At 54.2% G+C, this 57,671-nt stretch carries 49 protein-coding genes (2 of these 49 only partly in view); 11 read left to right on the top strand and 38 right to left on the bottom strand.

Annotated features, from left to right (window positions below; all coding sequences use genetic code 11):
- Positions 1 to 61, top strand: the end of a protein-coding gene (gene moaA / locus NSU18_RS22000; RefSeq protein WP_341150055.1) for a GTP 3',8-cyclase MoaA. It extends 941 nt beyond the left edge of the window; 61 of the gene's 1,002 nt are visible here — the last part of the coding sequence; its start codon lies off the left edge, out of view; the stop codon is at positions 59 to 61.
- A gap of 80 nt (positions 62 to 141) precedes the next feature.
- Here the strand turns inward: moaA and NSU18_RS21995 are convergent, their stop codons facing one another.
- From NSU18_RS21995 to NSU18_RS21980, 4 genes are all read right to left on the bottom strand, one after another.
- A complete protein-coding gene (locus NSU18_RS21995; RefSeq protein ID WP_341150054.1) occupies positions 142 to 723 on the bottom strand; it encodes a hypothetical protein in 582 nt (193 codons plus the stop codon).
- Between the two features lie 208 nt (positions 724 to 931).
- The gene (locus NSU18_RS21990) at positions 932 to 2,254 is read right to left on the bottom strand and encodes a helix-turn-helix transcriptional regulator (RefSeq protein WP_341016101.1); all 1,323 of its coding nucleotides are present in this window, start codon (positions 2,252 to 2,254) and stop codon (positions 932 to 934) included.
- A 75-nt stretch (positions 2,255 to 2,329) separates the two neighbouring features.
- Complete coding sequence (locus NSU18_RS21985) at positions 2,330 to 2,509, bottom strand: aspartyl-phosphate phosphatase Spo0E family protein (protein WP_341016100.1); 180 nt, start codon at positions 2,507 to 2,509, stop codon at positions 2,330 to 2,332.
- 318 nt (positions 2,510 to 2,827) lie between these two features.
- The gene (locus NSU18_RS21980) at positions 2,828 to 4,222 is read right to left on the bottom strand and encodes a helix-turn-helix domain-containing protein (protein WP_341016099.1); all 1,395 of its coding nucleotides are present in this window, start codon (positions 4,220 to 4,222) and stop codon (positions 2,828 to 2,830) included.
- A 250-nt stretch (positions 4,223 to 4,472) separates the two neighbouring features.
- Between NSU18_RS21980 and NSU18_RS21975 the strand changes: the two genes are divergently transcribed.
- Positions 4,473 to 4,850, top strand: coding sequence for a hypothetical protein (locus tag NSU18_RS21975; protein WP_341150053.1), 378 nt, complete (start codon positions 4,473 to 4,475; stop codon positions 4,848 to 4,850).
- Between the two features lie 14 nt (positions 4,851 to 4,864).
- On the opposite strand, the gene NSU18_RS21970 is transcribed toward NSU18_RS21975, so the two are convergent.
- Positions 4,865 to 5,482 (bottom strand): LysE/ArgO family amino acid transporter, encoded by a 618-nt coding sequence (locus NSU18_RS21970; RefSeq protein ID WP_341150052.1) that lies wholly within the window; start codon positions 5,480 to 5,482, stop codon positions 4,865 to 4,867.
- Between the two features lie 570 nt (positions 5,483 to 6,052).
- Here NSU18_RS21970 and NSU18_RS21965 point away from each other — a divergent pair.
- Entirely contained in the window at positions 6,053 to 7,555 is a 1,503-nt protein-coding gene (locus tag NSU18_RS21965; protein ID WP_341151081.1) for an aminotransferase-like domain-containing protein, read from the top strand.
- Positions 7,556 to 7,728: 173 nt separating this feature from the next.
- On the opposite strand, the gene NSU18_RS21960 is transcribed toward NSU18_RS21965, so the two are convergent.
- Genes NSU18_RS21960 through NSU18_RS21950 form a run of 3 tightly spaced genes read right to left on the bottom strand, consistent with a single transcriptional unit; the run spans position 7,729 to position 11,265 of the window.
- Positions 7,729 to 8,796, bottom strand: a complete 1,068-nt coding sequence (locus tag NSU18_RS21960; RefSeq protein WP_341150051.1) for a sensor histidine kinase — start codon at positions 8,794 to 8,796, stop codon at positions 7,729 to 7,731.
- Between the two features lie 2 nt (positions 8,797 to 8,798).
- A complete protein-coding gene (locus NSU18_RS21955) occupies positions 8,799 to 9,470 on the bottom strand; it encodes a response regulator transcription factor (RefSeq protein ID WP_341150050.1) in 672 nt (223 codons plus the stop codon).
- Positions 9,400 to 11,265, bottom strand: a complete 1,866-nt coding sequence (locus tag NSU18_RS21950; protein ID WP_341150049.1) for an ABC transporter ATP-binding protein — start codon at positions 11,263 to 11,265, stop codon at positions 9,400 to 9,402. Before NSU18_RS21950 ends, NSU18_RS21955 begins: the two co-directional genes overlap by 71 nt.
- Before the next feature lie 231 nt (positions 11,266 to 11,496).
- Between NSU18_RS21950 and NSU18_RS21945 the strand changes: the two genes are divergently transcribed.
- The gene (locus tag NSU18_RS21945) at positions 11,497 to 12,723 is read left to right on the top strand and encodes an MFS transporter (RefSeq protein ID WP_341150048.1); all 1,227 of its coding nucleotides are present in this window, start codon (positions 11,497 to 11,499) and stop codon (positions 12,721 to 12,723) included.
- A 62-nt stretch (positions 12,724 to 12,785) separates the two neighbouring features.
- Here NSU18_RS21945 and NSU18_RS21940 read toward each other — a convergent pair whose 3' ends face one another.
- Positions 12,786 to 14,489: a glutamine--tRNA ligase/YqeY domain fusion protein gene (locus NSU18_RS21940; protein ID WP_341018544.1), complete on the bottom strand. Its 1,704-nt coding sequence runs from the start codon at positions 14,487 to 14,489 to the stop codon at positions 12,786 to 12,788.
- A gap of 284 nt (positions 14,490 to 14,773) precedes the next feature.
- Here NSU18_RS21940 and NSU18_RS21935 point away from each other — a divergent pair, with 284 nt between their 5' ends.
- Both NSU18_RS21935 and NSU18_RS21930 read left to right on the top strand, forming a co-directional pair.
- On the top strand, positions 14,774 to 15,019 hold the full coding sequence (locus NSU18_RS21935) for a DUF2164 domain-containing protein (protein ID WP_036690395.1): 246 nt from the start codon (positions 14,774 to 14,776) through the stop codon (positions 15,017 to 15,019).
- Between the two features lie 42 nt (positions 15,020 to 15,061).
- A complete protein-coding gene (locus tag NSU18_RS21930; protein ID WP_341150047.1) occupies positions 15,062 to 15,610 on the top strand; it encodes a GNAT family N-acetyltransferase in 549 nt (182 codons plus the stop codon).
- A 443-nt stretch (positions 15,611 to 16,053) separates the two neighbouring features.
- On the opposite strand, the gene NSU18_RS21925 is transcribed toward NSU18_RS21930, so the two are convergent.
- The 20 genes from NSU18_RS21925 to NSU18_RS21830 all read right to left on the bottom strand — a co-directional run bounded on the left by NSU18_RS21925 (position 16,054) and on the right by NSU18_RS21830 (position 40,231).
- Positions 16,054 to 16,716 (bottom strand): MOSC domain-containing protein, encoded by a 663-nt coding sequence (locus NSU18_RS21925; protein ID WP_341016089.1) that lies wholly within the window; start codon positions 16,714 to 16,716, stop codon positions 16,054 to 16,056.
- Positions 16,706 to 17,230 (bottom strand): GNAT family N-acetyltransferase, encoded by a 525-nt coding sequence (locus NSU18_RS21920; protein ID WP_340751227.1) that lies wholly within the window; start codon positions 17,228 to 17,230, stop codon positions 16,706 to 16,708. The genes NSU18_RS21925 and NSU18_RS21920 overlap by 11 nt, the downstream gene beginning before the upstream one ends.
- A gap of 61 nt (positions 17,231 to 17,291) precedes the next feature.
- On the bottom strand, positions 17,292 to 18,503 hold the full coding sequence (locus NSU18_RS21915) for an MFS transporter (protein WP_341150046.1): 1,212 nt from the start codon (positions 18,501 to 18,503) through the stop codon (positions 17,292 to 17,294).
- Between the two features lie 541 nt (positions 18,504 to 19,044).
- Positions 19,045 to 19,872: a formate/nitrite transporter family protein gene (locus tag NSU18_RS21910; RefSeq protein WP_341016084.1), complete on the bottom strand. Its 828-nt coding sequence runs from the start codon at positions 19,870 to 19,872 to the stop codon at positions 19,045 to 19,047.
- A gap of 300 nt (positions 19,873 to 20,172) precedes the next feature.
- Positions 20,173 to 21,537: an FAD-dependent oxidoreductase gene (locus tag NSU18_RS21905; protein WP_341150045.1), complete on the bottom strand. Its 1,365-nt coding sequence runs from the start codon at positions 21,535 to 21,537 to the stop codon at positions 20,173 to 20,175.
- Between the two features lie 559 nt (positions 21,538 to 22,096).
- The gene (locus NSU18_RS21900) at positions 22,097 to 23,731 is read right to left on the bottom strand and encodes a formate--tetrahydrofolate ligase (protein ID WP_341150044.1); all 1,635 of its coding nucleotides are present in this window, start codon (positions 23,729 to 23,731) and stop codon (positions 22,097 to 22,099) included.
- Between the two features lie 164 nt (positions 23,732 to 23,895).
- Entirely contained in the window at positions 23,896 to 24,372 is a 477-nt protein-coding gene (locus NSU18_RS21895; RefSeq protein ID WP_341150043.1) for a glutathione peroxidase, read from the bottom strand.
- 84 nt (positions 24,373 to 24,456) lie between these two features.
- Positions 24,457 to 25,479, bottom strand: coding sequence for an LLM class flavin-dependent oxidoreductase (locus NSU18_RS21890; protein WP_341150042.1), 1,023 nt, complete (start codon positions 25,477 to 25,479; stop codon positions 24,457 to 24,459).
- A 334-nt stretch (positions 25,480 to 25,813) separates the two neighbouring features.
- Positions 25,814 to 26,152 (bottom strand): DUF3243 domain-containing protein, encoded by a 339-nt coding sequence (locus NSU18_RS21885; protein WP_340751213.1) that lies wholly within the window; start codon positions 26,150 to 26,152, stop codon positions 25,814 to 25,816.
- 403 nt (positions 26,153 to 26,555) lie between these two features.
- Positions 26,556 to 27,389: a M15 family metallopeptidase gene (locus NSU18_RS21880; RefSeq protein WP_341016078.1), complete on the bottom strand. Its 834-nt coding sequence runs from the start codon at positions 27,387 to 27,389 to the stop codon at positions 26,556 to 26,558.
- A 244-nt stretch (positions 27,390 to 27,633) separates the two neighbouring features.
- Positions 27,634 to 29,520 (bottom strand): DEAD/DEAH box helicase, encoded by a 1,887-nt coding sequence (locus tag NSU18_RS21875; protein ID WP_445321817.1) that lies wholly within the window; start codon positions 29,518 to 29,520, stop codon positions 27,634 to 27,636.
- A 342-nt stretch (positions 29,521 to 29,862) separates the two neighbouring features.
- Positions 29,863 to 31,533, bottom strand: a complete 1,671-nt coding sequence (locus tag NSU18_RS21870) for an ABC1 kinase family protein (protein WP_341016076.1) — start codon at positions 31,531 to 31,533, stop codon at positions 29,863 to 29,865.
- A complete protein-coding gene (locus tag NSU18_RS21865) occupies positions 31,534 to 31,881 on the bottom strand; it encodes a phasin family protein (RefSeq protein WP_341016074.1) in 348 nt (115 codons plus the stop codon).
- Between the two features lie 117 nt (positions 31,882 to 31,998).
- Complete coding sequence (locus NSU18_RS21860; protein WP_340751203.1) at positions 31,999 to 32,631, bottom strand: ThuA domain-containing protein; 633 nt, start codon at positions 32,629 to 32,631, stop codon at positions 31,999 to 32,001.
- A 60-nt stretch (positions 32,632 to 32,691) separates the two neighbouring features.
- Complete coding sequence (locus tag NSU18_RS21855; protein ID WP_341016072.1) at positions 32,692 to 33,504, bottom strand: uroporphyrinogen-III synthase; 813 nt, start codon at positions 33,502 to 33,504, stop codon at positions 32,692 to 32,694.
- 128 nt (positions 33,505 to 33,632) lie between these two features.
- Positions 33,633 to 35,624, bottom strand: coding sequence for a methyl-accepting chemotaxis protein (locus NSU18_RS21850; RefSeq protein ID WP_341150040.1), 1,992 nt, complete (start codon positions 35,622 to 35,624; stop codon positions 33,633 to 33,635).
- 240 nt (positions 35,625 to 35,864) lie between these two features.
- On the bottom strand, positions 35,865 to 36,266 hold the full coding sequence (locus NSU18_RS21845) for a Fur family transcriptional regulator (RefSeq protein WP_036692190.1): 402 nt from the start codon (positions 36,264 to 36,266) through the stop codon (positions 35,865 to 35,867).
- A 137-nt stretch (positions 36,267 to 36,403) separates the two neighbouring features.
- The gene (locus tag NSU18_RS21840) at positions 36,404 to 37,525 is read right to left on the bottom strand and encodes a GerAB/ArcD/ProY family transporter (RefSeq protein WP_341150039.1); all 1,122 of its coding nucleotides are present in this window, start codon (positions 37,523 to 37,525) and stop codon (positions 36,404 to 36,406) included.
- 13 nt (positions 37,526 to 37,538) lie between these two features.
- A complete protein-coding gene (locus NSU18_RS21835) occupies positions 37,539 to 38,717 on the bottom strand; it encodes a Ger(x)C family spore germination protein (RefSeq protein ID WP_341150038.1) in 1,179 nt (392 codons plus the stop codon).
- Positions 38,714 to 40,231 carry a spore germination protein gene (locus NSU18_RS21830; protein ID WP_341016067.1) on the bottom strand — a complete coding sequence of 506 codons (1,518 nt, stop codon included), beginning with the start codon at positions 40,229 to 40,231 and terminating at the stop codon, positions 38,714 to 38,716. Before NSU18_RS21830 ends, NSU18_RS21835 begins: the two co-directional genes overlap by 4 nt.
- A 152-nt stretch (positions 40,232 to 40,383) precedes the next feature.
- Here NSU18_RS21830 and NSU18_RS21825 point away from each other — a divergent pair, with 152 nt between their 5' ends.
- The 3 genes from NSU18_RS21825 (at position 40,384) to NSU18_RS21815 (ending at position 43,194) form a co-directional block, all read left to right on the top strand.
- Positions 40,384 to 41,937, top strand: a complete 1,554-nt coding sequence (locus tag NSU18_RS21825) for an FAD-dependent oxidoreductase (RefSeq protein WP_341150037.1) — start codon at positions 40,384 to 40,386, stop codon at positions 41,935 to 41,937.
- 172 nt (positions 41,938 to 42,109) lie between these two features.
- Positions 42,110 to 42,829 (top strand): 3-ketoacyl-ACP reductase, encoded by a 720-nt coding sequence (locus tag NSU18_RS21820; protein ID WP_341016064.1) that lies wholly within the window; start codon positions 42,110 to 42,112, stop codon positions 42,827 to 42,829.
- A 44-nt stretch (positions 42,830 to 42,873) separates the two neighbouring features.
- Positions 42,874 to 43,194, top strand: a complete 321-nt coding sequence (locus NSU18_RS21815; protein WP_341016063.1) for an antibiotic biosynthesis monooxygenase — start codon at positions 42,874 to 42,876, stop codon at positions 43,192 to 43,194.
- Positions 43,195 to 43,987: 793 nt separating this feature from the next.
- Here the strand turns inward: NSU18_RS21815 and NSU18_RS21810 are convergent.
- From NSU18_RS21810 to cidR, 7 genes are all read right to left on the bottom strand, one after another.
- Positions 43,988 to 46,216, bottom strand: coding sequence for an MMPL family transporter (locus NSU18_RS21810; RefSeq protein WP_341150036.1), 2,229 nt, complete (start codon positions 46,214 to 46,216; stop codon positions 43,988 to 43,990).
- A 639-nt stretch (positions 46,217 to 46,855) separates the two neighbouring features.
- Entirely contained in the window at positions 46,856 to 48,760 is a 1,905-nt protein-coding gene (locus tag NSU18_RS21805) for an ABC transporter ATP-binding protein (RefSeq protein WP_341016059.1), read from the bottom strand.
- Entirely contained in the window at positions 48,757 to 50,517 is a 1,761-nt protein-coding gene (locus NSU18_RS21800) for an ABC transporter ATP-binding protein (protein ID WP_341016058.1), read from the bottom strand. Before NSU18_RS21800 ends, NSU18_RS21805 begins: the two co-directional genes overlap by 4 nt.
- On the bottom strand, positions 50,510 to 50,896 hold the full coding sequence (locus tag NSU18_RS21795) for a MarR family winged helix-turn-helix transcriptional regulator (protein WP_339251986.1): 387 nt from the start codon (positions 50,894 to 50,896) through the stop codon (positions 50,510 to 50,512). Before NSU18_RS21795 ends, NSU18_RS21800 begins: the two co-directional genes overlap by 8 nt.
- A 404-nt stretch (positions 50,897 to 51,300) precedes the next feature.
- Positions 51,301 to 52,707, bottom strand: a complete 1,407-nt coding sequence (locus NSU18_RS21790) for a DNA-binding protein (RefSeq protein ID WP_341016057.1) — start codon at positions 52,705 to 52,707, stop codon at positions 51,301 to 51,303.
- A 123-nt stretch (positions 52,708 to 52,830) separates the two neighbouring features.
- On the bottom strand, positions 52,831 to 53,115 hold the full coding sequence (locus NSU18_RS21785) for an aspartyl-phosphate phosphatase Spo0E family protein (protein ID WP_341016056.1): 285 nt from the start codon (positions 53,113 to 53,115) through the stop codon (positions 52,831 to 52,833).
- A 114-nt stretch (positions 53,116 to 53,229) separates the two neighbouring features.
- Positions 53,230 to 54,147 carry a cidABC operon transcriptional activator CidR gene (gene cidR / locus NSU18_RS21780; RefSeq protein WP_341016055.1) on the bottom strand — a complete coding sequence of 306 codons (918 nt, stop codon included), beginning with the start codon at positions 54,145 to 54,147 and terminating at the stop codon, positions 53,230 to 53,232.
- A 112-nt stretch (positions 54,148 to 54,259) separates the two neighbouring features.
- On the opposite strand from cidR, the gene NSU18_RS21775 reads away from it, so the two are divergent.
- Both NSU18_RS21775 and NSU18_RS21770 read left to right on the top strand, forming a co-directional pair.
- On the top strand, positions 54,260 to 54,631 hold the full coding sequence (locus NSU18_RS21775; RefSeq protein ID WP_036728241.1) for a CidA/LrgA family protein: 372 nt from the start codon (positions 54,260 to 54,262) through the stop codon (positions 54,629 to 54,631).
- A complete protein-coding gene (locus NSU18_RS21770; protein WP_341018542.1) occupies positions 54,631 to 55,311 on the top strand; it encodes a CidB/LrgB family autolysis modulator in 681 nt (226 codons plus the stop codon). Before NSU18_RS21775 ends, NSU18_RS21770 begins: the two co-directional genes overlap by 1 nt.
- Before the next feature lie 27 nt (positions 55,312 to 55,338).
- On the opposite strand, the gene NSU18_RS21765 is transcribed toward NSU18_RS21770, so the two are convergent.
- The gene (locus NSU18_RS21765; protein ID WP_076159248.1) at positions 55,339 to 56,307 is read right to left on the bottom strand and encodes a Gfo/Idh/MocA family protein; all 969 of its coding nucleotides are present in this window, start codon (positions 56,305 to 56,307) and stop codon (positions 55,339 to 55,341) included.
- 53 nt (positions 56,308 to 56,360) lie between these two features.
- Positions 56,361 to 57,671 carry the 3' portion of an ATP-dependent DNA helicase gene (locus NSU18_RS21760; protein WP_341016053.1) on the bottom strand. It continues 1,005 nt past the right edge of the window, so only the last 1,311 of its 2,316 coding nucleotides appear in the window; the start codon falls outside the window, past its right edge — the gene reads right to left on this strand; its stop codon occupies positions 56,361 to 56,363.

Genomic DNA, 57,671 nt, shown 5'->3' with positions numbered 1-57,671 from the left:
GGAGCACAAAGCCCAGAGCCATACGCCCACCGCCCGCCGCATGTCGCAGATTGGCGGTTAGGACGCAGACAAATGTAACAGGCCCATGAACAAGGTCATGGGCCTGTTTAAGTAGAGCAGATTCATAGTTCAAATGTTAAGCTACTCCAACACAGTCATTGAAGCAACCGCCTTTTCATAAGCCTCTGGATCAATATCCTTGGCAGATTTCATGCTAAAGTAAATTCCATCAACCTCAAAATATAAAAACTCCTGGTCCCCTTTTTCCTTAATCCAATTTCCCGTTATGGTTTGAGTAAGCTGAACTTTTCTTGTTGTTTCAATTTCATGTAACGGTTCAAGCTCTCTGGAGGACTCCGTAATTAAACCACGAATGAACGAGAGATTAACTTCATTTTCTTCGGCCTTAATGCTATGCAGGTAGTCATCAACACCCAAGCCAATTGTGGGTATGTACACTTTACTAAGTCCAGCTTTCTTCGCAGCAGTAAGGATTTCGTTTTTTTGCTCATCGGTGTAACTTAACAGTTCACCTTGTTGCTCCTCTGGATTGTCCTTCTCTCCTGGATCGTTACCTGCATTTTCGGTTTGGACCAGCTCAGTCACAGGCGGCCTGGCGGTCTGGGCTGGATCAGAAGAAGATATGTTACTAACCCGACTACAACCAACTAACAATATTTCTATTAATACGACACTTGCTAATAATCTTCTTTTATAGTTCATTCTTAATTCCTCCCCACACATCAGAACCTATTTATCCATCATAGTCTAAACGAATTGGGGAAAGTTCTCATTAAGATCTCAATAATATCTCATTTTTGGAAATCTATAATAATTCTATGCTGTCCAACGCATAAAGCCTGAGATTCCTTGAAGGATCTCAGACTTTATATAAGGAAAATCTATAGTTAAAACCAATCCTGAATACACATCAGCCCGACTTCGGAACATCCGATATCGCAATCTCGAAATCGACGGATATGGTCCCCCGGATCACTTGCTGCTCGCTGTCTAATTTGGCGGATAAGTCTACGCTTTGCATAATCACATCATCGCCTTTGTACCGCCTGCGGGATAAATAGTAGGTTGCCAGTTCGCTGCAGAATTGGGTGTAGTTTTTTTCATGGAGGAATTTGTTATGTTCACCAAAGATACTGTAAATCTTCCGATAAGGAATGTAATCCGCAAATCTCTGTAAAACATGATCCACGTCCCACTTATACTGATTAGCCATTTGAACGATCTTGAACAGCGCCATGAATATTTCATTTTCGTGATTTGCGATGTATTCGACATATGCATCAAGAACCTCAATCTGCCCATCCATTAAGCGGTAAAGATACGTATTAGCCGTTCCCCACTCTATATATTGAGCCTTAATACGCCATGCTTCTTCGTCATCTTCCCGTATCCAGCTATGATCCATATATATAGGTATCATGTCGAGTGCAGTTTTGTAATCTCCAATCTCTTCATAAATACAGGATCTCATAAGCTGAGCATATAATATATATGTGTACAGAGGCCTTTTATATAACTTATGATCTCTATGCCTACGGCCTGATTCACCATGAAGGTCATAATGGACGGAAGCCACTCGGAGCATTTCTTCTACAACCTCAGATACCTTGTCCCATTTCTGAAGCGCAAGATAGATATCCGCCAATTGCTTCAACGCATCCAACTGATTGACTTCGTCCAGCTTATCGACATAATTCTCTAATAAAGTAGCAGCGATTAGATTTTTCTGCGGATCATCGCCCAGATTAATCAGGAAGAGCCGATACTGGCAGAGCGCCAGCCGTTCGGAATGCTGGTATTTCTCGCTGGCTCCCACATTTTCGTAGATTAATGCTGCGGCCTGCCAGTTTTTCTGCTCAAATAACTCCTCCGCAACCTCGAAGAGCAGCGGTGCATACAGCAGGTTATCCAGTAAATTCTGCGCCACCCGCTCAATACAATCCAGACGCGATAACGCCGCACATTGCAGCAGGAACGGCCGTAAACGCCGCCAGGTCGGTGTCGAATCGTATAAACATTCATCCACATACTGACTGTAAAAGTAATCCTCCGGCAGCCCCATCCCGCTGGTCACGCGGGTCAGGTGATTCATCGCCAAGGACTGCTGGCCTTTCATGACCCGGCTGAGTGTGCCGGAATGAATTCCGCTGGCAATCGCAAACTGATTAATAGACAATTTATGTTTTGTGAGATACGCCGCTATCTCGTCCCGGATTTTGACTGTATGCTCCACTTCAGTTACCACCTTTTTTATACACGTATCCGTTGGATTTTATATTTGAATTTTAGTTATTTTCCAGATCAATGCTTAAGCAGGCGGCCGCTTGTTCATCCGATAGGCATTATCGTAGGCATTGAGCAACTCATCCAGCACTACGGATTGCCGCAAGACCTCCGGATGATTGAAACCGCCATATTGAATATGTAATTTATGAAGCATACTTCTAGCTTGCTCTATACGAATTCTAACGATTGCTGGACTATGCATGGGAATCCCGCCTCCTTATGCAACATTATAGATTTTTATGTAAAACTACAAAATATTGGACTGATTGCATTATCTGTTAAAGTGAATATATTGGCAAAGCTCTGAGGCGATAAGAGTTGTCCATAAAAAAGACGCCCCACCGACTCTGGAGCGTCCATTCTAATCTTATTTTATTTTAAATAAACGCTGATATGAGACTTCTCTCAATATCCACCATGTCCATGTCCCGTTGGTTCAACCAGCACTGAAAGTTTACCTGTATTATTGGTATTGACTGGTTCACCATATGCCACTGGAGCAACGAGCATTAATACTGTACTACACAAGACTAGGAGTAGTGTTCCTTTTCTTCTCATAATGGTTTCGCACCTCACTAATGTAATTTTTGTACTGGTTCTTTTGTTCGTGATTAGCTCTATCACGGTGCTGTTCAAATAAATCTATACATTTAATGATCTTGAATTCACTGTTAATTTGGATAGAGAACAGAAGACTCTGTAGTACAGTCTGGACCCCTTCAGTTCGATTGTGCTGTAAGTAGTAAGTTGCTAATTCAATTAGAAACTGTGCGTAGTGGTCTAACGTTACTTGTTTATGATAGTCACCAAACAGGTTGGAATAATCTCGTAATGGCAGATGTTCATCGAACCTTAATAAAATATGGTCAACATTCCATTCATAACGATTTGCAGCCTGAATAATCCTGAATAATCCTGTGAAAATTTCACTCTCTCTTGTTGAAATATATTCAACATATTCTGCTATTATTTCTTGCTCACCATCCATGATACGGTACAAATAGTTGTTTGCCGTAGCCCACTCTTGAAATTGAGCAATGGTCTGCTCGGCTTCCTCAGTTTGCTCTTTTATCCAACTACCGTCCGCATACAAGGATACAAGCTTTAAGGCCTCTGCATAATTCCCTTCTTCTTCACAAACCAAAGACTTTAGCAAATGAGAATATAATATGTAACCATATATTGGCCTTTTTGGATGCCTGAGCGTGTTCCGATTCCAGTTCGAAGAAAATTGTAAGTTATATTGAATTGAAGCAATTCGGTATAATTCATTGGCAAAATGTTCGACTTTGTTCCATTTATGAAGCGAGCTATATACATTGGCTAGATCCTTCAGCCCATCCAGCTGATCCGCCTCATTCAACCGCGGGATGTAGCTCTCGAACAGCGTGGCCGCGCGCAGGTTCGTGCTCTGATCATCACCCAGGGCAATCTGGAACAGGCGGTATTGGCAGGTAGCCAAGCGTTCGGAATACTGGTATTTCTCGCTGGCGCTGACATTCTCATAGAGTAGTGCCGCCGCCGCCAAGTGGCCCTGCTGGAACAAGCCTTCCGCAACCTCGTATAGCATGGGGACATACGTCAGATTATCCAGCAAGTTCTGCACCAGCAGCTCGATACAATCTGTACGCCCGAGTTCCGCACATTTCACAATGAACGGACGAAGCCGCCGCCAGGTCGGTGACGAATAATAGAAGCATTCCTCTACATACAAGCTGTAAAAAAAATCCTCGCCAAGCCCCATTCCTGCAGTGATTAACTCCAGATGGCTCATGGCAATGGGCTGATGGCCATTAATGATCCGGCTCAGTGTTCCGGAATTAATACCGGATCTAATGGCGAACTGATTAATGGACATGTCATGCTGGGTTAAATAATCTGCAAGCTGGTCTCGAATCATGACTGCAGGCTTCAAAGGAACATCACCTCCTACATCCCAGAATTTAGAACATTATGTTTATATCTGTAATAGTAGGGGATCAGATTTGAAAATTCAATAGAATAGAGTCAAATAAAACAACAATATCGCGAAAGTGTGAAGAAATCGAAACAGTTTGGCAAGCGGCTTGCCGGGCTTTACGGATAAGGGCTGAAAATATTGTTTATTATGGGAGAACTGATTAATCAGTCTCCATCTTTTTTCAGTAAGGGGGAAGTTGAAGTTTATGAGAAAAATCAGCATCATTTCAATTTCATTATTATTACTTGTTTTAACATATATTTTAGTCAGACCACAGCCTGAGATTATTAGCGTCAGTCTTATTTCCGAAACAGCTGAAACTACTTACATTGATAACGATAGCATTCGAATATTCAGCGATGCTATAAGAACTGTGAAAAAAGTACGCGGGGCTGTTGATGTGGGTCCACCAACATATCGAATGAATGTTACTTACGCGGATAGCGAAGTTGTGAAATTCAGCCTTTATTTAGATTTTAAATCCAAAAGTGGATTTTTGATTAAAGATAGTAATAGCGAAAAAATGTTGAAATTAAAAGAAAGCAGTTCTAAAGAATTAACAGATCTATTGAGTAAAGACTAATTTGAGGGAAATCTCTAGCCATACAACAGCCCCCACAACTGAACTCCCATGTAGACGGCGATTGCCCAGATCAGCAATGCTGAAACGGTATTCAGCCCCTTCATGACCTTGCCGGAAGCATCCAGCCTGCCGAGCTGGCGGCCCGCGGCGGCAAGACCCAGGAACCAGAGCCATGAGACAGCTACTGTTGCCGCCGCGAACGCCCAGCGCATTGTTCCGTCATATTGCAGCGAACTTGTGCCGATCACACCCACCGTATCCAGCAATGCATGCGGATTCAGGAGGGATACGGACAGCGCATAAAGGATCTGTCCCTTCGCCGAGAGTCGGCCCGACTCATCCTTCGCTGGAGTAGCGCGCCAGATTCTCCAGCCCATGAAGGCGAGAAACAGAATGCCCGCACCATATATAACAGGTGTGACCCAGCGCAGCGATAAAATGACCAAGGAGACTCCACCGACTGCGGCAGCGATAAGCAGTGTGTCGCATACCGCTGCCGTCAGTACGACAGGCATTACACTGCGGAATCTAGGATGCTGTGCCCCTTGGTTGAAGACGAATATATTCTGCACGCCCAGCGGCAGAATCAGCCCGAAGGCCAGGATCATTCCATGTAGAATGGCCTGCACCATTTCTTTTCCCCCTTATATCTTCCTAGTGGTGCTTCCAGATAAACAAGCCTCTCAGACTTCCTCCGGTTATAGCCTAATGATCGTACCCTGCCATAGTAGCTGCCGTAACCATCCAAATTCTGCGACACATACCAACCAAGACGAATGAAAGAGGAGGAATCATGGTAGACTGGAAGAAAGAAGGAACGAGAAAGAGAGAACGAAATGAGAGATAATGTTAGTCAGTAGCGGCTGTGAGGGGGCAATGTGTTCGGTTTTTCGCATACATTGAGCCCGATTAGCTTCCCAGAGCGTAATGTGTTTGGTTTTTCGCATACATTGAGCCCGAATACCTTAGCAGAGCGTAATGTGTTCGGTTTTTCGCATACATTCAGGCCGCTTGCCTGCGCTGAAGCACAATGTGTTCGCTTGTTCGCTTTTGTACATCATTCGCCCGGAAGGAGCCCACTCTTGACCCAACCTCAACGGCCCCACCCTACAACAGACTTAAGCACGCCCGGCCCATCCGTACATACGGAAGCTTCCCGGAACGCAGCTCCTGGAACGCAGCAAGCTGGTACCCTCTCCTTCCTGACGGACACCTGGAAGCCGGACCTGGCTTCTCCGCTGCCGCTTCACGGCCAGATCTCAGCCCACTTCCTCGCTAAGATCAGCACCGGGGCCTGGCCTCCCGGTATGCGTCTGCCCCCGCAGCGGGTACTGTGCCGTCAGCTCGGAGTGAACCGCAGTACGGTGGTTACCGCACTGGGCCAGCTGACCGCGCTGGGCCTGATCGAAGGCAGACGCGGCGGCGGAACGATAGTTACAGGCGTGCGTTCAACGCCCCCGGCTTCCGGTGGTTCCGCCGGACAGTCCGGAGAAGCCGGGGAAGCGGAGCCCTGTGAGCGGCAATACTCAGGCAACTGGAACGATTATGTGGAGGAGGGAATTCATTATCCCAACCTGCCTACCGTGCAGGACATTAACCGGCTCGAATATGTGCCCGGTCTGATTCGGCTCGGGACCGGTGAGCCTGCACCTGAGCTGCTGCCTGGAGCAGCGATGAATGAGGTGCTGGCTGGACTCGCGCAGCGTATTCTTCCTCCGCTCTCCTATGAAGAGCCGCTCGGTAATCCGGTGCTGCGGGCGGCGGTCAGCCGGTTACTGGCCCGGAGCGGCATTACCGCCGGACCGGACTCCATTCTGATTACCTCCGGCGCCCTTCAGGGGCTTCAGCTCATTGCCCTCGGGCTGCTGCCGCGCGGCTCATCTATTCTGCTGGAGAAGCCGTCTTATCTGTATTCGATTCATGCCTTTCAGTCTGCGGGGGTGAAGTTCAGCGGACTGCCTATGGATGAGCGTGGTCTGATCCCGGAGCAGCTTGCCGCCGAAGCGGTCCGCAGTAAGGCCGCGATGCTGTACAGCATCCCTTCTTTTCATAACCCTACAGGGATCTTGATGGATGCCGGACGCCGCCGGGAGCTGATGGAGGTCACAGGCCGACTCGGGCTGCCCATTCTGGAGGATGGGGCCTACCAGGAATTATGGCTGGACGTTCCGCCTCCGCCGCCGCTGAAGGCGCTGGATCAGGAGGGGCGGGTTCTGCATCTCGGCACCCTGTCCAAGGCCGTCAGTCCCGGGCTGCGCATCGGCTGGATTGTAGGCCCTGAGCCGGTCGTCCGGCGGCTGGCCGACATCAAGATGCAGAGTGATTACGGTGCAAGCTCCCTGTCTCAGCTTGCGGCCGCCAGTTGGCTTACGGGGGGCTATCACGAGGAGCACCTGCAGGTGCTGCGCAGCAGACTGCGCGCGCGCCGCAGCCACATGCTTGAGCTGCTGCAGCTCCATTGGACCGGACTGGCAACCTGGAATGTGCCGGCAGGGGGCTTCTATATCTGGCTGTCTCTCCACCAGGCTGTCCCTCCGCGCAAGCTGTTCAGCGCAGCGCTAAGTGCCGGACTGCTGCTGAATACAGGCGATTTGTATGACCGCAGCGACGTCAGGCATCTCAGGCTGTCCTATGCTTATGCCTCAGCGGCTGAACTGGAGCAGGGTCTCCCCCTGCTGGCAGAGCTGATCCGGCGGGGACTGTGACTGGAGGCAACGCAGCCGTCTATCGTCTCTCAAGCGGATATGGATGCGCAAATAACCCCTAACCCTGACAACATCATCTGTGTGTCATGGTTAGGGGCTGCACTGTTCAGACGCCTGGCCGTTGAAAGCCCGGACTGGGTTGCCGGGGCGGACCCTCCGCATCAACGGCAGGTTCATCTGCTCTGCTGCGGCAGACGCACGATGAAGGCCGTCCCCTCTCCGGGACGGCTCGTTACGTGTACGCTGCCTTCGTGGAGCTCCACGATCTTCTTCACGAGCGGGAGGCCCAGACCGCTTCCGCTTCCGCTGCTGACGCTTCTGGACTTGTCCGCCTTGTAGAACCGTTCGAAGATCCGCTCCAGCTCCTCTTCGGTCATGCCGATCCCGCTGTCCCTGACCTCCACCTCCACCCATTCCTCCTTGCTGCTCACAAAGACGGTGATCCGTCCGCCCTGCGGGGTGAACTTGATGCTGTTATGCAGCAGGTTAGTCCATACCTGGCTCAGCAGATCCTGTACCGCGCTCACGGTGGTCTCCTGAAGCTCTGCCTCTACCTCAATCTCCTTGCCAAGCCACTGCGGCTCTGCGGCCAGGATCATCGCCTGCACCTGCTTATCCAGCCTATATGGCTTCTGCTCGAACGGGAAGCTCTCCGCGTCCAGCACGGACAGCTTCAACAGATTGTCGCTCAGGCCGGACAGACGGCGGCTCTCCGCTTCAATGATATCCAGGTAATGCTTGCGGATATCCGGACTGAGGTTCTCCTCTTGCAGCGCAGCAGCGAACCCGCGGATCGAGGTCAGCGGGGACTGGATCTCATGGGATACGCTTGCGATGAAGTCCTGCCGCATCAGCTCCATCCGGCTTAGCTCACTCGCCATTTCGTTGATTCCTTCCACAATCCCGCCGAACTGGCGGTACTGGCCGCTGTTCTCCAGTTCAATCTTGAAATCGCCCTGCGAAATCTGCCGCATAGCCGTAAGGATCGGCCTATAGAAGTTCTGATCCTTGCCGCGTGTAGCGAAGGCAATAATCGCCCCGCTGACGAAAAAGATGATAATCTGCATCGCCATCACAAACAGGTGATACCCGTATTCAGAGAAGGACCAGCCGAAATGACGGACCAGCAGTCTAGATCCGAAATAGCTCCCGTTCCAGGAGATATAGAGCATAATCAACATTCCGGCTATAGGTCCAACTATACCGATTTTCTCCCATATCTTCATGATTCTGCGCTTCATGCCTATCCCTCCAGCCGGTAGCCAAGCCCCCGGATCGTGCGAATGGAGAATCCGAACCGCTCCTGCGGAAACCGCTCACGCAGACGGCCCACATGTACATCCAGCGTCCGCTCATTGCCTTCATAATCATAGCCCCAGATCTCTTCAATGAGCCGGTCGCGGGTCAGCGTCTGCCCCCGGTAACTGGCCAGCTTAAAGAGCAGCTCGAATTCCTTCAGCGGCAGCGTGAAACTGCCATGCTCAGAAAGCACTTCATAGGTTGTACGGTTCATCCGCAGACTGCCAACGGTAACACTCTGGGCGGCCGAAATCTGGTAACGCTTCAGCAGCGCCTTGACCCTGGCGATCAGTACCGGCGGTTCGAACGGTTTGACCAGATAATCGTCTGTGCCGAGCTCGAAGCCTTTGACAATCTGCGAGGTCTCCCCTTTGGCCGTCAACATTAGTATCGGAAAATCATATTGCTTGCGCAGCTCCCGGCACAGCTCCCAGCCGTCCATATTCGGCATCATAATATCAATGATTGCCATATCCGCCGCGCTCTCTTCGAGCAGCCGCAGCGCCTCCAGTCCGTCAGAAGCGCTCAGCACCTCGGCCATCCCTTCAGCTCTCAGGAACACTCCCACCAATTCGCGGATATGCGGATCGTCGTCCACTACCAATATTTTGACCATAGTCTGTAGAACCCTCCTCTATCTCTTGGCTCAGAAGCTCAGGTGTGTTCAGCTGCAGCTGCTGCTCGGCGAACTCACGGTACAGCTCATGATCCCTCAGCAGCTCCTCATGCGTGCCCTTGCCGGTAATCCGGCCCTTCTCCATGAAAATAATCTGGTCCGCGTTCACCACCGTAGCTAATCTGTGGGCGATCACAATCGTGGTCCGGCCCTGCATCAGATTGCCCAGTGCCTTCTGCACCACAGCCTCCGACTGGCTGTCCAGGCTTGAGGTAGCCTCATCCAGCATGAGAATCTTTGGATCGCGCAGCAGCGCTCTGGCGATGGCAATCCGCTGCCGCTGTCCGCCGGACAGCTTCACCCCGCGCTCCCCGACATCCGTGTTGTACCCGTCCGGCAGCTCTTCAATGAAGCCGTCAGCGTAGGCCATGGCCGCAGCCCGCTTCAGCTCCTCCTGGCTGATCTCGCGGTCCAGCCCATATCCTAGATTCTCGGCAATGGTACCGGCTAGCAGCGGACTTTCCTGTGAGACATAACCGATTCTCTTCCGCCAGGATTTCAGGGAGAACACGGGTGCCGGTTTGCCGTCCAGCCGGATGACTCCGCTCTGCGGCTCATAGAACCGTTCCAGCAGCGAGAACAGAGTTGTTTTACCGCCGCCGCTCGGCCCGACAATGGCTGTCACCTGCCCCGGCTGCATAGTGAAGCTTACCTTGCTCAGGACCTTCTCCCCCGCCTTGTATCCGAAGCTGAGATCTTCCACAGCAATTGGCCCCTCTGTGCCCTCAGCCTCTTCCACACCTTCATATACCTCTTCCTCTGCTTCAAGGGTCTCAATGATCCGCTCGGAGGCACCCTTGGCCTTCTGGAGCTGGGTGAAGAATTGCGTCAGCTGTGTCAGCGGCATAATAATCTGAATCAGATACAGAATAAAGGCGACCAGTTCACCGGCAGTGAGCGCCCCGGAGGATACCAGCATCCCGCCATAGCCGATAATAACCACCAGCAGCATCATGAAGACGAAAGAGATCAGCGGGCTGATCAGGGCGCTGATTTTGCCCTCACGAATTCCGAAGCCCAGCAGGTTCATAATTCCTTGCCGTCCGGCTTCATACTCCTTCTGCTCCGCTCCCGAGGATTTCACCAGCCGGATCTCGGACAACACGCCGCTGAGCACAGCGGTGAAGGAGGCTGTCTCGTCCTGCGTGCCCTTGGAGATCTTGTACATCTGCCGTCCCAGCGGCACCAGAATCAGTGCCGACAACGGAAGGACTGTGAACAGCACCAGCGTCATTTTCCAGTTCAGATAGAACAGCACAAGGACAGAGCCGACAATAGAGATGAGACCGGTGAACAGACTGGCCAGATGCTCCGAGATCAGTGTCTTGAGAATTCCTGTATCATTAGTCATCCGGCTGACGCTCTCGCCTGTCCGGTTCTCATTATAGTAGGATACGGGCAGTACCAGAAATTTGCGCCACAGCCTGTCACGCAGTCCGGCCACGACTTTTTGCCCGACAGCATTCAAAAGGTAAATCGAGACTCCGCCGGCCACGGTCTGCGCAATGAACGCTCCGGCAATGCCGGCAATCTGCAGCTTGCTGACAGAAGCCAGCGAGAAGCCGTCCACCAGATTCTTCGTGAACATGGGAATCACCAGACCGACGAGGGTCGAAATGATGCTGAGGCCAAGGGCCAGCGCCAGCAGCAGGTAAGATGGCTTGGTTTCATGCAGCAGCTTCAGGAACGGCTTCATGGCCGCCCCCTGTTTCTGCGGTGCTTGCTTGTTTTTCATAAGAAATCCCCTTTTCCGGCAGATAGATGGTTGGAGCAGTGGGGCCCCGCCTCCGCCTTAGAACCCAGAATAACTGGCCTATGTAAACTGAAGTTAAACAGATATTTTGCCATTGATTTGTAATTCCCTATAAAAGTTGGTTTGTATCCCTTTTCAACAAATGTTACAGTGATATCAGCGGCAACCTAAGGCGGCCACAGCAAGAATACAGGGCATCCTAACGGGAAAGGAGTGCAAAGTTTGCGGGATCATCTCGATAAGCAGCTGTCTTTCACCTCTCTGAAATGGTTCAACTTCTTCGTATATGGAACGGTTGTCCTCTTCACCAGCTTCTTTCCCTTATATCTTCAGGATGTAGGAATGAATAAGCTGGAGATCGGGAGCCTGATGTCTGTAGGCGCACTGGTCTCCATTGTTGCCAATCCCTTCTGGGGCATCTGGAGTGACCGGTATCAGAATATCCGGAGGATTGTCCTCGTCATGCTGACAGGAACGCTGGTCTTGTCCCAGCTTGTCTTTCAGGCCAATACATATGAAATGATCTACATATCCATTCTGTTCTTCTACTTCTTCCAAGGGCCACTGTTCGCCCAGAGCAACACGATGATTCTCAGCTATATTGACGGAACCCGCCGCAAATTCAGCTCTTTCCGGCTATGGGGGTCGCTTGGCTGGGCGTTCACTGCCATCCTTGCCGGTCCCGTGATTGAATGGGCCGGCATCTCTGTGCTGTCCTATCTGTTCGCCTCCTTGCTCTGTGCGGCGATGATTGCACTGATTATGCTGCCGAAGCTGGACCATTCGATCGGAATCGCCCCCTTGCCCTTCAAGGGAATGAGCCAAATCTTCCATAATCCGTTCTTCCTGTGCTTCATCCTCTTCGGCATTCTGGTCTCGATTCCGAATACGATGAATAACACCTTTGTGTCACTGTACATCACGGAGCTGGGCGGAAGCAAGACCATGATCGGTCTCGCAGTGTTCCTGTCCTCCATCCTGGAGATGGGGGTGCTGCTCCTGTGCAATTACATTCTACGGCGCAAAATCTCTGTCCTGTTAGCCTCGCTCACGCTGGTCAGCGCGCTGTTCTTCCTGCGGTGGTGGCTGATGGCCGATGCAACGACTCCGCTGCAGGTCGCACTTATTCAGGTGCTGCACTCCATCACCTTCGGCGGCTTCTTCTATGTCGGAACCCAGTTGACCATGCTGCTGGTACCACGGCCTTACCGTTCCTCGGGACAGGCTCTCTACACGCTCACCTGGAGCGGGATCTCCGGCATTCTCGGCGGCGTTCTCGGCGGCTGGATGTATCAGACTCTCGGCGCGCAGACGATGTATCAATCCGGTGCGCTCCTTGCCCTGTTCGGGGCGATCGGCTTCGGAATGATGTGGTTCACTGTCATTCGCGGCAGCTACCGTCCTCCGGCTGATCCCGAGGATGAGCTGGCAGAAGACTAGCATAGCAAACAGGCTTGGCCTCCCGGCGGGAGACCAAGCCTGTTTGCTTATATGCAGCTCTTCTAGCCTTTCTTGGGCTGGAAGGAGCTTTTGAGGGATACAATCAGATTGAACACCAGGTGCTCCGGCGACGAATACTTGCTGTCTACGTTGAAGTACCCGTGACGGAAGAACTGGAACTTGTCCTGTGCCACACTGTCCTTCAGCCCAGGCTCCACGAAGCCCTGCAGGATCTCGATGGACTTCGGATTCAGCTGATCCAGGAAGGTTGGCTCCGGCTTGTCAGCAGAAGGTTCCAGACCTTCTACTTCGGCATCCGTCTCCGCCTCTTCAGCAGAGATCAGCGGCTCATAGAGGCGGAATTCTGCCGGTACAGCCTGTCCTGCATCTACCCAGTGCAGCGTTCCCTTAACCTTGCGGCCGGTGAACCCGCTGCCGCTCTTCGTCTCAGGATCATAGGTACAATGCAGCTCCACCACTTCGCCGTTCTCATCCTTGATGAAGTCGTTGCACTTGATGAAATAAGCATTCTTAAGACGCACTTCATTGCCGGGGAACAAGCGGAAATACTTATTCGGCGGAACCTCCATGAAGTCATCGCGTTCAATATAGATCTCACGGGAGAACGGAATCTGGCGGTTGCCCATCTCCGGGTTCTCCACATTGTTCTCAATTTCGAAGTATTCGGTCTCGCCTTCGGGATAATTCGTAATAACCACCTTAAGCGGCCGCAGCACAGACATCGTCCGGGGAACCGTCAGCTTGAGATCTTCACGGATGAAGTGCTCCAGCATCTGCAGGTCCACGAGCCCCTGGCTCTTCGAGATGCCGGTCTCATGCACGAAGCTGCGAATGGCCTCCGGCGTATAGCCGCGTCGGCGCAGCCCGGAGATCGTCGGCATGCGGGGATCATCCCAGCCGTCCACATGGCCTTCATCGACCAGCAGCTTCAGCTTGCGCTTGCTCGTAACCGTCTGTGCCAGATTAAGGCGTCCGAATTCATATTGATGCGGTGCAGCCTCCATCTCACATTCCGCCACAACCCAGTCATAGAAGGGGCGCTGATCCTCGAACTCCAGGGAACAGAGGGAATGGGTGACATGCTCTATGGCATCCTCCAGCGGATGTGCGAAGGTATACATCGGATAAATGCACCATGCGTCACCCGTATTATGGTGATGGGAGTGGGAGATCCGGTAGATGACCGGGTCACGCAGATTGATGTTAGGAGAGGACATGTCAATTTTGGCGCGCAGAACCTTCTCGCCGTCCTTGAATTCTCCCGCCTTCATGCGGTGGAACAGATCAAGGTTCTCTTCTATCCCGCGTTCGCGGTAAGGGCTGTTCTGCCCCGGCTCCGTCAGCGTGCCCCGGAATTCACGGATCTGCTCGGCGCTGAGATCATCGACATAGGCCTTGCCCTTCTTGATTAGCAGTTCAGCCCGCGCATACATCTCTCCGAAATAATCCGAGGCGAACCGCAGCTCCTCCCATTCATACCCGAGCCATTTCACATCCTCCTGGATGGAGTTGACGTATTCGGTATCTTCCTTGAGCGGATTCGTGTCATCGAATCTCAGATGGGTCTTGCCGCCGAACTCATCCGCCAGCGTGAAGTTAATCCAGATCGCCTTGGCATGTCCGATATGTAAATAACCGTTCGGCTCCGGCGGAAAGCGGGTGACGACTTCCTTTACCTTACCCGAGCGGAGATCTTCGGTAATGACGTTCTTAATGAAATTGGAGGGTGTACCCTGGTTCTCCACATTGATCAACCTTTCATTCTGTAATATAACTACTTCCTTGTATGAACATGTTTCCTACTAATATACCCGTTAAGCAGGGAATGTTCAACAAGTGGAAGCGGCAGGTGCCGTCCTTTTAAAGGACGGTACCGCTTCAGCGAGAAATAGAAGGATAATTTATCGTGTGAAACATATAAATTCTTATATTTTAAAAGTTAAGAAGCAGCCCCCGCATCCTTTGACTTCTCTCCCGGCGATGGAGTAGCATGATAAATATAGGAATATTACGCTAAAGGGGGATGCTTATGCAGCCGGTAAAACTGCCTAAAGAGCAGCGGGAGATGATTACGGAGAATATCCGTGCCTACTTCGAGGCGGAGCGCGGGGAAACGATCGGCCACCTGGCCGCAGACAATCTGTTGGAGTTCTTCCTGAAGGAGCTGGGGCCGGCGATCTATAACGGGGCGCTTAGTGACTGCCGCACGCTTGCCCTCCAGCGCATGCAGGCCCTCGAGGAAGACATCTACGCCTTGGAGTGGCAGAAGCGTTAGTTCAGCGAAGCTTATATCTCACAACGCATAGGGGGCAGCCGCATGTTTAATTATGTCATAGATGAAGAGCTGAAGCTGAAGCTGCTCATGCCGGAGCATGCCCGTCAGATGTTCGCCCTGGTGGAACGCTCCCGCCACCGGCTCAGGCAGTGGCTGCCTTGGGTGGATGGCGTGACCGAGCAGGCTCATCTTACCACGTTCATCAAGAACTCTGTGAAGCAGGGCATTGATAACGGCGGCTTCACCGCCGGACTATGGGTCCGGGAGGAACTCGCCGGAATTATCGGCTATCACGAGATTGACTGGCATAACCGCTCGGTCGGCATCGGCTACTGGCTGGGCGAAGGCTATGAGGGACAAGGCTATATGACCAGCGCCTGCCGGGTCTTTGTTGATTACGCCCTGCTGGAGCTTGAGCTGAACCGCATCGAGATCCGTTGCGCTACAGGTAACCTGGCCAGCCGAGCGATCCCGCAGCGGCTGGGTTTCATCTTCGAAGGGGTTATCCGCCATGCCGAGAAGCTGCCTGCCGGTTATGTGAACCACGCAGTGTACGGCCTGCTGCGCAGCGAATGGAAGCTGTTGGGCTGAACGGAGATTCCGGTCCATGCCCTGCGGGGCAGCGAAGCCGTCCTGTCAAGGGACGGCTTCGTTTCAGCTATCACGGACATGTATAAGGCAGAGCAACAAGAACAGCTATAGAGCATAAATGGCAAGCTGTGCGCTAACCGGAAGTAGTTGGATTTTGTGCACTTGCTGAAGAACGATTTGCCTGGGTGCGAACAATAGTTGGATAATCAACACTTAAGTGAACACATTTCGTCTAACAGAGCTCAAACTAACTATTTTAGTTGCTCTTTTTCCACTTGTTTTCGGTTATTTGCCAGAAGTAGGCGAGTTAAGATACGTTTTTCCACTTATTTACTTGAAAGGCGGGTTGAGGGCGGCGGAGCGGCAGAGTGGCATGTGCAGGTGTGGAGTGGAGAGGGACGAATGCCCCAGTTCCCACCCCGTACCGCTTCCCCTTCACCACCCTAGCTCTCCGCCGCATCCAGCCAGCCCCGGAACCGCTCCCGGAGGCCAGCTGCAAGGCTCTCCAGTCCGGCGAGCTCCGCGAGTCCGGTGTGATCCTTGCGCCCGTGCTCCATCGAGTACAGGACCTGTCTCACCGGGATACGGCCTGCTCCGCTCGCAAGCTTCACAATCCGGTCCCCGGCTGCCAGGCTGCCTTCACGCAGCACGCGGAGGTAGAAGCCGCTGTAGCCGGTAGACAGCACCTGGGCCGGCATATCTGCCGGTCCATGCTTTTGCGTAAGCTTGAAGCACGGGAAGCGCGGCTGGCTCACCTCCAGCAGGGCTGTACCGATCTCGAAGATATCCCCGATACATACCTCGGTCTCCAGCAATCCGCGCGCCGTGATATTCTCGCCGAAGGCGGAAGACTCCAGCTTCCGGCCAAGCCGCTCCTCCCAATGGGCATAATGCTCCACCGGATAGACGCAGACTGCCTTGTCAGGGCCTCCATGGTTGACCAGATCCGCTTGCCCGTCCCCGGTGAACCCATTCGCCCGAAGTGCAAGCGGCCCGGCAACCGGCAGCTTGTAGATTCCGGTGTCCAGCGGCTTGCCGCGGTAGTCCACCGTCTTCGGCTTGCCTACATTCAGCGAGACAACTTGCATCTTCAGTTCAGTCTCCATCCCCTTCTCCTCCCGTCAGCCAGCAGCTCATGAATACTTCATCTACATAACGTCCGCTTAAGTAGAATTCCTCCCGCAGCCGTCCCTCTTCCTCGAACCCGCATTTGCGGTAGAACTGCAGCGCCGGTGTATTGCAGGACAGCACACGCAGCCGCAGCTTGCGGATGCCGTGCTTCGCGGCATGGCGCTTGATCTCTGCGATCAGCCGCGTGCCTACACCCAGCCGCTGAAAGCGCGGGTGCACCGCGATATTCACCTCGCATACATGTCGGTTGCTCTCCATCCCGCTGGGACAGCCGAAGCCGACATAACCGCATAGCTCCCCGTCCTGTAAGGCCACCAGCTGGGAGCCGGGCGGCGCATGCAGCAGATAGTCCTCCCGCGAGCGCCACATCAGCGGACCCGGGGTTGTATTCTCTGTCCAGATCATATTATCCAGCACGATCAGCTCACGGGCATCCCTGATTTCGGAGGGCCGGATCAGCAGCGCAGCATCTCTGTTAATTGGTTGCATTGTTTATACACCCCTTGCCTTACTAAGCATATAGTAAAAGGTTTAGTTCCAGCGTGAACGATTATGCAGTCCTGCGCTCAGGCAGAACGGCTGCACGGTTCATATAGGCGTGCAACGCGAAGAACCCAACGGACAGCACAGCCATGCCGCAAGCGAGCCAGCCGGTTGGCGCAAGACCGCCCCTGTCGAACTGAACGCCCATCAGATATGGCCCGATGACACGGCCGATTGCGCCGATTCCGCCGCTAAGTCCGAGATAGAACGGTGCGCTGCGCTGGGCAAGCTCCGAGATGAAGGAAGGCATCGCCGGAGAGATCAGCATCTCCCCGAGGGTAGCCAGCACCATGCCCAGCAGCATCCCCGGATAGCTTGGCATCATTAGAATTACAGCATACCCGCTCAGGTAAAAGACGGCGCTTGCTGTCATCTGCGCGGTTGACGTCTGCGCGAACCCGCGCTTGATCAGGCTGACCAGCGGCTGCGCCGCGAAGATCAGTACGCCGTTCAGCGTCCAGAGGAAGCCGTATAGCTGCTTCGACCAGCCTTCCGAGATAATGAACGGCGAGACTCCGCTGTTCCAGATCGAATTGCCGATCAGCAGGAACATTGAACCCAGCGCCATGAACAGATAGATGCGTATATGGCCGAGAAGTCTCCAGCCGGACACTTCATTCTGCGGCTGTTTTTTAACGGCTTGGCCCTGAGCCGGTGCCGCTCCTACCTTGCGCAGATAGACGAAGAAGAATCCGGCAAATACGGCCGAGGTGACCCCGTTGAGCACAAAGCTCAGCATATAATTGCCCAGGAAGCCGCTCAGCGAAGTTCCCAGGGCTACCCCTATATTATTGGCAACATAGATGATATTGAACAGCTCTGCGCGCTGCTCTGCGAACCGGAAGCCGATAAAGGCCTGAATGGCCGGGAGGGAGAGGGAGTTGAACAATCCCATCAGCCCCATCACGATAATGAATACGCTCCAGCTTCCGCTCGCCCACGGAAGGGCAAACAGCGTCAGAGCATTCATGGCCAGAGCGCCGACAATCAGGCGGTTGACCCCTACCTTATGGTAGAGCGAACCGCCCAGCAGCTGACCGGCAATCCCGCCAAGCGACTGCACCAGCAGAACGATTCCCGCGTCCTTCATACTGCGTCCCAGTTCATCGAATACATACATTGTAACCAGCGGCCACATCAGCGCACTGCCGGTAGCATTAATAAGACTGGCAATCAAGAATACTTTAATTTCCTTCGGATAGGCCTGCATAAATCTCATATCTTGTCTGTCATCCCCTGTAACATAGCTGTCATTAATCCATCCAGTATCATCCCAACACAGGGGGCAGGGCAAGTATTCGCGTTAATGCTGTATCGCGGCAAACCAGGGAATTATTCTATTGAAAATCAATTCCGTCTTCACCGCCGCCAGCGATATTAATATTCTATAACCCGCTCTTTCTCACGTAAACAAAAATACCTTGCCGGCACTGATTCGTTCCCCGGAACCCGGGGTAATGATCCATATGAAACACTCCCTATTTTATTCACCGTGAGATCCGATTTCGTTCCCCCGAATCGGATTGCACGGTGAATTTTGTTTAAATATAAGAATTTATAAGTCTTACTCTATAAATTATCCTTTTAAAAGGACGGCAAAGCCGTTTCCACTTGTGTCGGGAGAATGATTCTGTTATATTCACGCAAAAACACTCCCTGTCTCTGCGAATCCCTTGAAGCAGGGTACCGAGAAGCAGGAAGTGCTTAGGCCAAGCTATGTTACAATCCGGCGATATACACCGGGTCAGGTCCGATAATGATTAAGCGTGTTTCTTCAAGCCAGCAGCAGGGACGCCTGCAGCCGAGTTCACTGCTCCCGGCTCCTTGCGCAGATAGGCCATCCAGTACGCAGCAGCCACGAAGATCGCGCCGCCCGTCAGATTGCCCAGCCAGACCGGAACGAAGTTGGCCGCATACTGGCCCCAGGTGAAATGTCCTTCGAAGATTGCAGCAGGGATAAGGAACATGTTAGCTACAACGTGCTGGAAGCCGATGGCCACAAACGCCATGGTCGGGAACCAGATACCAAGGATTTTGCCGCTGAAATTGTCAGCCCCGTACGACAGCCATACCGCCAGCGCGACGAGCCAGTTACAGCCGATCCCGGAGATAAAAGCCTGCAGGAACGTAGCATCGATCTTATGCTCCGCCATGCTTACCAGCTTCTCCAGATACACACCATCTGATGTAAGGCCAACGATGTGACCGAAGAAGTACGCGACGAACAAGGCACCGGCCAGGTTGCTGAGCGTGATCAGCACCAGATTCTTCATCACTTCCCAGAACGAGATCTTCTTCGCAATGAATGCCAGCGGCACCGCCATCATATTGCCTGTCAGCAGTTCCCCTCCGGCAAGCAGCACCAGAATGAGTCCAACCGGGAACACCGCAGCCCCGATGAAGTTAGCAATGGACCCCCACTCGGCAGGTGCACCGGCAATGACACGAATATCCAGCAAAAATCCGAGCGCGATAAACGCTCCTCCCAGAAAACCGAGAATGAGTACAGTGCTAAGCGGATTGTGTGCCTTCTTGACTCCGTTCTCTACCGTAACTTCAGCGATTCCCTGCGGTTTGTTATAAGCCATGATTCCTATCCCCTTCTAATTACTTAAAATTTGTTCCTTTATGCCATTGTAACGTGATCCTAATCACATTTACGTGATAAAAATCACTATCCGAAAAACCAAGTGAAAGTTTTCACTGACATGTCAAATTTACCATAAAAGCTGGCGGCATGGTATATTTTTTCATCCCCGAGCTACTATTGCAGAACAAAATGCCTGCAGCCTCCCCTTCGTGATCGGTTTTTCGACCACATCCGGCCCACACGCCTCTGCCGTACCCAAAAAAAGAGCCCTAAGCGGGCTCCGGCAAAATGTTAGCTTTTATACATGTACAGGTTCTTTGACTGGAGCCGGTTTCGGCAGAGCCTGAAGGCCTGCGGTGTTCAGGAAGTTCCAAGGCTTGTTGTAATGCGGCTGGAAGAAGAAGTCGATGAAGGCCAGCTGGTCAACGGTCATCTTATTCTGGATGCAGACCGATACGGTATTGATCGACTGCGTCAGATCCATCTTGGACATAATCTGCGCGCCCAGTATGCGGCGGGTGGCACGGTCAAAGACCACTTTTACCTGAACCTGCTCGAAGGTCGGCATGAACTCCGGACGGTAGTTGTCGATCAGCATCACACTCTCCGTATCCATTCCCTCGGCTGCAGCCGCCTCTTCCGTCAGTCCGGTTCCGGCAATATTGTCCTCATAGATCTTGATGCCCGATGTTCCTTGCGTACCCATGTAAGGGATCGTATTCGAGACCAGATTGCGGGCGACCAGCGTTCCCATGCGCACTGCGTTGGTGGCCAGCGGGATATACGCGTGTTTACCAGTAGGATTGTAATGAATCGCGCAGCTGTCACCGGCAGCATAGACATCCGGCAGGCTGGTCTGCATATAATCGTTCACCATAATCGCGCCGTTCGGCAGCATATCCACTTGACCCTTCAGCAGGTCAGTATTCGGACGGAAGCCAATGCAGAGAATCACCAGATCCGTCTCATGCTCACCCTTGCTCGTAATCACCTTGGTCACTCTGCCGTTCTCCCCTGCGAAGGAGGCGACCTTCTCGCCCAGCGCCAGCTTAATGCCGTGATCCTCAAGCGACTGCTGGATCGGTGCGGTGAACTCTTCATCGAGATATTTGCTCAGGATGCGGTCTTCCCCATCAATCAGCGTAACTTCCTTGCCGTTCATCTGAAAAGCTTCCACCAGCTCGACCCCGATATATCCGGCACCGACCACAGTAATTCTATTCACCTTCTGCGCTTCTTCGATAATGGTGTTGGAGTGATTGTAGTTTTTCGAGAGCAGGATGCCCTCCATCTCTATTCCTTCGAGCTTAGGCACGATCGGCCATGAGCCGGTTGTCATAATTAGTTTGTCATAAGTATCTTCCATTTCCTCGCCGGTCACGAGGTTGCGGGCTTTCAGCGTCCGGCGGGCGGTGTCAATGTTGATTACCTCATGGCGCATCTTCGTCTGCACACCCAGCGCAGCCAGCTGTTCCGGGGAGGAATAGAATAGTCCCTGCGGGTCCTTGACCACACCGCCAACGTATAAGGCAATGCCGCAAGACAGGAATGAGATATTATCGTTTCGCTCGTACACCGTTATTTGTGCATCCGGGTATAACTGTGCGGTATTTACTATGGCGGCCGTTCCGGCGTGGGTACATCCAATGACTGCTACTTTCATGATTTCTTCCTCCTCCAAGTTGAAAAGCTTATTTAGTAGGGCTTGTGTTTACATTTGTGATTGTTTTCACTTTATACATTGATTATATTGTGATATTTATCACATTACAAGTAGTTTTGTGATTTTTCTCACAATGTTCACAATTTTAAATTTTAATAACTTTGGAGTTTCACCCCGTTATCCACTCCACTAGTACCGCCGATGCGCTCTTCAACCTTGGCTTAGTTTCCCCCGGAGGAGGGGCATTATGTCTGCCAGGAGCAGGAAACCGCAGGAGAGAGCTTGACTGAGGTGGCGAATCCCGGTCCCATTGTGATCGGTTTTTCGATTACATTCGGCTTACGCGACGCTCCCCGTCCATTTGTGATCGGTTTTTCGATTACATTTGGCCTATGCGGCGCTCCCGGTCCAATTGTGATCGTTTTTTCGCATACATTTGGTCCATGTGCCTGCGACATCTCCCATTGTGATTGGTTTTCCGCATACAAAATAGCCTCACCCTCCGCAGCATACCTGCGGTAAAGTGAGGCCACACTAGAACTATTAGCTCAGGGATGCCTTATTCCAGACCGGAAATTACGCCATCCTCATCCACCAGTATTCCTTCTGCCGCCGGCTTGGCGGGGAGGCCCGGCATCGTGACCATGTTGCCGGTGATCACTACAGCGAATCCCGCCCCGAGGGACAGGGTGATGTCCCGGACGCCCATGGTGAAGCCTTCCGGGGCTCCGAGCAGCCGGGGCTGATCCGAGAAGGAATACGGGGTTTTGGCCATGCAGACTTGAAGATGGTGCAGGCCCAGCCGGTCAATAATAGCTAGACTGCGCTTAGCGGCCGGAGAGAAGGCTACTCCAGCTCCACGGTAGATCTCCGTGACAATGCGGTTAATTTTGGACGGAATATCCAGATGGTCGTCATATAGCGGTGCGTACTGCACAGGCTCCTCCTGGTCCAGCAGCTTCAGCAGCTCCTTCGCCAGCTCCTGTCCGCCCGCGCTTCCCTCCGCCCATACCTTGGATACCGCAGCAGGTACACCCAGCCGCCCGCAAGCCTCCAGCACCTCATTCACTTCAGCAGGGGCATCCCCTTCAAAATAATTCAGCGCCACCAGCACAGGCACGCCGAACTTGCGCAGATTCTCAATATGCCGCTCTATATTGGACAAGCCGGAGAGCAGCGCCGGCCGGTTGCCCTCATACAGCTCTTCCTTGCGGACACCGCCGTTGTATTTGAGCGACTTCACCGTAACCACCAGGACAGCCGCAGCAGGAGCAAGCCCCGCCTGGCGGCATTTGATGTCCATGAATTTCTCCGCGCCCAGGTCCGCGCCGAAGCCTGCCTCGGTCACCACCACATCGCCCAGCTTCAGCGCGTAGCGGGTTCCGATCACACTGCTGCAGCCGTGGGCAATATTGGCGAACGGGCCGCCATGCACAATGACCGGGGTTCCTTCCAGCGTCTGCACCAGATTCGGCTTCACCGCCTCCTTCAACAGCGCAGTCATCGCCTCCACAGCTCCAATTGCCTGGGCGGTTACCGGTTGTCCTGCATGGTCATACCCGACCAGAATACGGCTAAGCCGCTGCTTCAGATCCGCAAGGTCGCTGCACAGGCAGAGCACGGCCATAATCTCCGAGGCTGTTGTAATCTGAAAACCGCTCTCCCGCACAGTTCCGTTGCCGTCACCAATGCCGGTCACAATATTCCGCAGGCTGCGGTCATTCATATCCATAACACGTTTCCAGACGATCCGCTGCGGATCAAGCCCCAGGCTGTTGCCCTGGAACATATGATTGTCGATCATCGCCGAGAGCAGGTTATGCGCCGCTGTTACAGCATGGATATCCCCGGTGAAATGCAGGTTGATCTCATCTGCCGGAACGATCTGCGCCTTGCCGCCCCCGGTCGCTCCGCCCTTCATCCCAAGACACGGACCAAGCGAAGGCTCACGCAGCGCTGCTACCGTGCGTACACCCGCTGCATTCATCGCCTGGGCGAGCCCGATCGTCGTCAGCGTCTTGCCTTCACCTGCCGGTGTAGGATTCATTGCGGTAACCAGAACCAGCTTGCCGTCCGGTTTGTGCTTCAGCTCTGCCCAGAGCGAGGGCGCCAGCTTGCTTTTATATTTGCCGTACAGTTCCAGATGCTCTTCCTTGATCCCCGCTGCCGATGCTACCTCTGTAATTAACCTCATGCCTGTATGTAACCCTCCTGCCGTTATTATCCTGCATCCTTGCTTCCTGTAAGCCATTCATGGTGTCACGCGAAACATGTCTCTTCAAAGAATACAGGGTCTCTGAAAAGATTCAAGGATAATTTTCATAAAGGGTAACTTCAGCGCAAAGGATTTCAGCCTCATTACAGCAGAGATTCGATAAGCCCCTTCATGCTCTCCGGTGATTCCTTCGGCTCGACCCGGGCCACTACATTGCCGCTGCGGTCCACCAGGAACTTGGTGAAGTTCCACTGGATATCACTGCTCTCGCCGTCACCCGGCTGCTGGCCCTTCAAATATTGAAACAGCAGACTCGCCTCCGGACCATTCACATCGACCTTGGCGAACACCGGGAACGTGACTCCATAGTTAATTTGGCAAAAGGACTCCGCTTCCTCGCTTGTGCCCGGTTCCTGACCCCCGAACTGGTTGCACGGAAAGCCCAGCACTACCAGCCCCTGGTCCCCGTAATGCTCGTGCAGCTTCTGCAAATCTCCGTATTGCGGGGTCAGTCCGCACTTGCTGGCCGTATTGGCGATCAGCAGCACCTTGCCCTCATAGTCCTTAAACGGCACTTCAGTACCCGAAGGCTTCACTCCGGAAAAACTATAAATTGACATTTCTGCTTCGCTTCCTTTCGGCTATATAATTCACCTCTTTATTTTACCCTATTCGCAGCCAAAACCAAATTCCGGCGGGGATGGCTACGCCCTGCGTTCCAGCCCGCAGGCTTCGGCGATGAGCCGGATGGATTGCAGCTTGTCCGCGAAGTCATGGATATGCGAAGAAATCATCAGTTCCCCGCAGCGGTACTCTTCAGCCAGCAGCTGAAGCTGCTCCCTGACTTCAGCAGGCGAGCCTATGACCATCCGCTTCCGGTTATCTGTAATGGTGAAGCGGTCGTACGGGGTATATGTATAGTTCAGCGCAGTCTCTACGGACGGAGTCGGGGAAGAGATGTGTTCTCTCTCCAGGCTGACTAGCGAGAGATCCATACTGGCAGCCAGCCGGTCTGCCCCCGCCGATGTCTCCGCACAGACGGCGAACACCGCAAGCAGCGACTTCGGCGTTGCAGCAGCCACGGACGGCGTGAAGCTGTCCTGGTAATCATGCACCGCGCCTGCTCCTCCATTCCGGGCAATGAACCGGGCGAAGGCATACCCGGTTCCCAGCCGGGCCGAAAGCGCCGCACTCTCCCGGCTTGAGCCCAGCAGCCAGACCTCCGGCGCTGAATCCACCGCAGGCGTTGCCCGTAATCCGGCATACCGCCGCGGGGAGGCTCCGCCCTCAGATTCATAGAGATAGGCCACCAGCTCCTGAATCTGCTGCTCGTACCGGTCAACGTCGTCAATAGTGACACGGGTATCCTGCAGTGCTTTGGCGGCCAGAGCGCCGCCGCCTGCCGCCCGCCCTATCCCAAGGTCGATCCGCCCGGGATAGAGCGCCTCCAGGACACGAAAATTCTCAGCGACCTTGAACGCACTGTAATGCGGGAGCAGCACCGCTCCCGAGCCGATGCGGATCGCTGAGGTCACCGCAGCAAGATGCGCCATCAGCACTTCAGGGCTGGAGCCGGCGAGGCCCGGCGCAGCATGATGCTCCGCGACCCAGAAACGGTGATAGCCGAGCCGCTCCGCCTCGCGGGCCAGCAGCGCCGTCTGCCGGAGCGCTTCGGCCGGAGTGCTTCCCTCCGGCACCGGGGATTGATCGAGAATGCTTAATTTCATATGAGAGCAGCTCCAATGGGTTGGATTTTCGAGGCTTCAGCATACCGTACATCCTATACTAACTATACCCGTACCGTTGTAATTCACAAACGGAAGACTATAATCCGCCCAAACAAACGCACGGGCTGAAGATACAGTTCAGCCACAGACAGATGTGTCAAAGGTTACTTGCACAGGAAACAGGCGGCTCTTCAAGGATCACGGAGCCGCCTGTTTAATTTTCACTAGGAAGGAATGCATCAACGCTGTTCATGTTCCTTTTTCAGGGAGCCATGTTACCCGATGCTGTTGGTGATACTGGTAGTGCTCCTGTTGCTTACCGGCGCTGCCTCTTTTACTGTTGCACCATCTTCACCAGCATATGCGCCAGACGGTGGCGCTCCTCCTTGTTGCCGGCCTTCCACAATTCCAGCAGCAGCTTCTCTTCACTATTGCGGGGCTCCTCATACGCTGCCAGGTAACCGGCGATTTTCTCGGCGGCCAGTGCCAGCTGTTCGTCGCTGAGACCGATTTTTTGCGCCAATTGAATGCGCTTTCCTAAATACGCCTTGAAGTGCTCGAAGTTGTCCAGTATCATTTCCTTCTGCCCCGGATCAATCCGGTCCAGCGCCTCCGTTACCCGGTTCATGGTCACACTGCCGTCCTTACTCACCACATGATTATGTTCAGACATCAAGAAACGCCTCCCATTTCATAGTGTGCGGTTTCCCACTACTTAACCAGCGTTCCCGGGGGTGAACCACCGTTCACGAACGAGTCTCCGCCCGCTTCAGCAGCATGCAAGGCATGCAAGTGGATAAACGTATCTTATTTTCCCGGTTTCAGCGGATTGTCAGGAAGCAAGTGGATAAACAGCATCTAATTGGTGGCGTTTGACTACTTTTGCTGAATATTGATTAATTAAGTGCTCATTATCCAACTGCTGCCGGAGGATAGCTCAATCGCGCCGCAGCAGCTGGATGAAATCCACTTATTTCCTGAATGGAAGGACAGATACTGGTGACAAGCCACCGCCCGCTGCCCAGACACACAAAAGGCCCCGCAAATCGCGGGACCGCCTAGATTATAGTGCGGGTTTAATTCGACACCGGGACGGCGTCATAATATTCTTCGAGTGTGATCCCTCTTTCGGCGATAGAAGCGGCTATCTCCTTGCCTACATAACGGACATGCCAAGGCTCGTATTTGTACCCGGTAATGGCCTCCTTGCCCTCAAGGAACCGGATGATATAGCCGTATTCAGCGGCATGGGCGGCAAGCCACTCTGCTTCCTTCGTCCCTGCAAAGCAGCTCTCGGCTGCACATTTGCCGTCTCTGCCGGACAGGTCAATGGCCAGTCCCGTCTGATGCTCGCTGTGTCCCGGCATGGCACTGTAGGTGCGGGCCTTCTCTTCACCGTCTCTGGCGACATAGTTATTGAACAGCCTTTTCTGGGTCGATTCCGAACGGTAGCCGGATACACCGGCCAGATAGACCCCGTCCGCCTTCGCCCCTGCGAACATCTCCTCCAGCGCCGTAGCCGCTTCACGCCGCAGCATGCGCTTCTCAATCTTTTCCGAGAAAATAAAAGGAACATCCGGGTAGACCAGATCGGAAGGCTTATATTTATCAGGCAGGCTGTACTGCTTATTGACCATGACCGCGATGCTCTCGGGCTCGGCTACGACCATCTCCGCAGCGTTGTTCCCGGAAGTACCATTGCCTGAAGCGCCAGGAGCGGGCTGATCCGTAGGCTCCGGCACTGCCGAAGCTTCAGGCGCTGCATCCGGCCCCTCGGCTCCCAGATCTGTACCTGTGTTTATATTGGTCCCGTTCTCCGGGGAAGCGGAGGGGGCTGTATACTTCCCTATTCCCCAGCCGACCGCAATGACGACGATGAGCAGAATGACAATTTTGGCGGTTTTGGACATACTGTGTAATCCTCCTAAACGTTGTGTACCCTCGCACTCTTGAATGCGGCAGAACCCCGCCTGATCCAAAAGTGCAGGTTACATTCTATATCTCTCTATACTTGTACCCGAATGTTTCCCGCGGTATCTATTAGACAGGCCCGATAGCCAAAAGGTTTCAGTAAATAAATATTACCATAGAATCATTGGCTGTTACGCCAACGGCCCTATGGTAACAAGGATTAGCTATGCATGTAAAGCGCCTTTATCTGGAGGAGCCGCGTCCGCCGCGTGAACCGCCGCCGGAGCCGCCGCTGCGCCCGCCGCGCGATGAATTCCCGCCGCTGCTGCGTCCGCCTGAGCTGAAGCCGCCTTTACCGCCCTTGGAGCTGCCTCGTGAGCCGCCCTTGGGAGCGGAGGCGTTATAGCCCCCGGCATCGTTGCTGCGCGCTACATGCGCCCGGAATTTCGGGCTCGACTTCGCGCCGCCGGGATTATATCCGGCACCGGAGCCGGCACCCTTCGAAGCGCCGTAGCTGAAGCCCCCGGCTTCCGCGCCCCGCGATACGTTGGTGCTGTAGCCGCTGCTCGGCCCGCCCTGGGAGGCGTTGCCTCTCGCGGCTCCGCCCCGCGTAGCGCCGCCCTTGCCGCCGCGCCCGCCGGCGGCACCTGCACCTGCACCCGCAGCATAGCCGCTGGCTGCTGCGCTGTCGACGCCGCTGGCGAAGGCGCCGTAGCCGCCGCCAGGTCTCGGCTTCTTCGCCGCGCCTTGCCCGGCGGAGTCGCCCTTCGGCGCCGCAGCCGCGCTGTACGCGCTGCGCTTGCCGCCTCCGGCCGCGTCCTTCCGGCTGCGGCCGCCGCCTTCCGCAGGCGCGCCCCAGCCGCCTGCGTCCTTGCCGCTGCGTCCGCGCCCGCCCGGACGCCCTGCGGCTTCGCCGCGCGGCGCACCGCCGCTGCGGCCCTGCCCGCGGCCGCCACGGCCGGCGCGCGCCGCTTCAGGCGCAGCGCTCTGCCGCCCGCGCGGCGAGCCGCCGCCTTGGACCGAGGTGAATTCGCCTACGCCGAATTCATCCTTCTCGTACCGGCGGCGGTCCAGCCGCTGGGAGATGCCGTGCTCGATCAGTGCGAGCCCGTCGCGCTCGCGCGGCGAAGCGAACGTGATCGCGAGGCCTTTGCCTCCGGCGCGGCCCGTGCGGCCAATCCGGTGAATATAGCTGTCCGCATCCAGCGGAAGATCATAGTTGAAGATATGGGTGACCCCTTCAACGTCCAGGCCGCGTGCCGCCACATCCGTAGCCACCAGCAATTGCAGCTTGGCGTCACGGAACCGCTTCATGACAGCTTCGCGCTTGCCCTGCGACAGATCGCCATGCAGCTCGTCGCTTTCATAACCGGCCGCCTGCAGCGCCTCGTTCAGCTTGATGGCCCGGCGCTTCGTGCGGCAGAAGATGATCGCCAGATAAGGGCGGTCGCGCTCGATCAGGGAGATCAGTGCCTCTTCCTTATTGCGGTCCGAGCATTCCACCACCTGCTGGCGGATATTGTCCAGAGGGATCGGCGAGCCGCTCTTAATAATGACATCCAGCGGCTCCTTCATATAGTTTGCTGCCAGCCGCTTGATCGGGTCCGGCATCGTCGCAGAGAACAGCATCGTCTGACGGCGGTAAGGCACCGCCGTGATGATCGTCTCCACATCCTCCAGGAAGCCCATATGCAGCATCTGGTCCGCTTCATCCAGCACCAGCATCTTCACGCCGCTGAGGTCCAGGGTCTCCCGGCGCAGGTGATCCAGCAGCCGTCCCGGCGTACCGATGATCAGATGTCTGCCGCCTTCCAGCTTACGCAGCTGCTTCTCCACATCCTGGCCGCCGTAGACCGCCAGAATCTTCACGCCTGTATGACGGGCTAGCTTACGCGCCTCTTCGGTAATCTGCAGCGCCAGCTCACGCGTCGGCGCAAGAATCAGCGCCTGCGGATAAGCGGCCTCGACCCGGATCTTGTCCATAATCGGCAGCAGAAAAGCCAGCGTCTTCCCCGTTCCAGTCTTCGCCCGCGCAATGACATCCAGACCCTGCACCAGCGGCGGAATCGCCTCTTCCTGCACCGGCGTCGGCTTCACGATACCCTGCCCCTTGAGCAGATCGATCAGCACTTCTGATACTCCTAAATCTTTAAAACCCGGCAATTGCTCCACCTCACTAATTTCCCTAAATTTTCATTCCATCCTGTCAGTCCATAACTTATATTCACATTCTTATCGTTTCAAAACAAAGCGGAAGCACCCCGTCACCGGAGCCCTTCCGTCCCATGGGCCCGCAAGGCAGCGGTCGAACGTTCGGTTATACGGCGCAGCAGCGATCCACCGGACGTTCAGACGGCACTCCATTTGCGTTCCATTACACTTTAATTGTGGCAAGTTATCTTAATATTGTACTTGATTGTGCAGCCTTTGTGTGCATCCGGCAAAGAATAATTATTTATCCGGCTCTTCCGGCTAGAATCTGCCCGATTTGAAGATGGAGAACAGCAGCCACAGAATCATCAGCAGAGCGATAACCGAACCGATCTCGACAATCGGAAAGTCCCAGAGCAGCGACGGCTCGCCGCGCAGGGAGGAGGCGACAATCAGTCCGGCCATGATAATGCTGAAGGCCAGCAGCACGATACTGAAGGAGAGGCGGTTGCCGATCCGGCTGAACTTATGCTCCAGGTCCTGCAGCTCGGGTACCCCGATCTCTACCTTCAGCTTCCCCTTGCTGATCAGCGAGGAGAGCTGCCGGGCCTGGGCGGGAAGCTCAACCAGACTCTCGGCAAGATCAGCTACTCCGCCCAGCAGCTTGCGCTGCAGGCGGCTTCCGCTGAAGCGCTGCTTGATCAGTTGCCTGCCGAACGGCTCGGCCATCTGCATAATGCTGAAGGCCGGGTCCAGGCTGGCAACCATGCCCTCCAGGGTCAGCATTGTCTTGCCCAGCAGCGCCAGATCCGGCGGAATGATCAGCCGGTGCTTGCGGGCAATGCTGAACAGATCATTCAGCGCCTTGCCGATGCTGACCTGCTTGAACGGGATATCATAATACTGCTCGCGCAGCCGGTCCATATCCTCGTGCAGCGCCATCCGGTCAGCCTCCTCCGGAATCACTCCCAGACGCAGAATGGCCCGTACCATCGAGTCCGTATTCTTCCGCATGAGTGCAATCACCAGCGCGGACAGGCCATCCTTCATATCCTCGCTAAGCCGCCCGACCATTCCAAAGTCGATCAGAGCCAGCTTTCCGTCCTCCAGCACCATGACATTGCCCGGATGCGGGTCGGCGTGAAAGAAGCCATGAATAAAAATCTGGTTCAGCATCATCTCCACAAACTGCTGGGCAATGGTCTTAAGCTTCATGCCCGAATTCACCAGCTCGTCCTTGCGGTTCAGTGTAATCCCTTCCATATACTCCATGGTCAGAACCCTGGTGGAGCTGAAGTCCCAGTAGATGGCCGGAATATATATGTTATCATGAGCGGACACCTGCCCGGATATACGTTCGGCATTGCGCCCTTCCTGGGCGTAATCCAGCTCCGCCATCAGAGCCCGTGAGAATTCCTCGACCATCCGGGCTAACCCGTATTGCCTGGCCCAATCCATCTTGCGCTCGGCGAGCTGGCTTAGATCCGATAGAATCTCAAGATCCCTGCTCATCGTCCGCATGACGCCTGGACGTTGTATTTTGACCGCTACACTCTGCCCGCCATGCAGCACAGCCCGGTGCACCTGGCCGATGGAGGCGGCAGCGAGCGGATTGTTCTCGAAATATTCGAAGACCGCATCAATGGGCTGATCCAGCTCCTGCTGCAGAATATTGCGGGCCGTCTCGGCTGAGAACGGCGGCACATTGTCCTGCAGCTTCACCAGCTCCTGAATAATCGCATCAGGCAGCAGATCGGAGCGCGTACTGGCAAGCTGGCCCAATTTGACGAAGGTCGGCCCCAGCTCCTCCAGCACCCTGCGGACCCGTTCAGCAAGGGTCACACTTTCATGAACCTCCTGTGTGATGATCCGGCGGGGAAGCGACAGAAGATGGTAGAGGCCCAGTTCCTCCACCATATAGCCGAAGCCATGACGCATAAGCGCCATGGCGATTGCCCGGTAACGTCCGGCATGCCTTATGCGGACAGCCATTTATTCCGTACGCTGTTCCGGCACGGTGGTCTCCTGGGGTGACTTGCCTTCCAGCTCGGCAACACGGCCCTCAAGCTGGGCAATGCGCGACTCCAGCCTAGTGATATCCTCCTGCACAGGTACCTTAAGCTCCTTCAGTACCCGCTGAACCTGCTCCTGCACGGCAGACTTGAACGCACCCCGTTCTTCATCTCCGCGCTCTACCAGCCGGTCCACCAGAGCCTTGGATTCCGACGGGGCCAGCTCGCCCCGCTTCACAAGCTCGTCTACGACCTTTTCAACCTTTTCCTTGCTGACAATGGTGAGGCCTACGCCTAATGAGATAGCTTTCTTCAACAGATCACTCATGGTACTTCCCTCCCAAAGATTGCAGTTATGGATAAAGTATACCCCTTCGCCCGCCATTTCACAAAATAACCCCACAAAAGTGGGGCTTAGCTTCGGGTATTGCCGATTATTGGCTGATTATCTGGGGATACGCGCCGCCCAGGTGGCTGCCCGCAGAATCAGCTGGCGGATAGCCGGATGCCGGAATGACGGCTCATGATGGCCGGGCATCAGATAGACCACCCGCCCGAGGCCATAGCTGTGGCACCAGGCCGCAGGCAGCATCTCCCCGTCCGCCTCGTATTCGAGCAGAATCTGCTTCTCGGTGAACGGATCGAACTCGAACCGGTACGGCTCTTCATCGAGCTGGAAGTCTTCGATGCCTTCGGTAATATCATGCTCCTGTACCTTGAACTGAAGCGGAGTATAGGCCGGGTGGCCGGTGAATCTGGCACCGATCAGCTGGGCCAGCTCATATCGCTTCGCCAGGGATACCCCGGTGTGCAGGACGATCAGACCGCCTCCTCCGCTGACATAACTCAGCAGACCTGCAGTCTGCTGTGGAGATACGGTTTCATTCCACAATTCATTATATGCGATGCACAGATCATATCCGGACAAATGCTCGCTCAGCATCAGCTTCTTGTTCTCCGAGCATTGCACGGTCAGAAGCTCATTCAGAATTTCACTGACCTGCTTGTCCACACCCTGCAACGGGTGAAACCGGGGGTGTGTGTAATCGCCTAACAACAGGCATTTTCTCTTATCCATAGGTCTCCTCCTCCATATCTCTCTGTATTTGTAGTTGTAGTTGTAATTGAACTTCCGCTGCTAGCGGGTAGCTGCAATATAGCGGCCCAGGGTAACAAACATGCTGCCCATCCGCTCGTGCTCCGGCATGACGATCCGCTTCACGCCCTCTTCCTTCAGGGCCTCCGAGGTCATACGGCCGACAGATACCGCCAGTACCTTGTCTTCAAAAGCCTGCACCAGCTCCGCAAGCCGCCCCTGCTCCCTCGCATGCTGTGCCAGAAAGCGGAATTGCGGCGCACTTGTGAATGCCACCGCATCCACCTGCCCTTCGGTGATCTCTGTAAGCAGCAGCTCCAGCGCTCCAGGCTCCGGCTGAGTATACCGGTAAGGCTGCACACAGCTTACAGCTGCGCCTGCCTGCTCCAGCCATCCGACCAGCTGCGGGGCGGTCTCCCCGTGCAGCTGAAGCATGACGCGCTTGCCCTGCAGATCATATTCCTGCAGGCCGCGAATCAGTCCGGCCGAGCTGCCGTCATCGTCACGCACGACCGGCTCAAGCCCGCGCTTCTTCAGGGCATTCACTGTCTTATAGCCACGGGCAGCAACAGGCGAGCCAGAGAGAACCTCCAGGAAGCGGTCCGCAAGCGCAAGCTTCGCAGCCGTCTCGAACAATGCGTCCAGCCCCATACCGGTAGTCAGAATAGCCAGATCCGGCGGCTGCTCCGTCCAGGCAATCAGCCCCTCACGCAGAGCGGCATCATCCAGAAAGGTAGTCCCTTGAGCGGGACGGTGCAGCGCGGTTCCTCCCATATTCTCTACCAGCTTAGCCATATCTTCCGCTTTACGCGGACCGGCCAGGGCTACGGTAATGCCCTTCAATTGCTCTGCCATGAACGCTTCTCCCCTTCATCACCCCGTATTGTTGCTTATCAGTATACTTGCAAAGTGAGGTAAAAGAAAAGAGGGATGAAGCTGTATTTGTAGTTAAAAGTAATTCTCACACGTACAAATTGGAGACTCTACTGATTACCCGGGTGCAGCTTGAAGCGTCCGACCAGCTGCTGCAATTCATCGGCTTGGCGGCTCAGGTCGGCTGAGGAAGAGGCGATCTCTTCCACCGAGGCAAGCTGCTGCTGGGCTGCTGCCGAGATCGTCTCGGTACTGCCTGCCGCAGCCTCGGTGATGCCGCGGATCTCGCTAATGGCTTGGTCCAGACTGTCTGCTTCTGCGCTCAGGGTCTGAACGCCTTCGTTCATCCCGCTTATAGTCTCTGCGGCCCCTTTAATTGCCCTGCGGATGCGCGAGAACGAACGCCCCGTTGTATCCACAGCCATAATGCCGTCCATTACCTTGCTCTTCGCCTCCTCCATGGATGCCGTAGCACGGATCATCTCTGCATGGATAGAGGCAACCTGTTCGGAGATCAGGCTTGCCGACTTCCCGGATTCTTCCGCCAGCTTGCGGACCTCCGAGGCTACCACAGCGAATCCGCGCCCCTGTTCACCGGCTCTGGCCGCTTCTATGGACGCATTCAGCGCCAGCAGGTTCGTCTGCCGCGAGATTCCCGAGATCACACCGGTAATCCCCTGGATCTGTCCGACCCGCTCACTCAGCTGATCGATGACGGTACCCATCTCCTCCACGGTCTCATGAATACCGTTGATTTTGTCGACTACGCTGATGACCGAATCATTGCCCTCCGAAGCCGACAGCGAGGTCTTGTCCATCATTCCCGACACCTGCTTCATGAACTCCGAGATATGGGCTACCTCGGATGTGGTGGCAGCTGTGCTTGCCATCCCTTTATGTACACTGCCCACCTGCTGCTGTGTGCCGGCAGCCACCTCCTGGATGGCCACTGTAACATGCTCTATAGCTTTGGTCGTCTGCTCTGCCCCGGCGCTCAGCTGCTCGGCGGAGAAAGAGACCTTATCCGTCATGGTCTGTACCCCGATAATCATCTGCCGCAGATTATCCACCATCTGGCGGAAATTCACAGCCAGCAGGCCGATCTCATCTCCCCTGAAGTCCCCGATATCCTGCGACAGGTCGCCGCCGGCAATCCGCTCGGTTGCCTTGCGCAGGCGGATCAGCGGCTTCAGAATCGACGCGATATTGAAATAGACCAGCACCAGCGCCAGCAGCACGGATATAGGGAGGACCAGCCAGACCGTCTCACGGATATCGCCGGTTGCCTGCGTAATCTCATTCAGGCTGATGGTGCCCCCGATTCTCCAGCCCGTCAGCTCATTCACCATGAAGGTCATCTTCTTGGGTGCATCCTTATATACATAATCGAAGCTTCCGCCCTCGCTCCCGAACATTTGCTTCACGAACTCAAGCGAGGATTCCACGCCAATTGCTTCTGTGGGATGAACCAGGAATTCCTTGCTGCTGTCGATAATCAGAATGTAGCCCTCCTGTCCGACCTTGATTTTCGTCATATCGGCAAGGGAAGACAGATTCAGATCAAGGCTGACTACGCCGTTTCCGCCCGCCAGTACCGATGATACCGCAATGGCGCTCTCCCCCTTCACCGTCTGAAATACCGGGGAGATCACTGTACCGCTGCCTTGCTTAAGCGCATTGATATATGTATTTTCCTTGCGGGGATCATAGCCTTCCGGCAGCTCCAGCTCTGCGGCACGGATGCTCTTGCCTTTGCTGGTTCCGGCATAAATATCAAGCACATCGGGATGCAGCGCCGCGTACTCCCTTAATCTGCTCTCCAGCTCAGGGGCGGTCAGACCAGCCGCCTCGTTATTAATGGAATCTGCCGGAAGCTGTCCGGCAAAATAGAGGATATCATCTATTTTCGACTGAATATTGGAATTTATGATCTGATTCACTGCCATTACACTTTCCTGGGCATTAGTAGTAAGCTGCTCCTCCATGGTGCTGCTGGCCGATTGATAGGTTAACCAGCCTATAATGATGCTCGGTACCAGCAAGACAAGCAAATAGGTAGTAATCAGCTTCGTACGGATGTTCAGACGCACCTTTTTATTCATATGATGGACTCACTCTCTCTTTCTCTCTTTCTTCATGGGTCTTAAGATGGATCATGGCGGCAGGCTTTATATATAATTAAATATCAGCCCCCGAAACCCTCTTTTTCCTCGTATTTAATGATAATTTCCCTATGTTTATTGATAATTTTTATAGAAGCACAGTAAAAAGACCGTTCCAATGAAAACGGTCTTTTGTTATATTCCCTTACTATGCGGACCCTCGCAGCTCATACAAATGTCCTAGTTCTGGCGTGAATTCCTGCTCTGGCAAGCCGGGCAGATCCCCCCGAATACCACATGTGTATGAGTGATCGAATATCCCGTATCCGCCGCTACCGAATCGCTCCACTCCTGCGGGACCTGGCTCATTACTTCATCCACAGCACCGCAGATTTCACAGACGATATGCTGGTGGTCGTCCAGACGGGCGTCATAGCGGCTGGCCGCCTCGCCCAGCTTCAGCTCGCGGATCATCTGCTTATCTGTAAGATAGCGCAGGGAATTGTAGACCGTTCCATAGGCCAGGTTATGCCCCTGCTCGACCAGCCGGTTCATGACTTCGGCAGCGGTAGGGTGATCGTGGGAATTGCGGACGATATCGTATACGGCTTGACGCTGAGAGGTAAGGTTCAAGGTTCTCATCTTTATCATCCTCTAATTTATTTTTAGATCAAGTATAAGTCCTGATGCCAGAAGCGTCAATGCGGCAGACCCCAAGACCTGTCCAATGCGATGTACGTTCAGCCCGGAAGCACTCGCTCCTATCACAGCTTCGCTTACTAACTGGCCTTAGGCTGCTGTCTGCCCTTCTTCTTCATCTTTCTGTTGCGGATAGAGCCCACGATCCATAGCAGCAGTGGCAGCAGGATGAAGAGGACAGGAAGGTTGAACGGCACAGCCACCAGCTTGGGAAAGAGAATCGAGCTATCCACAAAGTTGCGCGGCAACATGGAGAGCACCAGTGCTATGGGAGCCGCGATAAAGATGACAATGCGCCAACGCTTGATGCCGAACCATTGCGCACTTCCGTATGAGGCTGCAAACAAATACAGTGATATTTTAATGAAAATCCCCATAATCCAAATTGCTATAACAATGGCATCTAAATTCTGCAGGAAGCCAAAGGAGACGAAGCGCACCAGATTAAGAAACGGATAGCTTTGTCTGGACGCGGTTGAATGGCTGAAGATTGCAATACACTGCATTGCAGACAGCATCGTGAAAAGTCCGGCCACCACTGAGCCGATCACCGCCCCTTTCATGCCATCACGCGGATGAGCAAGAAAGGGGAGGACCATCATGAGCAGAATGTTGTCTCCCAGAAATGACGCGGTTGGCATCGCCCCCTGCACCAGCACTGACAAGCTGTTATCAGCCAGAACCGGCAGCAGGTTATTGACTTGGATCTGTGAAATATTGAGCAGCAGCGGCACCATAATACCAAGCAGGATGAGCGGTCCCAGCACCTCACTGCATCTTGCCAGCACCTCGATGCCGGCGAAGGATACATACGCCGCTATAATGAGCATGCCGATAATGGGGACGATAACCGGTGTCAGCTGAAGAATCGTCCCAATCATGAAATCCCCATATTGCCGCAAAATAATCGCCAGCACAATGATCCAATACACGACATACAGCAAAATAACGATATGCCCCAGAATCTTGCCCAAGATTTTCGGCGCGTAGGTAATCAGGGATTCACCTGGATACATTAAGCTGATACGGGTCAGCACGTAGGCCAGACCTGTCGAGAACAGCGTGGACAGCAATATGGATATCCAGGCGTCCTGCTTGGCGATGGCAATGGTAGGATTGATGGTGAGCAGAATGGTCATGCCAATCTGCATGGTGGAAATCAGCCAAAACACCTGATTGCCGCTGATTTTCTCCTTGCTCATGAAGGCTGCTCCTCTAATTGGATTGTTGGGTGTTGAACATGCCGGGTCGCAGAATGGAGGCCTTGGCTTGTACCGCAAACTTGATTGTCGGGAAAATAGTGTCCCATTCCTTCTCGTGTTTCTTCCACAGCTGCGGATATTTCCGGTGGAACGCACCTGCAATATTGAAAATATCGGCTTTATATTTGTTCCGTGCCTCATCCACTGCCAGATAAATACGCTCTTCTATATTATGCTCAAGCTGCTTCTCAATACTGCTCAAGCTGGCAGCGCTTTGAGCGATATTAATCCCCGTTGTGTTTTGAATCAGTTGATTTTTGCATGAGACATGAATCGTAACGGACCATTCACCGTTTGTATAGACGGGTTCAAGGAAGGTGCGATTTCGCAGCAATTGAACGGACAAAGTACCCTCTGAATGCTCCGGACGTATCGTTATGATCGCATTATCCATTTTATCAACGGCCCACAGAATGCCCCGCGATACACGGTTGTTGGCTACACCGATTAACCTGCCTTTATACAGGATTGCCGTTCCATCAATATAGCCGATGCCCTTGGTCTGGTCGTTCTGATGAGGGGTCTGCAGTATATCCACCCAGGGCAGCAGGGCAGTCTTACTCTCGTCCTCCAGCATCTCCATCAAATGGGCCATGGTCGAGCTGATGCTTGTTTTGTTGAGAGCCATCTCGCGCAGAACCTCAGACGTATTACGCTCCAGCACGGAGTGCTTCTCCAAGATCTCCCTCGCCCTTCCTTTGCTGACGAAGATAAAGGAGCGCTCGCGCGGTTCTGTATCCCGCATAAGGTAGTCCAGCTCATTCTTCACTCCTTGCTTCGCCTTGTCTTCGCCAAATATATATACCGCGGTGTGCCCCCAGAATATCCTGCGTGAGAACTTCGTCTGCAGCTGGGCGAGCGCATCGGCAATATTGGAGCCGGAGGCTGTCTGAACAAAGGTCGTGCCTATTCCCCCTGTAGCCTCCCCGCTGCTCTGATCGCCCTGCGAGGAGTCTTGAGGAATAAAGATTTGAACACTAACCTCAATAAGGTCATCATCACGCTGGTCAATGGCCAGACCTGTGACAAGCGCCAGGTCGTTCACCTCCTTGCGGTCCCAGCAGCCTCCGAGCAGGGGGGCCAATACTAGGGCAGCCAGCACAGCTGAAGTAAGTCGCGTGCGCCGGCTCATGGAGAAGATCCTTCCTCTCCTGGCCGGGGACGGTCGAAGGAGGACTGCCGGATTGTTTTTCGGCGTCCGGTTAAGCTCGGCCGCTTGCGGTTACTCCAGATGGGCCCGCGCATGAGCGTATCCAGCATTTCACTCCATTTCATCGGCGCAAGGGGCTGCAGATAGGGTACGCCAAGCGAACGGATGCTGCACAGATGAATAATGATGGCGATGACGCCAAGCATCAGGCCTAGAAGACCGAACATCCCCGACAAGAACATAATGGGAAAACGTAACAGCCGAATGGCAATACCAGCGCTGTATTGCGGCAGCAGAAAGGAGGCGATACCGGTAATCGCCACAACCATAACCATTGGGGAGGATACGAGCCCTGCTGAGGTGGCAGCCTGCCCGATGACCAGCGCGCCGACGATGCTGACTGCGGACCCCACCTGCTTAGGCAGGCGTACACCGGCTTCACGCAGCGCCTCGAAGGAGATCTCCATCAGCAGCGCCTCGATCAGTGCGGGGAACGGAATATTCTCCCTTGATTTCGCAATGCTAAGCAGCAGCGAAGGGGGCACCATCTCCTGATGGAACGTCAGCACCGCCACATACAGCGAGGGCAGCAGCAGCGAAGTGAACAGGAACAGAAATCTCAGCCAGCGGATGAAGGTGCTGATGATGAAGCGCTGATAATAGTCCTCCGGCGATTGCAGCATGGAGAAAAAGGTCGTTGGTGCAATGAGGCAGAAGGGTGTGCCGTCCACCATAATGCCGATTCTCCCCTCCAGCAGGGCAGCGCTGACCACATCGGGACGTTCGGTGACTTGAATCTGCGGAAATGGCGAATACGGGTGGTCTTCGATCAGACCCTCGATATAGCCGCTTTCCAGCACGCCGTCGATGTCAATTTTCTCAATGCGGGTTCTGACCTCCTCCACCAGCGAATGATTGGCCACGCCTTCGATATGGGCAATGATGACTGTCGTCTTCGTGTAACGGCCGACCTGAATCGGAGTTAGCTTCAGCGAAGGATCTTTAATTTTGCGGCGCAGCATGGAGGTGTTGACCCCCAGCGTCTCCGTGAAGCCTTCACGCGGCCCGCGAATGATGGATTCTGCTGCAGGCTCCTCGATGCTGCGCTGTTGCCAGCCAGGCAAGCAGAAAGCAATGCCGAACGGCAGCTGATCGACGAGCAGTGCGACGCTTCCATTAGAAATATAGTGCAGCAGATCGTTGAAGCTGGTAGCGATGACAACCTGGCTGGTAGTGACGACTGAGCATATATAGGCAAAATCAACCTTGGCCGAATTAGCCTGGGGCTCCAGCAGCGGGGCCAGAACATGCAGATCCAGAAGGGATTGGTTAACCATTCCGTCAATATACATCAGGAAGGCGTCTGCCTGGCCGGCGAGCGGGAAGGTTCTGGTTTTGACATCTGAGGAATCACTGTATATTTTTTTGATAATGTCCATATTATCTGCCAGCCTAGGGCTGAAGGGCATATCCCGGTACTCTAGCACACCCGCCATTTGAATGCTCCTTACGTGATGAGTGATTGTGATTTCTTCATAGGTTGGCACTTTCTGGCGGTTTTCATGCACCTGCCGGGGAAGCGGAGCGTTTCTTTTCACGGAAGAGTGGTAATAAATGAAATGGATCATTACTTAGGAGGGACTAGACTATGAATACACAGGAGCCCCGTTCGCAAGGTCTTCCGCAATTTCCGGAATCGTTATGGGTAGGCAGCACCGGGCGGCCGTCTTTTCCGAGACTAGCGGAAGATCATGTCACAGACGTAGCTATTGTAGGGGCAGGAATTACCGGGATTACTACCGCTTATCTGCTGTCCAAGGCCGGATATAAGGTCACACTGCTTGAAGCCGGGCAGATCCTCGGCGGGGCTACCGGCTATACCAGTGCCAAAATCTCCGCCCAGCACGGTATGATCTATCATGATCTGGTGAAGCATTTCGGCGAGGAGCAGGCCCGGATGTATTATCAGTCGAACAGCGAGGCCATGGAGTGGATGATTGCCACAGCGGAGGAGCTGGACCTGTCCTGCGGGATGAAGCGGGAGGCTGCCTATCTGTATGCGGATCAAGGCGACGAGAAGACACTCAAGGCGTTGAATAAGGAATTCGAGGCTTATGGCAAGCTGAGACTGCCCGGAGAGTGGCTGGATCAGGTCCCCCTGCCGCTGGGCGCGGGCGGGGCCATCCGGATGCCGGATCAGGCCCGTTTTCATCCGCTGGAGTATCTGAAGGGGCTGCTGCAGGCGGTTCTGGACAGGGGCGGCACCGTATTTGAGCATACGATGATCGGGGAGAAGGTCGATACGGACGGACAGATAACCCTGCATACCGAGGGAGAGAAGTTCCAGATCCGTTGCCGCCATGCCGTGTCGGCTTCCCACTTCCCCTTCTATGACGGCGGGTCCCTCTACTTCTCGCGGCTGCATGCCGAACGCTCCTACTGCCTGGCATTCGAGCCGGAGACGGATTATGAGGGCGGCATGTATCTGAGTGCCGGTGAACCGACCCGTTCGCTGCGGGCCGTGGAGTGGGGAGACAGGAAGCTGGTCATCGCCGGCGGGGAGAACCACAAGACTGGCCAAGGCATCTGTACGTTCGGCCACTATGAGAATCTGGAGCGGTTCGCCGGGAAGCTGCTGGGCATCCGCAGTATTCCGTTCCGCTGGTCCACCCAGGATCTGATCACGCTGGACCGGGTTCCCTATATCGGCAAGCGCGCGGAGGACGAGGAGATCTATATCGCCACCGGCTTCGGGAAGTGGGGCATGACGAACGGAACCGTGGCTGCCCGCCTGATCGCAGACGGCATTCTGGGGAGCAGTACCCCCTACACCGGGCTATATGATCCCTCACGCTTCAAGGCGGTGCCCGCCATCAAGAACTTCATTGTGCAGAACCTCTCGGTTGCCAAGGAGCTGGTCGCCGGAAAAGTGGAGATTGTACACACCAAGACAAAGGATCTGGAGCCGGATCAGGGGGCTGTTGTCTTCCATGACGGCAAACGCATTGGTGCCTACCGCGACCCTGAGGGCCAATTGCATCTTGTCGACAGAACCTGTACACACATGGGCTGTGAATGCGAATGGAATAACGCCGAGCGCTCCTGGGATTGCCCCTGCCACGGCTCCCGCTTCTCCTATGAAGGCGATGTACTCGAAGGTCCGGCAACCGTGCCGCTTAAGACAATTACGCCGGAAGACTAAAGAAGGAAGACCTGTCGCTGCGGGACATTAGCGGTACGGGGGGGCCTGGGCCAGCAGCCTGCACTGCCGGAGCTGCGGCTCCGGCGTGATTGTGCCCGGCCGCTCAGGTATAATAGACAGTATCTTCTAGAATTACCCTTCATTCTATATACAAGGAGCGTGACGACAGGTTATGGATTTGAGAGGAACCAGTATTGTCATTACAGGTGCAGGCAAGGGAATCGGCAAGGCGCTCGCTATGGCGCTGGCTAAGGAAGGCGCCAACCTGGGGCTGATCTCCAGAACCTCTGCGGATCTGGAGGCACTGAAGGCGGCGCTGACTGAGGTGTACGACATCAAGGTCAGTATCGCCGTGGCCGATATTGCAGTCCGTGAAGAAGCAGAGCGGGCAGTAGTGGCGCTGCAGAAGGATCTCGGGCCCTTCGACGCGCTTATTAACAACGCCGGGATCGCCCAGTTCGGCACGTTCCTGGAGATGGACCCGGCAGACTGGGAACGGCATATGCAGATCAACCTGTTCGGGGCATACTATGTGACCCGCGCGGCACTGCCTGCGATGATTGAGCGTTCGGGCGGCAATATCATCAACATCTCCTCCACCGCAGGAGAACGCGGCTTCGCCACAGGCTCCGCCTACTGTGCCTCCAAGTTTGCTCTCATGGGCATGACGGAGTCACTGGCGATGGAGGTACGCAAGCATAATATCCGTGTCGTAGCGCTAACCCCAAGCACCGTGAATACAGGCCTTGCTTCCGATGCGGGTCTTAAGATCGGGGACGAGGACCGGATGATGCAGCCGGAGGATGTGGCCGAGCTGACGCTGGCTGCGCTTAAGCTGCCTGACCGCGTCTTCCTGAAGACCGCAGGCATCTGGACCACGAATCCGCAATAAAGACAGTCTTTATGTAAAGTAAAGCCCTACAAGGAGGACTTGGCATGCTGGTAGTTACCAATACGATTAAGATCAAGGAAGGGCATGGTGAAGCGCTGGCCTCCCGGTTCAGCGCAGATAACGGGGTGCAGAGCATCCCCGGCTTCATCCGCATGGAGGTGTGGCACGGCGCGCCTAAGGAAGGCGTGGAAGAGCTGAAGATCTGCACTGTGTGGGAGAATGAGGAAGCATTGAACGGCTGGACCTCCAGTCCCGCCTTCCGGGACTCGCACCGCGGTGCCGGCCGGAACGAAGCTATTGTCGGTTCCTCGCTCGACAAGTACGAGCTGGTGCACAGCCGCACTCCGGACGTTCAGGCTGACTAGTCTGCTTCTTAAGCAGCACTTAGTGGAGAGGCCGGCCGTTTAGGACGGTCCTCTTTTCTGCGTGAAGGATAAGATTCTTGTGAGACATACTATGTATATGCTGTGTGTACAGCGTAGCTCATAGCTTTGGTGTCCTTCTCAACAAGTGGAAACAGCTTTGCCGTCCTTTTAAAGGACGGTACCGTTTCGGCGAGAAATAGAAGCATAATTTATAGCGCGAACATATAAATTAAATTACCTTCACGCGAGCACAATGTATGCTGTTTTTCGCATACATTCGCTTCATATGCCTGCTTGCGAGCACAATGTATGCTGTTTTTCACATACATTTGGACCATATGCCTGCTTGCGAGCACAATGTATGCTGTTTTTCACATACATTTGGCCCATGCGCCTGCTTGCGAGCACAATGTATGCTGTTTTTCGCATACATTTGGTCCATATGCCTGCTTGCGCACCGAATGTATGCTGTTTTTCGCATACATTCGCTTCATATGCCGCTATAACAGCCTATTGTATTCGGTTTTAAGCGTCCCTTCAGTCACATTCAGCATCACAGTCACTCTACGTATCATTTCGAAGAACTCTTATCCACAAATGTACATACCTTTTTACAGTGGAGGAAACTGTAGTTTTCTATAATACAAGTGGACACGGCATTGCCGTCCTTTTAGAGGACGGTACCTATTCAGCTACAAAGATATGGATAATTATAGCGCGAAGCATATAAATTATCTTTAAACAAAAGGCTGTCACAAAAGCCATTTCATGGCTTTTTGTGACAGCCGCTTTGTTATTGCTGTGTATCCGAAGCAGACGCTTCACTGATCTCCTGATGCTTGCCCGGCCAGAAGGCTACGCGGCCAAAGAGGACGGTGATGGCCGGGACCAGAAACGGACGGACAACGAAGGTATCCAGCAGGACACCGATCGCAGTGATAATCCCGAACTGGACAAGCACCTGAATCGGAAGGCTTGCCAGCACGGCGAACGTACCGGCCAGGATAAGTCCGGCAGAGGTGATGACCGAGCCGGTCTCATTCACACCTTCTGCAATCGCCTGCTTCAGAGGCATATGCTTCCGCTTTTTCCAGATATTCGAGATCATGAAGATGTTGTAATCCTCCCCGAGCGCCACCAGGAAGACGAAGGAATACAGCGGAATGGAGCCTTGTATCGCGTCTGCTCCAAGCACATAATGAATGATGATCCAGCCAAGGCCCAGTGCTGAGAAGAACGACAGGATTACCGTCCCCACCAGATACACTGTGGCTACGACAGATCTGAGATAGACCAGCAGCAGCACCGTAATCAGGCCGATAACGACCGGTATGATCAGATCGGTGTCCCGTTCTCCAAGCTCCTTGGTATCGTGCTGGGTAGCAGTCTGGCCGCTGATCCATACCTTATCCTGCGCGTTCTCAATCCCGGATTCCGTCAGAGCCGACTCAACCGTAGCCTGTAGTGCCGGGATATGGTCCATCGCCTCAATTGAATACGGATTGTCCTTGAACTCAATATCATAGGCAGTAATCTTGGGGTTGACGGCACCCTGCTGCGGGTCTGAGACCACATCCACATAGGATAGGCTGCTCAGCACGGATTTCAGGTCTTCTCCGCCGGATAACCCTTCCGTATCCACCATCAGCTTGGCAGGGGCCAGCTCACCGGGGGAGAATTGCTTGCCGATCAGGTCGAAGCCTTCCCGCGACTCCATAGTCTTCGGGAACGACGACAGAATATCGTAAGTGAACTTAATTCCGCTGGAGAATGAGGCCAGCACTCCCAAAAGCACCACTGTAATTCCGACAATGGCCCACGGGCGGGATACCACCAGGTATCCGATTCCCTTGCGGCGTACTGGCTGCGGCTGCGGCACCGGTTTGCCCTTGGCCTTAGCCCGCTCCGCTTCCATCTGCGGCGTACGCGGCACGAATGGGAAGAACGAGGTCCGTCCGAAGATCGCCAGCAAGGCCGGAACCAGGGTCAGACTGGCTACCCCCATAATCAGAATGGAGACGCTGAACGGCACTGCAAACCGGTGGTACGCGCCGTATTTGGCCAGCAGCAGAGCGAAGAGAGCCAGCACTACGGTGAAGCCGCTCATCGCAATCGCCCCCGAGGAGTGGGAAATGGCGCTCAGCAGTGCACGCCCCTTATTCTCCTCCACCTTCAGCATCTGGCGGAAGCGCGAGATCAGGAACAGGCAATAGTCTGTCCCTGCCCCGAAGAGCAGCACCGTCATAATCGAAACCGCCTGCGAATCCACCGTAATCCAGCCTTCCTTGGCCATCAGACCAAGCACCGGGCTGGTTACGCCATAAGCAAAGCCTACAGCAACCAGCGGAATCAACGCCAGGATAGGTGAACGGTAGATCAGCAGCAGGAAGACCAGCACCAGAATGACGGTGGCAATCAGCAGCGATACATCGGCATTCTTGAATAGCCCTGTAGCATCTACTGAGATTCCAACCGGGCCGGATACGCGCAGGCTTAAGTCTCCGCTGTCCGGCTTGGCGGCAGACGGGTCAGTCCCCGTCTCCGTCCGGACCAGCTCCTTCAGACTCTTGAGCGACTCCCCAAGCTGGTCGCTGTCTGCCGTCTTGTCGAACAGTACCGGGGTAACGAGCGTGCTCCGGTCCTCCGACAGGGACGCCTGCAATGCTTGCGGCGGCAGCTTGCCCAGCGGCGGCACGAAGTTCTGATGCTCAAGAGGCTGCTGCTCAAGCTTGCTGTATACTGCGGTTATATGTACGAGATCCTCCTCCGGGATTCCGCCGTCACGATGCCACACGAGCAGTGCCGGCACTCCGCTTCCGGCGGGAAATTCTCTCTCGGCAACGGCCGATGCCCGCACCGACTGTGAATCCTCCGGCAGATTGGAAGCATTGCCCGCAACCTGCGAATTCACCGAAGGCCATAGCATTGTAAGCACCCCAACCAGTACAATCCACACCAGCAGCGTGATCCATTTGGTCTTGCTCCCTGCTACCCATTTTCCGTAGCCCGACATACCTTTCATCCTCTCTCCTATCCGTCCGCCCAAAAAATGAGCCGCGGGTCATTTTGATATCCTTATCATATATACCCCGAAAATTTTAAGCAAATCTTTTTTCTGAAATTTAGAACAACTAAAGTTATCACTGCCGTTACTGCCCCCTGGAATGCCTGTACTTGTGCCGTAGATGCCGTGGACACAGGGGAATTCCACACTCTATTTCTAGTATAATCTGGAAACTACTATATAATACACAGGCGGCTACAGACTATGACTTGAACCCTGCATAGAAATCTTGCAGAAATTGCAACTTCCCCCTCACAGACAAGCTGGTATTTAGAGGATTGCTGCACAAAATGCAGGAATTTTTATTAGTAGCCTATGGATGGAGCAGGAATGCTGCTTTCTGTGCAACAATTTGAGATTTAGGCTAATTGGATGCGGGGAAATTTGTATTATATGCAGGAAAAGTTAGATTGGTGGAATCGAGTGGCGGCAAAGGTAAGCGGTGAGTTGGTGCGTGGGTTGATGAGTGAGTAAGTCAGTGAGTGAGTGCAAAAAAACGTTCATACAGAGAATGTCCGAAGACGCTCTGCATGAACGCTGGTTAAAGTCGGCTGTGGTATACAGCTGTCTGTAGAACTATTCTATTACAAACTCAGATCAGCCTGCGTCCGGCAGATCATCCCCGGAGAACTGGCTGTTATAAAGATCGGCATAGAAGCCGCCGGCTTCCAGCAGTTCCACATGGGTGCCCTTCTCGATGACACTGCCCTGGTTCATCACCAGGATCAGGTCGGCGTCCTTGATGGTGGACAGGCGGTGAGCGATCACGAAGCTCGTTCTGCCGTGCATCAGCGTGTTCATCGCCTTCTGGATCTGCACCTCTGTGCGCGTATCTACGCTGCTGGTGGCTTCATCCAGAATAAGGATGGACGGATCAGCCAGAATCGCCCGGGCGATGGTAAGCAGCTGCTTTTGACCCTGGGAGATGTTGGAGGCCTCTTCATTCAGAATCGTGTCATACCCGAGCGGCAGCGTACGGATGAAATGATCGGCATGCGCAGCCTTGGCTGCACGCACCACATCAGCCTCCGTAGCCCCTTCCCGGCCGTAAGCGATATTATCGCGGATCGTTCCGTTGAACAGCCAGGTATCCTGGAGCACCATACCGAATTTGCTGCGCAGCTCGCTGCGCTTCATATCGGTGATGTTCACCCCATCGATCACAATCTCACCGCCGCTGATCTCATAGAAGCGCATGAGCAGGTTGATCAGCGTGGTTTTGCCGGCTCCGGTTGGCCCTACAATCGCGATGGTCTGTCCCGGACTGACCTCGATGTTCATGTCTTCAATCAGGAGTTCACCCGGCTTGTAGCCGAACTGCACGTGACGGAACTCCACAGAGCCCTCTTCTGCATCTGCTGGACGTTTCGCCAGTGTAGCAGCCGTTTCAGGAACTTCCTCTTCCTCATCCAGCAGTTCAAATACACGTTCTGCCGAAGCGATGGTTGATTGAATGATGTTGGCAATATTCGCGGTCTGCGTAATCGGCATAGTGAATTGGCGCGAATACTGGATGAACGCCTGGATGTCACCGACATCGATTGCTTTTTTGGTCACGAAGATCCCGCCGACCACACATACCAGCACATACCCCAGGTTCCCGATGAACATCATCAGCGGCATAATAATCCCGGAGATGAACTGGGAGCGCCAGCCGGAGTTATAGAGGTCCTCATTGATGGCATTGAAGTCCTTCAGGGAGTTCTTTTCCCGTCCAAAAGCCTTGATAATCCGGTGCCCGGTATACATCTCCTCCACATGTCCATTCAGCTGGCCCAGCGATTTCTGCTGTCCGACAAAATAGGTCTGGGAGCGCTTGGTGATCAGCATAATCACCACGAAGCTCAGCGGCAGCGTAACGATCGTAATCAGAGTCAGCCACGGGCTGATCGTCAGCATCATCACAATAACCCCGACAATCGTCACAATGGAGGTGATCAGCTGGGTCAAGCTCTGCTGCAGGGTGGTACTGATGTTGTCCACATCATTGGTCGCCCGGCTGAGAATCTCCCCGTGGGTCCGGGAATCGAAATATTTCAGCGGCAGCCGCTCCAGCTTGCTGTTGATCTGCTCACGCATATCGTATACAACCTTCTGTGCCACACCAGCCATTACATACTGCTGAATATAACTGAACAGCGCACTGAACAGATACAGGCCTGCCAGCAGGATCAGAATATCATTCACATAGCCAAAATCAATCTTAGCTCCAGGCACGCCCATTATTTTGCCATAAGCGCCCTCGAACAGCTTGGTCGTTGCCTTCCCCATGACCTTGGGGCTGAAAATACTGAATACGGTACTGGCAATCGCCATCACGAATACAATCAACAGCTGGACCTGGCGCGGACGTAAATACCGGACCAGGCGGCGCAGGGTGCCCTTGAAATCCTTCGCCTTCTCCGCCGGCATTCTCATGCCGGGACCGCCGCCCGGCCCCCCGCCGAAGCCGCCGTGTCTGCCGCCCTGCGGCGGCTTGACTGCTTTGTTCTGCTCACTCATGCTATTTCCTCCTCTGACAGCTGCGAGGATACAATCTCGCGGTACACCTCATTGTTGTCCAGCAGCTCGCGGTGCGTGCCCATTCCGACAATCTTACCTTCATCCAGTACGATAATCCGGTCTGCATCCATTACCGTGCTTACCCGCTGTGCGACGATAAGGACCGTAGATTCCGTGGTCTCCTCCTTGAGCGCAGCACGCAGCTTGGCATCGGTCTTGAAGTCCAGCGCGGAGAAGCTGTCATCGAACAGATATACCTCCGGCTTCCGGACGAGGGCACGGGCGATCGACAGACGCTGCTTCTGGCCGCCGGAGACGTTGCCGCCCCCCTGGGAGATGCTTGAATCGAAGCCGTCCTTCATTGCCGTGACGAAGTCATAGGCCTGTGCCACCTTGGCCGCATGAAGAATTTCTTCCTCGGTAGCATCCTCTTTACCGTAACGGATATTCTCGTTGATGGTACCGGTGAACAGCACGGCTTTTTGCGGAATATAACCAATCTTGCTCCGCAGATCCTCCTGCGTCATCTGGCGGACATCCACACCGTCCACACTCACCGTGCCCTCTATTGCATCATAGAATCTCGGAATCATGTTCAGCAGCGTGGACTTGCCTGACCCTGTTCCGCCGATAATGGCGGTAATCTCACCGGGACGCGCACTGAAGGTAATGCCCGACAAGGCTGCCTGCTCTGCACCCGGATAAGCGAAGGATACGTTGTCGAACTCCACATACCCGCGCAATCCGTCACGGCCGTCCCCTTGTGTAGCTGTAGCCGTAGTCTTCAGTTCCGCAGAGGTAGGGTCCTTAATCTCAGGCTGCATATCCAGCACTTCATTAATGCGCAGCGCTGAGGCAGAAGCTCTTGGAATCAGCACGAACATCATCGATACCATGATCAGCGAGAACATGATCTGCATTGCATACTGAATGAAAGCCATAAGGGAGCCGACCTGCAGATCCCCGTCTCCGATACGGATTCCTCCGTAATACAGAATGGCAATCATCGAGAAGTTCATTACGATCATCATCAGCGGCATGAGCCCCGCCATTACCTTGTTGACTTTAATCGCCGTGTCGGTAAGGTCGCGGTTGGCCGCACTGAACCGTCTGTTCTCATGCTCGATCCGGTTGAAGGAGCGGATGACGCGGATACCGGTCAGGTGCTCACGCAGCACCAGATTTAATTTATCCAGCTTGATCTGGATCGCCTTGAACAGCGGAAGGCCCTTCATTCCGATGAAAAATATCGCTCCGACCAGCAGCGGAATCACCACTACAAAGATCAGCGAGAGCTTGGCGTCCTCCGACACCGCCATAATAATCCCGCCGATCATCATCATCGGGGCACCGACCATCATGCGGAGCATCATAGTCAGGACGGTCTGAACCTGTGTAATATCATTAGTGGTACGTGTAATCAATGAGGCCGTACCCAGCTTATCGAATTCATGGAGCGTAAAGTTCTCTACATGATTGAAGACCCGGGAACGGGTATTCTTCCCGAAGCCTGCCGCCACCCTGGCTGACAGATAACTGGCAATAATAGAGCATAGCACACCTCCAGCAGCCACCAGCAGCATGAAGCCGCCGATTCTCCAGATATAAGGCTGGTCTCCGTCCACAATTCCTTTGTCGATAATGTCGCTCATCAAGGTAGGCAGATACAAATCACCCATGGATTGCAGGAATACCAGAATCAATACCCCTGCGATGGCCAAGCGGAAGGGCTTCAGTTGTTTCATTAATTTAATCATGCTTCTCATCTCCGTTCATTTGTAGCCGGTCTAGATTAGGCGGAGGATTATCCTCCATAAAGGCATAGACTTTCAGCAGCAGTTCCGCCAGTTGATCAGATTCTTCCTCACCCAAATACTCCACCATCCGGTTAAGTGTGGCGTCCATATGATCCCTGGCCCTGCGGGTAATTATTTTCCCCTGTTCAGTCAACTTGATGCGCACTACCCTCCGGTCAGACGGATCAGCCTGCCGTTCTACCATCTGCTTGGCCTCAAGACTGTTAATCAGCTGGGTTACCGTTGGCGGAGTCAGTCCCAGGAAACGGCTGATCTCCGACACCTTAAGTCCCAGATCTGAAGTATGCGACGCCCGTGCAATACATATCAGTAAAGTCATCTCACTTGGCTTATGCCCCTCCACCGAGTGATGCCAATGCCCTTTGCGCAGCTTCCGAAGTGCAGAGAAAAGCTTGTGTCCGACTGAGTTTTCACCTTCGCGATTTATCCCAATGCTTCCACCCCATTTTTAGTTAGGTTCCCAAATAATTAAACCATGCATTAATTAGGCTACCTAATTATATTTTCGTACCTGCAATTTGTCAATTCCTGATTATGCTCTTACTATGTAATTTATTTCACATTACCACGCACAAACGCTCCCTCGACACAGAAGGCCGGGGAGTCTCTCTTAGCTATACAATTAACCGCTCTAATCCGCTTTAGAATTCCACTCCGTGTTCAACAGCGGTAAAGCCTTTCACCTTCGACCTCTGGTCTGTTCCTGTACCCGCAAGAATGAAGCTAAACAATACCAAAACGCTGGCCGTCATCAACAGTGATCTCTTCATGCGCTCTCACCTCCCTGATCAGTTCCCGGTACGCATTCTGCTGGGTATCCGAAGCGTAGTCTCTGTTCACTTCAAATAAGGTTACACAATTAATAAAGTCCTTGCCGCTGTTCAGCCTGATGGTCAGTCGCAGACAATGAATGATATAGTCAATTCCCTTGGTATACTGGTTGCGGGAGATATGGTAGATCGCAATCTGATAATAGAGACGATACACCCGGTCTACATTAATCGTATCCTGGAATTGTTCAAACCGCAGCATCTCCCGGGAAAAGCGCGACATCACCGCATCAGCGGAGAACCCGAAGCGGTTGGCCGACTCCATAATGATCACCATGCCGGACAGAATCTCGCCGGGATGCTCGGACAAGAAAGCGATATAGGACGGCAATACAGAGATATTGCCCATCAGAATCTCCAGCGTGAACCCGTTGGCCGTAGCAAACAGCTTGAAGCTGTCCACACTGCTGCGCCCCTCGTCATCCAGCATCTCGAACCATCCCAGGTCCGCATAGCCGGCGGTATATTTCTTGGCCTGCTCATACTCCCCCTGCTTGGTAAGCGCCGATGCCTTCAGCAGATAACCGTGCCCGTAATAGACTACCAGCGGACGTTCTGCCTGAAAGGGCTCTGCCCTCTTCCCCTTAATGCGGCGCAGCTCCTCACGGTAGGTTCCGCTTGCTAATGCCCTCAGCTCGTCGGCGAACTTCTCTACATCCTTCCAGCGGTGCAGCGCGAAGCATACCTTCGCCAGCTTCAGCAGCCCGTCCAGCTGCATCTCCTCGGGAAGCAGTCCACGATACGGCTCGAAGCTGATTACAGCGCGCAGCTTCTGCTCCATATCCACATCGGGCGTGGACTGCAGCGACTTGAAGATACGGTACTGGCTAATCGCCATGCGCTCGGAATAGCTGTCTTGTTCATGGTCTACAATCAGCTTGTAGAATACGATGGACTCCTGTACTTTGCCGCTGCAGAATAGCCTCTCTGCCACCCTGTAGATGATATCCAGCGGCCGCTGATATTCCATAATCCGCCTCAAGACCTCTTCAATGCATTGCTGCTTGCCCATCTCGGCACATTTGACCAGGAAAGGCTCAATGCGGCGGCGGGAGATCCGTTCTTCACTGAAGCACTCATCCACATACAGCGGATACAGCCAGCCTTCCGGGAAGCCGAAGGCCCGGATCATGGCATCAAGCTGTCCCAGCGAGATGGGCTTCGGCGGATTGCCGTGAAGAATGGCGCTGAGACTGCCGCGGTTCAAGCCGGAGATTTTGGCAAATGAGGCAAGATTATGGCCCGAGCGGGACAGACTCTTCTCGATTTCTGTACGTAATGTAGTCAGCTTCGCCTCCACCCGGCACCTCCCTATCCATCATTCAGGTTATCCTTCTATTAATTGCCATTATAGGACAACACTATGAAAAGCACAACAAAATGGCCCCACATTAGTAGGACCATGATTAGCATTCACCATCGATTATTGCTGCAAAGCCGCCTGATTCCTGATCCGCTGGCTCTTCTTATTCTTGCCGTAGGGCGCGGCTCCATTCTTCCGGCTGCGCAGGCTCTCCATCATCAGGTTCTGGGCCATCACAATATATCCATCCAGCCGCTGGCTTAACTCCAGCACCGCATGATCGCTCAAACTCCGCTCCTGGGCTACCTCCAGCAGCTCGCTTCTTAAATTCTCTATAGTAAGGAACAGCTCATCTTCTCTGTAATCCCGGCCGTTAGCATCAGGAGAATTCTGGTAAAGGTTCACGGTTACTCACCTTCTCTCTATCAACTTCTCCCCTATCATAAATCATGATGCCAAAAAACAAAATTTGCAAAAAAAGAAAAAAATGTCGGCGGAAGTATAAATAAGCTCTGTTATTTATATATCCTCCGCAGGCTCAGACGGCGAATACCGCTCCCCGAGCATATTCATCGCAAAGGCAATCCACTCCCTGGCGGCAAAGGAGAGATAGCGGTCCTTGCGCCAAATCATACCCAGCTGCCAGGGAATCACCGGCTCGGTCAGCGGAATAACTGCAATCCGCGTACGGTCGATATCCCGGCAGATGGTCTCCGGCAGCAGCGCAATGCCCATTCCGGCGGCGACCATCCGGCTGATGAGATCCCACTGGGAGCTTTCATAGACCACCTTGGGCTGAAAGCCCGCCTTGACGCATTCCGAGATGATCCGGTCATGCAGAGCGAAGTCTTCCCGGAACAGGACGAACTCCTCTTCGGCCAGCTCTTTCAGCGGCACCTGCTGCGCTGCGTCCAGCCGGTGTCCGGCGGGAACCAGCAGCTCCAGCCGCTCCTCCACGAAGGTAAAGCTATGGAACCGCGCCTGGTCCACCGGGAGCACAATCGCTCCGATATCGAGCAGGCCGGATTCTACGTCATCCTCCACTTTCTTTGCCCCGTCCTCATGCAGCCGGATCGTCACCTCGGGGTACTTGCGGTGGAATTCCCCGATGACCGCCGGGAAGAAGCTCGCCCCCACCATGGGCGGCAGTCCGATACGGATATGCCCCTGCTTCAGATTGCGCAGGCTGTCCAGCTCGGCGGAGAGGCTGGCAAAGGACTCTACAATGTTCTGCGCCTTGATGAGCAGCAGCTCTCCGGCATCCGTCAGGCGGATGCTCCGGCCCTCGCGGTAGAACAGATCGGCCCCCAGTTCCGTCTCCAGATTGCGGATCATCTTGCTGATGGTCGGCTGGGTGATATACAGCGATTCTGCGGCTCTGGAGAAGCTGTTCAGCCTTGCGGCCTGCACGAAATACTCCAGTTGTCTGATATCCATTAGGCACCCTCCATGTATAGACAATTAGAATGTGAGATATTCAATCTATTCATTGTACCTATGAAAGAATCAGATGTAAAATTTCAGTAAGAGATGAAAGGAGGTAATCATGATGAAAAAGATTGCCTTAGGCTTACTGCAGGTGGCCGGACTAACCGTGTTCTCCCTGCTGGTTAACGGATTAACCTCACTGCTGCATATTCCGCTTCCCGGAAGCATTATCGGGATGATTCTATTATTCCTGCTGCTCGAATCCGGCGTGATCCGTCTGAACTGGGTGGAGGCAGGAGCTTCGTGGCTGCTGGCTGAGCTGCTGCTGTTCTTCATTCCATCGGCTATCGGGGTGATGAACTATTCGAAGCTGCTGGAATCCTTCGGCCTGCAGGTGTTGGCTGTTGTGCTCGTGGGCACCTTTGCTGTCATGGCCAGCTCAGGTCTGCTGACAGGTATGATCTATAAAGTAAAGGAGCGTAGAAGCTCATGATGACTGGACTATTATTCCTTGGACTTACCATTACGGTATATCTTATAACTAAACGGATCTATGCGGCCAGCGGTAAAATGTACACTTCTCCGCTGATCATCACTCCGCTGGTAATTATCGGCTTCCTGCTAATTACAGGCAGCTCTTATGAATCCTACAATGCAGGCGGCAAATGGCTGTCAGACCTGCTTCAGCCGGCGACCATCGCCTTCGCGATTCCGCTGCACAAGAACTTCAAGCTGCTCAAAAAGCACGCCGCCGAAATTGCGGCAGGCGTGCTGTCAGGAACGGTAACAGCTGTACTGTCTTCCATGCTGCTGGCCAAATTAATGCACCTGAGCGGAGATCTCGCCACCAGCCTGGTCCCCCGTTCGGTAACTACGCCGATTGCCATGAGCATCTCGCAGAGCATCGGCGGAGTTCCCAGCATCACCGCTGTCTTCGTCATTCTCACGGGCGTACTTGGAACCATGATGGGGCCCTCGGTGCTGCGCCTCTTCCACATTGAGAATGAAGTGGCGCGCGGGGTCTCCCTTGGCACCGCAGCGCATGGCACCGGCACCTCCAAGGCCTTCGAGCTTAGCTCGCTGACCGGCACCATCTCCAGTATCTCAATGATTCTGGCGGCGCTGTTCTCCATCGGCCTGGCACCCGCACTGATCGCCGTGTTCATTCATTAAGCAGCCCTTTGGCCCTAAGACAGAGTCCTACAGCTTCACAGGCAATCCGCTCTGGGCGGATTCATACGCGGCGCAGGTTACCTTCAGCGTCTTGTACCCGTCCTCATAATCGCTGAGAATCCGGGAGCGGTCTCCGGTGCGGACAGCGTACAGGAAGGCCTCGCTCTCTACCGCGTAAGGGTTGCCCGTATTCTTGTATTCCTTGCTGTCCCCGCTGCGGACTTCGAGCAGACGCTCCGGATTCCAGTCCAGCATGCCGTTGTCATTATAGAAGCTGATTCCGGCCTTGTTCACCTCACCGGGCAGCACACAGGTATTGGAGATGCTGGCGATAATGCCGCTTGCAAGCTTGAGCGACACAGTGCCCACATCGGCAACGGTCACCCCTTCATGCTTCTCATGCATAATCCGGTTGCCGAACATGCCGTAGACCTCGGTCACCTCACCGGCCAGATAACGCAGCAGGTCAACAATATGCGTCGTCTGCTCCGTGAATTGCCCGCCCGACTGCTCCTGATTGCGCCACCACGCCACGCCGGGCATTCCGCCCATCCATTCTCCGGTAATCATCCCTACCTTGTCTCCGGCAAGCGTCTGCTTCAGCCGCTGGATATTCTCCTGGTAGCGGAAGTGATAGCCTACCGAGGTCAGCAGCTGATGCTGCTTGATATCCTCCAGCAGACTTGCCGGAATGGCCGTACTTGAGCCTAGCGGCTTCTCGATGAAAAAGGGGATGTCTCTGCGGATCAGCGCCCGTTCAATCGCTCCGTGCGACTGTGGCGGCACACAGATGTAGACAGCATCCAGCTTGTGGCTGTCCAGCATCTCGGTAATCTCCCCGTAGCCTTCGGCCCCGTAAGGGCGGGCCATCTCTTCTCCCTTAAGCTTACTGCTGCCGCAGACTGCCTTCAGCGACACATCCTCCATGCCTGCCAGCAAATCCGCATGTACCTTGGAGAACCAGCCTGTTCCAACAAGTCCGATATTAAGCGTCATGTCATTACCTCCTGAGTTGTCTGGTGAATGCCTTTTCAGTAGATTATACCCGCTTAAGTCATCACAGAGTAGTCCCGCCACTCCTCTGGGAGCAGTTGCCTGTAGGATTGCTGCATGAAGCGGTCGTCAGCGAGCACAATGACTCCGCTGTCGCTCTCACTGCGGATCAGCCGTCCTCCGGCCTGTTGCACCTTGCACATGCCGGGGTAGATATAAGCATAATCGAAGCCGTTCTTGCCCTGTGACTGGAAATAGCTCCGCAGCAGATTGCGCTCCAGCCCCACCTGCGGGAGTCCGACCCCAACCACCATCACCCCGTTCAACCGGTCGCCGGGCAGATCCACCCCTTCGGAGAAAATACCGCCCAGCACGGCAAAGCCAAGCAGCGGCTCCGGGTTATCCGGGCGGAAGGCTGCCAGGAAGCTCTCCCGCTCCGGCTCGCTCATCCCGCTGCCCTGCAGCAGTGTGGGGACTTCAGGGTACTTCTCCGTGAACACCTCATAGACATGCTTCAAGTAGAGATAGGAGGGGAAGAAGACCAGGTAGTTGCCCTTCTTCGAGACCAGGCCTTTGAGCGCATCACTAAGCGGCTGTATAGAAGCCTCACGGTCATGAAACCGGGTGGATATAGGCAGCACAGATACCTGCCACTGCTCTTTGTGAAAAGGTGAGGCCAGGCTCAGACTGTAGTCCTCCGCGCCTGCCCCGATCATATCTCTGTAATACGAGAGCGGCGAGAGGGTCGCAGAGAACAGAATCTGGCTGCGAAAGCTCTTGCCCATCTGCTGCAGCAAATGCGACGGATCGAGATTGAACAGCTTCAGATACACATCACCGCTGCGCACCTCGGCATACGTGACGTAGCGTTCATCGTAGGTTTTGAAGGTGCGGAGCATCGCCTGTACCGCGTAATAGGTATCCAGCAGGCTGTTCTCCCCCTCCTCCTCTGCCAGCGCAGAGCCTGCAGGAGCAGAGGGATTCAGCAGCTCCAGCTCGGCTTCGGCCGCGAAGTTCTCCAGCAGCTCCGGCAGCTCCTCCGGATAGGCCGCCCACTCTCCCGCACCCTTGTCACTACAGCTCTTGCGCAGTGCAATGAAGAAAGCATTCACCGCTTTGGCGGCAGTGCCGAGCCGGGGATTCGCGGTTTTGCAGGTCCGGCTAAGCGCCAGGAAGGGAGCCTTGGTAAGCGAAGCAGAATACATCTCCCGGCCCCGGTCTACCAGATTGTGCGCTTCATCCACCAGCAGCACGGTGTTCTTCTTACGCTCCTCGGACATGCGCTTCAGACTGATACGCGGATCGTAGATATAATTGTAATCGCAGATCACAACATCGCAGGCATAGGCAGCATCCAGCGAGAATTC

The sequence above is a fragment of the Paenibacillus sp. FSL H8-0048 genome (assembly GCF_038002825.1).
Taxonomy (GTDB): Bacteria; Bacillota; Bacilli; order Paenibacillales; family Paenibacillaceae; genus Paenibacillus_AQ.
Note: the sequence above shows the minus strand (reverse complement) of the source record. Positions and strands in the feature narration are given on the sequence as shown.

Coding starts and splice junctions, on each gene's coding strand:
- NSU18_RS21995 (WP_341150054.1), bottom strand. CDS start 723: ATGAACTATAAAAGAAGATTATTAGCAAGTGTCGTATTAATAGAAATA.
- NSU18_RS21985 (WP_341016100.1), bottom strand. CDS start 2,509: ATGCATAGTCCAGCAATCGTTAGAATTCGTATAGAGCAAGCTAGAAGT.
- NSU18_RS21975 (WP_341150053.1), top strand. CDS start 4,473: ATGAGAAAAATCAGCATCATTTCAATTTCATTATTATTACTTGTTTTA.
- NSU18_RS21970 (WP_341150052.1), bottom strand. CDS start 5,482: ATGGTGCAGGCCATTCTACATGGAATGATCCTGGCCTTCGGGCTGATT.
- NSU18_RS21960 (WP_341150051.1), bottom strand. CDS start 8,796: ATGAAGCGCAGAATCATGAAGATATGGGAGAAAATCGGTATAGTTGGA.
- NSU18_RS21955 (WP_341150050.1), bottom strand. CDS start 9,470: ATGGTCAAAATATTGGTAGTGGACGACGATCCGCATATCCGCGAATTG.
- NSU18_RS21950 (WP_341150049.1), bottom strand. CDS start 11,265: ATGAAAAACAAGCAAGCACCGCAGAAACAGGGGGCGGCCATGAAGCCG.
- NSU18_RS21935 (WP_036690395.1), top strand. CDS start 14,774: ATGCAGCCGGTAAAACTGCCTAAAGAGCAGCGGGAGATGATTACGGAG.
- NSU18_RS21930 (WP_341150047.1), top strand. CDS start 15,062: ATGTTTAATTATGTCATAGATGAAGAGCTGAAGCTGAAGCTGCTCATG.
- NSU18_RS21925 (WP_341016089.1), bottom strand. CDS start 16,716: ATGGAGACTGAACTGAAGATGCAAGTTGTCTCGCTGAATGTAGGCAAG.
- NSU18_RS21920 (WP_340751227.1), bottom strand. CDS start 17,230: ATGCAACCAATTAACAGAGATGCTGCGCTGCTGATCCGGCCCTCCGAA.
- NSU18_RS21915 (WP_341150046.1), bottom strand. CDS start 18,503: ATGAGATTTATGCAGGCCTATCCGAAGGAAATTAAAGTATTCTTGATT.
- NSU18_RS21910 (WP_341016084.1), bottom strand. CDS start 19,872: ATGGCTTATAACAAACCGCAGGGAATCGCTGAAGTTACGGTAGAGAAC.
- NSU18_RS21905 (WP_341150045.1), bottom strand. CDS start 21,537: ATGAAAGTAGCAGTCATTGGATGTACCCACGCCGGAACGGCCGCCATA.
- NSU18_RS21900 (WP_341150044.1), bottom strand. CDS start 23,731: ATGAGGTTAATTACAGAGGTAGCATCGGCAGCGGGGATCAAGGAAGAG.
- NSU18_RS21895 (WP_341150043.1), bottom strand. CDS start 24,372: ATGTCAATTTATAGTTTTTCCGGAGTGAAGCCTTCGGGTACTGAAGTG.
- NSU18_RS21890 (WP_341150042.1), bottom strand. CDS start 25,479: ATGAAATTAAGCATTCTCGATCAATCCCCGGTGCCGGAGGGAAGCACT.
- NSU18_RS21885 (WP_340751213.1), bottom strand. CDS start 26,152: ATGTCTGAACATAATCATGTGGTGAGTAAGGACGGCAGTGTGACCATG.
- NSU18_RS21880 (WP_341016078.1), bottom strand. CDS start 27,389: ATGTCCAAAACCGCCAAAATTGTCATTCTGCTCATCGTCGTCATTGCG.
- NSU18_RS21870 (WP_341016076.1), bottom strand. CDS start 31,533: ATGGCTGTCCGCATAAGGCATGCCGGACGTTACCGGGCAATCGCCATG.
- NSU18_RS21865 (WP_341016074.1), bottom strand. CDS start 31,881: ATGAGTGATCTGTTGAAGAAAGCTATCTCATTAGGCGTAGGCCTCACC.
- NSU18_RS21860 (WP_340751203.1), bottom strand. CDS start 32,631: ATGGATAAGAGAAAATGCCTGTTGTTAGGCGATTACACACACCCCCGG.
- NSU18_RS21855 (WP_341016072.1), bottom strand. CDS start 33,504: ATGGCAGAGCAATTGAAGGGCATTACCGTAGCCCTGGCCGGTCCGCGT.
- NSU18_RS21850 (WP_341150040.1), bottom strand. CDS start 35,624: ATGAATAAAAAGGTGCGTCTGAACATCCGTACGAAGCTGATTACTACC.
- NSU18_RS21845 (WP_036692190.1), bottom strand. CDS start 36,266: ATGAGAACCTTGAACCTTACCTCTCAGCGTCAAGCCGTATACGATATC.
- NSU18_RS21840 (WP_341150039.1), bottom strand. CDS start 37,525: ATGAGCAAGGAGAAAATCAGCGGCAATCAGGTGTTTTGGCTGATTTCC.
- NSU18_RS21835 (WP_341150038.1), bottom strand. CDS start 38,717: ATGAGCCGGCGCACGCGACTTACTTCAGCTGTGCTGGCTGCCCTAGTA.
- NSU18_RS21830 (WP_341016067.1), bottom strand. CDS start 40,231: ATGGCGGGTGTGCTAGAGTACCGGGATATGCCCTTCAGCCCTAGGCTG.
- NSU18_RS21825 (WP_341150037.1), top strand. CDS start 40,384: ATGAATACACAGGAGCCCCGTTCGCAAGGTCTTCCGCAATTTCCGGAA.
- NSU18_RS21820 (WP_341016064.1), top strand. CDS start 42,110: ATGGATTTGAGAGGAACCAGTATTGTCATTACAGGTGCAGGCAAGGGA.
- NSU18_RS21815 (WP_341016063.1), top strand. CDS start 42,874: ATGCTGGTAGTTACCAATACGATTAAGATCAAGGAAGGGCATGGTGAA.
- NSU18_RS21810 (WP_341150036.1), bottom strand. CDS start 46,216: ATGAAAGGTATGTCGGGCTACGGAAAATGGGTAGCAGGGAGCAAGACC.
- NSU18_RS21805 (WP_341016059.1), bottom strand. CDS start 48,760: ATGAGTGAGCAGAACAAAGCAGTCAAGCCGCCGCAGGGCGGCAGACAC.
- NSU18_RS21800 (WP_341016058.1), bottom strand. CDS start 50,517: ATGATTAAATTAATGAAACAACTGAAGCCCTTCCGCTTGGCCATCGCA.
- NSU18_RS21795 (WP_339251986.1), bottom strand. CDS start 50,896: ATGACTTTACTGATATGTATTGCACGGGCGTCGCATACTTCAGATCTG.
- cidR (WP_341016055.1), bottom strand. CDS start 54,147: ATGGATATCAGACAACTGGAGTATTTCGTGCAGGCCGCAAGGCTGAAC.
- NSU18_RS21775 (WP_036728241.1), top strand. CDS start 54,260: ATGAAAAAGATTGCCTTAGGCTTACTGCAGGTGGCCGGACTAACCGTG.
- NSU18_RS21770 (WP_341018542.1), top strand. CDS start 54,631: ATGACTGGACTATTATTCCTTGGACTTACCATTACGGTATATCTTATA.
- NSU18_RS21765 (WP_076159248.1), bottom strand. CDS start 56,307: ATGACGCTTAATATCGGACTTGTTGGAACAGGCTGGTTCTCCAAGGTA.